This window comes from Ralstonia sp. 24A2 (assembly GCF_051783885.1).
Taxonomy (GTDB): domain Bacteria; phylum Pseudomonadota; class Gammaproteobacteria; order Burkholderiales; family Burkholderiaceae; genus Ralstonia.
The window spans coordinates 964,900-1,016,141 of the sequence record NZ_JBPVZD010000001.1 but is presented as its reverse complement, the minus strand read 5'-3'; the positions used below and the strand labels follow the sequence as shown (position 1 = coordinate 1,016,141).

48 protein-coding genes, 1 tRNA gene and 1 pseudogene (1 of these 50 running past the window's edge) are annotated in these 51,242 nt (G+C 61.9%); 22 read left to right on the top strand and 28 right to left on the bottom strand.

What is annotated here, in order from left to right; genetic code table 11:
- Positions 1-172 precede the first annotated feature (172 nt).
- Complete coding sequence (locus ACS13N_RS04735; protein ID WP_438930574.1) at positions 173-307, top strand: hypothetical protein; 135 nt, start codon at positions 173-175, stop codon at positions 305-307.
- A gap of 28 nt (positions 308-335) precedes the next feature.
- Here the strand turns inward: ACS13N_RS04735 and ACS13N_RS04730 are convergent, their stop codons facing one another.
- From ACS13N_RS04730 to ACS13N_RS04715, 4 genes are all read right to left on the bottom strand, one after another.
- Entirely contained in the window at positions 336-1,844 is a 1,509-nt protein-coding gene (locus ACS13N_RS04730; protein ID WP_438930573.1) for a SpoVR family protein, read from the bottom strand.
- A 69-nt stretch (positions 1,845-1,913) separates the two neighbouring features.
- Positions 1,914-3,176 carry a YeaH/YhbH family protein gene (locus ACS13N_RS04725; RefSeq protein ID WP_438930572.1) on the bottom strand — a complete coding sequence of 421 codons (1,263 nt, stop codon included), beginning with the start codon at positions 3,174-3,176 and terminating at the stop codon, positions 1,914-1,916.
- 42 nt (positions 3,177-3,218) lie between these two features.
- Positions 3,219-5,141, bottom strand: a complete 1,923-nt coding sequence (locus tag ACS13N_RS04720) for a PrkA family serine protein kinase (protein ID WP_438930571.1) — start codon at positions 5,139-5,141, stop codon at positions 3,219-3,221.
- A gap of 818 nt (positions 5,142-5,959) precedes the next feature.
- Positions 5,960-6,817 carry a hypothetical protein gene (locus ACS13N_RS04715; protein ID WP_280818299.1) on the bottom strand — a complete coding sequence of 286 codons (858 nt, stop codon included), beginning with the start codon at positions 6,815-6,817 and terminating at the stop codon, positions 5,960-5,962.
- A 145-nt stretch (positions 6,818-6,962) separates the two neighbouring features.
- Between ACS13N_RS04715 and ACS13N_RS04710 the strand changes: the two genes are divergently transcribed.
- The 3 genes from ACS13N_RS04710 to ACS13N_RS04700 all read left to right on the top strand — a co-directional run bounded on the left by ACS13N_RS04710 (position 6,963) and on the right by ACS13N_RS04700 (position 9,722).
- Positions 6,963-7,310, top strand: coding sequence for a helix-turn-helix transcriptional regulator (locus ACS13N_RS04710; protein WP_407488596.1), 348 nt, complete (start codon positions 6,963-6,965; stop codon positions 7,308-7,310).
- Between the two features lie 39 nt (positions 7,311-7,349).
- Positions 7,350-8,330, top strand: coding sequence for a hypothetical protein (locus ACS13N_RS04705; RefSeq protein WP_438930570.1), 981 nt, complete (start codon positions 7,350-7,352; stop codon positions 8,328-8,330).
- A 684-nt stretch (positions 8,331-9,014) separates the two neighbouring features.
- Positions 9,015-9,722, top strand: a complete 708-nt coding sequence (locus ACS13N_RS04700; RefSeq protein ID WP_280818297.1) for a site-specific integrase — start codon at positions 9,015-9,017, stop codon at positions 9,720-9,722.
- Between the two features lie 201 nt (positions 9,723-9,923).
- Here the strand turns inward: ACS13N_RS04700 and ACS13N_RS04695 are convergent, their stop codons facing one another.
- Positions 9,924-10,418: a hypothetical protein gene (locus ACS13N_RS04695; RefSeq protein WP_280818296.1), complete on the bottom strand. Its 495-nt coding sequence runs from the start codon at positions 10,416-10,418 to the stop codon at positions 9,924-9,926.
- A 241-nt stretch (positions 10,419-10,659) separates the two neighbouring features.
- Positions 10,660-12,126: a hypothetical protein gene (locus ACS13N_RS04690; RefSeq protein ID WP_438930569.1), complete on the bottom strand. Its 1,467-nt coding sequence runs from the start codon at positions 12,124-12,126 to the stop codon at positions 10,660-10,662.
- A gap of 564 nt (positions 12,127-12,690) precedes the next feature.
- Between ACS13N_RS04690 and ACS13N_RS04685 the strand changes: the two genes are divergently transcribed.
- The 3 genes from ACS13N_RS04685 (at position 12,691) to ACS13N_RS04675 (ending at position 14,049) form a co-directional block, all read left to right on the top strand.
- Positions 12,691-13,476 (top strand): DUF4062 domain-containing protein, encoded by a 786-nt coding sequence (locus ACS13N_RS04685; RefSeq protein ID WP_280818294.1) that lies wholly within the window; start codon positions 12,691-12,693, stop codon positions 13,474-13,476.
- A 139-nt stretch (positions 13,477-13,615) separates the two neighbouring features.
- Positions 13,616-13,795 (top strand): hypothetical protein, encoded by a 180-nt coding sequence (locus tag ACS13N_RS04680; protein WP_438930568.1) that lies wholly within the window; start codon positions 13,616-13,618, stop codon positions 13,793-13,795.
- Entirely contained in the window at positions 13,792-14,049 is a 258-nt protein-coding gene (locus ACS13N_RS04675) for a hypothetical protein (protein WP_012435966.1), read from the top strand. Before ACS13N_RS04680 ends, ACS13N_RS04675 begins: the two co-directional genes overlap by 4 nt.
- Positions 14,050-14,552: 503 nt before the next feature.
- On the opposite strand, the gene ACS13N_RS04670 is transcribed toward ACS13N_RS04675, so the two are convergent.
- From ACS13N_RS04670 to ACS13N_RS04630, 9 genes are all read right to left on the bottom strand, one after another.
- Positions 14,553-15,452, bottom strand: a complete 900-nt coding sequence (locus ACS13N_RS04670) for an alpha/beta fold hydrolase (RefSeq protein ID WP_438930567.1) — start codon at positions 15,450-15,452, stop codon at positions 14,553-14,555.
- A 70-nt stretch (positions 15,453-15,522) separates the two neighbouring features.
- Positions 15,523-16,404 (bottom strand): alpha/beta fold hydrolase, encoded by an 882-nt coding sequence (locus ACS13N_RS04665; protein ID WP_438930566.1) that lies wholly within the window; start codon positions 16,402-16,404, stop codon positions 15,523-15,525.
- 110 nt (positions 16,405-16,514) lie between these two features.
- Complete coding sequence (locus ACS13N_RS04660; protein ID WP_438930565.1) at positions 16,515-17,312, bottom strand: substrate-binding domain-containing protein; 798 nt, start codon at positions 17,310-17,312, stop codon at positions 16,515-16,517.
- A gap of 46 nt (positions 17,313-17,358) precedes the next feature.
- Positions 17,359-18,300 carry an SMP-30/gluconolactonase/LRE family protein gene (locus ACS13N_RS04655; RefSeq protein ID WP_438930564.1) on the bottom strand — a complete coding sequence of 314 codons (942 nt, stop codon included), beginning with the start codon at positions 18,298-18,300 and terminating at the stop codon, positions 17,359-17,361.
- The gene (locus ACS13N_RS04650; RefSeq protein WP_438930563.1) at positions 18,297-19,598 is read right to left on the bottom strand and encodes an MFS transporter; all 1,302 of its coding nucleotides are present in this window, start codon (positions 19,596-19,598) and stop codon (positions 18,297-18,299) included. The genes ACS13N_RS04655 and ACS13N_RS04650 overlap by 4 nt, the downstream gene beginning before the upstream one ends.
- A 9-nt stretch (positions 19,599-19,607) precedes the next feature.
- On the bottom strand, positions 19,608-20,429 hold the full coding sequence (locus tag ACS13N_RS04645) for an amidohydrolase family protein (protein WP_438930562.1): 822 nt from the start codon (positions 20,427-20,429) through the stop codon (positions 19,608-19,610).
- A gap of 2 nt (positions 20,430-20,431) precedes the next feature.
- On the bottom strand, positions 20,432-21,265 hold the full coding sequence (locus ACS13N_RS04640) for an SDR family NAD(P)-dependent oxidoreductase (protein ID WP_438930561.1): 834 nt from the start codon (positions 21,263-21,265) through the stop codon (positions 20,432-20,434).
- A 17-nt stretch (positions 21,266-21,282) separates the two neighbouring features.
- On the bottom strand, positions 21,283-21,843 hold the full coding sequence (locus ACS13N_RS04635; RefSeq protein WP_438930560.1) for a carboxymuconolactone decarboxylase family protein: 561 nt from the start codon (positions 21,841-21,843) through the stop codon (positions 21,283-21,285).
- Between the two features lie 11 nt (positions 21,844-21,854).
- On the bottom strand, positions 21,855-23,171 hold the full coding sequence (locus tag ACS13N_RS04630; protein ID WP_438930559.1) for a cation:dicarboxylate symporter family transporter: 1,317 nt from the start codon (positions 23,169-23,171) through the stop codon (positions 21,855-21,857).
- A 253-nt stretch (positions 23,172-23,424) separates the two neighbouring features.
- On the opposite strand from ACS13N_RS04630, the gene ACS13N_RS04625 reads away from it, so the two are divergent.
- Positions 23,425-24,366: a LysR family transcriptional regulator gene (locus tag ACS13N_RS04625; protein WP_438930558.1), complete on the top strand. Its 942-nt coding sequence runs from the start codon at positions 23,425-23,427 to the stop codon at positions 24,364-24,366.
- A 457-nt stretch (positions 24,367-24,823) separates the two neighbouring features.
- On the opposite strand, the gene ACS13N_RS04620 is transcribed toward ACS13N_RS04625, so the two are convergent.
- From ACS13N_RS04620 to ACS13N_RS04575, 10 genes are all read right to left on the bottom strand, one after another.
- Positions 24,824-27,025, bottom strand: coding sequence for a DotA/TraY family protein (locus tag ACS13N_RS04620; protein WP_438930557.1), 2,202 nt, complete (start codon positions 27,023-27,025; stop codon positions 24,824-24,826).
- Positions 27,026-27,035: 10 nt separating this feature from the next.
- Complete coding sequence (locus ACS13N_RS04615; RefSeq protein ID WP_438930556.1) at positions 27,036-27,572, bottom strand: hypothetical protein; 537 nt, start codon at positions 27,570-27,572, stop codon at positions 27,036-27,038.
- Positions 27,572-27,874 (bottom strand): hypothetical protein, encoded by a 303-nt coding sequence (locus ACS13N_RS04610; protein ID WP_438930555.1) that lies wholly within the window; start codon positions 27,872-27,874, stop codon positions 27,572-27,574. The genes ACS13N_RS04615 and ACS13N_RS04610 overlap by 1 nt, the downstream gene beginning before the upstream one ends.
- A gap of 6 nt (positions 27,875-27,880) precedes the next feature.
- Complete coding sequence (locus tag ACS13N_RS04605; protein ID WP_438930554.1) at positions 27,881-28,186, bottom strand: hypothetical protein; 306 nt, start codon at positions 28,184-28,186, stop codon at positions 27,881-27,883.
- Positions 28,183-28,404 carry a hypothetical protein gene (locus tag ACS13N_RS04600; RefSeq protein ID WP_438930553.1) on the bottom strand — a complete coding sequence of 74 codons (222 nt, stop codon included), beginning with the start codon at positions 28,402-28,404 and terminating at the stop codon, positions 28,183-28,185. The genes ACS13N_RS04605 and ACS13N_RS04600 overlap by 4 nt, the downstream gene beginning before the upstream one ends.
- Before the next feature lie 86 nt (positions 28,405-28,490).
- Positions 28,491-29,537 carry an integrase gene (locus ACS13N_RS04595; protein WP_438930552.1) on the bottom strand — a complete coding sequence of 349 codons (1,047 nt, stop codon included), beginning with the start codon at positions 29,535-29,537 and terminating at the stop codon, positions 28,491-28,493.
- A gap of 155 nt (positions 29,538-29,692) precedes the next feature.
- Positions 29,693-29,767 (bottom strand) — tRNA-Val (locus ACS13N_RS04590).
- A gap of 92 nt (positions 29,768-29,859) precedes the next feature.
- Positions 29,860-30,591 carry a DNA polymerase III subunit epsilon gene (gene dnaQ, locus ACS13N_RS04585; protein WP_438930551.1) on the bottom strand — a complete coding sequence of 244 codons (732 nt, stop codon included), beginning with the start codon at positions 30,589-30,591 and terminating at the stop codon, positions 29,860-29,862.
- A 15-nt stretch (positions 30,592-30,606) separates the two neighbouring features.
- On the bottom strand, positions 30,607-31,473 hold the full coding sequence (gene purU / locus ACS13N_RS04580) for a formyltetrahydrofolate deformylase (protein WP_438930550.1): 867 nt from the start codon (positions 31,471-31,473) through the stop codon (positions 30,607-30,609).
- A gap of 8 nt (positions 31,474-31,481) precedes the next feature.
- Positions 31,482-32,336, bottom strand: coding sequence for a DUF4743 domain-containing protein (locus ACS13N_RS04575; protein WP_438930549.1), 855 nt, complete (start codon positions 32,334-32,336; stop codon positions 31,482-31,484).
- 115 nt (positions 32,337-32,451) lie between these two features.
- Between ACS13N_RS04575 and ACS13N_RS04570 the strand changes: the two genes are divergently transcribed.
- Positions 32,452-32,841 (top strand): hypothetical protein, encoded by a 390-nt coding sequence (locus ACS13N_RS04570; protein WP_039599631.1) that lies wholly within the window; start codon positions 32,452-32,454, stop codon positions 32,839-32,841.
- 5 nt (positions 32,842-32,846) lie between these two features.
- Here ACS13N_RS04570 and ACS13N_RS04565 read toward each other — a convergent pair whose 3' ends face one another.
- Positions 32,847-33,404, bottom strand: a complete 558-nt coding sequence (locus ACS13N_RS04565; RefSeq protein WP_438930548.1) for a hypothetical protein — start codon at positions 33,402-33,404, stop codon at positions 32,847-32,849.
- 273 nt (positions 33,405-33,677) lie between these two features.
- Between ACS13N_RS04565 and lpxO the strand changes: the two genes are divergently transcribed.
- The 12 genes and pseudogenes from lpxO (at position 33,678) to ACS13N_RS04505 (ending at position 47,551) form a co-directional block, all read left to right on the top strand.
- A complete protein-coding gene (gene lpxO, locus ACS13N_RS04560) occupies positions 33,678-34,580 on the top strand; it encodes a lipid A hydroxylase LpxO (protein WP_438930547.1) in 903 nt (300 codons plus the stop codon).
- A gap of 308 nt (positions 34,581-34,888) precedes the next feature.
- On the top strand, positions 34,889-35,494 hold the full coding sequence (locus tag ACS13N_RS04555; RefSeq protein ID WP_438930546.1) for a BPSL1445 family SYLF domain-containing lipoprotein: 606 nt from the start codon (positions 34,889-34,891) through the stop codon (positions 35,492-35,494).
- A gap of 229 nt (positions 35,495-35,723) precedes the next feature.
- Positions 35,724-36,875 (top strand): ABC transporter substrate-binding protein, encoded by a 1,152-nt coding sequence (locus ACS13N_RS04550; RefSeq protein WP_438930545.1) that lies wholly within the window; start codon positions 35,724-35,726, stop codon positions 36,873-36,875.
- A 174-nt stretch (positions 36,876-37,049) separates the two neighbouring features.
- Positions 37,050-38,024 (top strand): LysR family transcriptional regulator, encoded by a 975-nt coding sequence (locus ACS13N_RS04545; RefSeq protein WP_438930544.1) that lies wholly within the window; start codon positions 37,050-37,052, stop codon positions 38,022-38,024.
- Positions 38,021-39,520: pseudogene (locus tag ACS13N_RS04540) on the top strand (NAD(P)-binding domain-containing protein); the annotation flags it as partial. The gene ACS13N_RS04545 and the pseudogene ACS13N_RS04540, both read left to right, overlap by 4 nt.
- A 13-nt stretch (positions 39,521-39,533) precedes the next feature.
- Positions 39,534-40,517, top strand: coding sequence for an ABC transporter permease (locus ACS13N_RS04535; protein WP_438930543.1), 984 nt, complete (start codon positions 39,534-39,536; stop codon positions 40,515-40,517).
- 2 nt (positions 40,518-40,519) lie between these two features.
- Positions 40,520-41,455 carry an ABC transporter permease gene (locus ACS13N_RS04530; protein WP_438930542.1) on the top strand — a complete coding sequence of 312 codons (936 nt, stop codon included), beginning with the start codon at positions 40,520-40,522 and terminating at the stop codon, positions 41,453-41,455.
- The gene (locus tag ACS13N_RS04525; protein ID WP_438930541.1) at positions 41,452-42,462 is read left to right on the top strand and encodes an ABC transporter ATP-binding protein; all 1,011 of its coding nucleotides are present in this window, start codon (positions 41,452-41,454) and stop codon (positions 42,460-42,462) included. The genes ACS13N_RS04530 and ACS13N_RS04525 overlap by 4 nt, the downstream gene beginning before the upstream one ends.
- Positions 42,459-43,460, top strand: a complete 1,002-nt coding sequence (locus ACS13N_RS04520; RefSeq protein WP_438930540.1) for an ABC transporter ATP-binding protein — start codon at positions 42,459-42,461, stop codon at positions 43,458-43,460. Before ACS13N_RS04525 ends, ACS13N_RS04520 begins: the two co-directional genes overlap by 4 nt.
- 47 nt (positions 43,461-43,507) lie before the next feature.
- On the top strand, positions 43,508-45,076 hold the full coding sequence (locus ACS13N_RS04515; RefSeq protein WP_438930539.1) for an ABC transporter substrate-binding protein: 1,569 nt from the start codon (positions 43,508-43,510) through the stop codon (positions 45,074-45,076).
- A gap of 7 nt (positions 45,077-45,083) precedes the next feature.
- A complete protein-coding gene (locus ACS13N_RS04510) occupies positions 45,084-46,964 on the top strand; it encodes an acyl-CoA thioester hydrolase/BAAT C-terminal domain-containing protein (RefSeq protein WP_438930538.1) in 1,881 nt (626 codons plus the stop codon).
- Positions 46,961-47,551 carry a peroxidase-related enzyme gene (locus ACS13N_RS04505; RefSeq protein WP_438930537.1) on the top strand — a complete coding sequence of 197 codons (591 nt, stop codon included), beginning with the start codon at positions 46,961-46,963 and terminating at the stop codon, positions 47,549-47,551. Before ACS13N_RS04510 ends, ACS13N_RS04505 begins: the two co-directional genes overlap by 4 nt.
- Before the next feature lie 72 nt (positions 47,552-47,623).
- Here the strand turns inward: ACS13N_RS04505 and ACS13N_RS04500 are convergent, their stop codons facing one another.
- Both ACS13N_RS04500 and ACS13N_RS04495 read right to left on the bottom strand, forming a co-directional pair.
- Entirely contained in the window at positions 47,624-49,921 is a 2,298-nt protein-coding gene (locus ACS13N_RS04500; RefSeq protein WP_438930536.1) for a molybdopterin cofactor-binding domain-containing protein, read from the bottom strand.
- Positions 49,918-50,385: a (2Fe-2S)-binding protein gene (locus tag ACS13N_RS04495; protein ID WP_438930535.1), complete on the bottom strand. Its 468-nt coding sequence runs from the start codon at positions 50,383-50,385 to the stop codon at positions 49,918-49,920. The genes ACS13N_RS04500 and ACS13N_RS04495 overlap by 4 nt, the downstream gene beginning before the upstream one ends.
- 409 nt (positions 50,386-50,794) lie before the next feature.
- On the opposite strand from ACS13N_RS04495, the gene ACS13N_RS04490 reads away from it, so the two are divergent.
- On the top strand, positions 50,795-51,242 hold the 5' portion of the coding sequence (locus ACS13N_RS04490) for a response regulator (RefSeq protein ID WP_438930534.1). It continues 224 nt past the right edge of the window; the window shows 448 of its 672 coding nt (coding positions 1-448); the start codon lies at positions 50,795-50,797; its stop codon lies off the right edge, out of view.

Genomic DNA, 51,242 nt, shown 5'->3' with positions numbered 1-51,242 from the left:
TGTGTGCCTGTACTTCGTTCAGTTATCAAGCCGGGTGTTTAACCATGGACTTTGGTAACTTCCTGCGTGTTTTCGCATTTATCGTGAAACGCTTTCGCGTTTTTCGTGCGCCGCTTCAGCCACATCAGCGGAAGCCTGGCGCACGCTGGCGACACATTGGGGAGATGAACCGATGATCGCGCCAGTCCGCGCCCTGTTCGGCGCGCTGGGGACCGCAGAACCGCCGGGCATGCCGCAAACGCTTCAGCCTGCAGAAAAGAAAAAGGCAAGCGTAAAAAACGCTGAGCCCGCCGCCCCGGCGGTGTGAGCACAGCCACTCACCGACGGTTGACGCGCTAGTCAGGCTTGCACTCGTACTTCATCTCGCGCCGACCGTCTTCGTAGACCACTTCCAGCCGGCAGGTGAAGCCCCAGAGCCGGGTGACGTGGCGGACCATCTCTTCGTAGTTGCTGCCCAGGGGGCGGCGGTTGTTCTGCTGATGCCGCATGGTCAACGAACGATCACCGCCCACGTCCACATTGGTGACCTGGATGTTCGGCTCGATGTTCGACAAGTCGTACTGGCTCGCCAGCAACTGGCGGATCATGCGATAGCCCTCATCGTCGTGGATGGCGGTCACGCGCAGCTTGGGCTCGCGGTCATCATCCAGCACCGAGAACAACTTCAGCTCACGAATCACCCGCGGCGACAGGAACTGCAGCAAGAAGCTCTCGTCCTTGAAGTTGCGCATGGCAAAGTCGAGCGTCTCCTGCCAGTCACTGCCGGCAATCTCGGGCGCCCAGCGGAAATCTTCATCGGTCGGCTCTTCGCAAATGCGGCGGATGTCCTGAAAGATCAGGAAGCCCAGCGTGTACGGATTGAAGCCGCTGTAGTACGGGCTGTTATACGGCGGCTGGTAAATCACATTGGTATGCGCCTGCAGCAGCTCCAGCATGAAGGCATCGTTGACGAGCTTTTCGTCGTATAGCTTGTGCAGGATGGTGTAGTGCCAGAACGTGGCCCAGCCCTCGTTCATCACCTTGGTCTGCCGCTGCGGATAGAAATACTGCGCGATCTTGCGCACAATGCGCACGATCTCTCGCTGCCAGGGCTGCAACTTCGGTGCGTTCTTCTCGATGAAGTAGAGAAGATTTTCCTCCGGCTCCGGCGGAAACTTCGGTTCGGGCTCGGGCACATCGTCTGCGGTGGCCAGCGCATGCGCACGGTGCTTTGGCAGCGTGCGCCACAAGTCATTGACCTGCGCCTCCAGGTATTTTTCGCGTTCGTCCTGGCGCGCCTGCTCTTCGGTAATCGACAGCTTCTTGGGCCGGCGGTAGCGGTCCACACCATAGTTCTGCAGGGCGTGGCAGGAATCGAGCAGCAGCTCCACCTCCTGCTCACCGTAGCGACGTTCGCATTCGGCCACATAGCTCTTGGCGAACAGCAGATAGTCGACGATGGCGTCTGCGTTGGTCCAGGTGCGGAACAGGTAGTTGCCCTTGAAGAAAGAGTTGTGGCCGTAGCAAGCGTGCGCGATGGTCAGCGCCTGCATCGGCATCGTGTTCTCTTCCATCAGATAGGCGATGCAGGGGTTGGAGTTGATGACGATCTCGTAAGCCAACCCCATCTGGCCGCGCTGGTACCCGCGTTCGGACGCCAGGAAATGCTTGCCGTACGACCAGTGGTTGTAGCCCAGAGGCAGGCCGGATGACGCATAGGCATCCAGCATCTGCTCTGCGGTGATGATCTCGATCTGATTCGGATAGGTGTCCAGACCAAATTCGCCGGCAATCTGGGCGATCTGCTGGTCGTAGAGCTTGATCAGATCAAAGGTCCACTCGGAGCCTGTCGAAAGATAGGCCATGCTCGTTCCCCGTTGACTCCGTCACACGCTGCCGCGTGCTCTCCGAAGCAGCGCCGCGGGCACTGCCACTCAGGTGGTGCGCTTCTGGAACAAATCGTGCAATACCGGATAGATTTCGTCTGCCTTGAGGATGCGCTGCATCGCGAAGTTTTCGTATGCAGCCTGCACCGTAAGATACTCCTCCCACAGGTTCTGTGGCTCTGTGGAAACGACCTCGATATAAGCGAAATACTGCGTCACTGGCAGGATCGATTCGCGCAGCAGCGTGGCGCACAACTCCGAGTCACCCGCCCAGTTGTCGCCGTCCGATGCCTGGGCGCAGTAGATGTTCCATTGGCTGGGGGGATAGCGCTCCTGAATCACTTCGGCGACCAGCTTGAGCGCGCTCGACACCACCGTGCCGCCAGATTCGCGTGAGTGGAAAAAGTCCTCCTCACTCACCTCCTTGGCCACGGTGTGGTGACGGATGAAGACGACGTCGATGCGCTCGTAGTTCCGCTTCAAGAACAGGTAGAGCAGCATGAAGAAGCGTTTGGCGAGGTCCTTGCGCTGCTCATCCATTGAGCCCGATACATCCATCACGCAGAACATCACGGCCTGCGCCTGCGGGCGCTTGCGCTGTACGCGATTGTTGTAGCGCAGGTCGAGCTTTTCGATAAAGGGCACGCGGTCCAGGCACGAGCGCAGGTGCCGCATTTCCTTCATCAGCTCCATTGCGCGCGCGCAGTACGGTCCGTCGTTCTGGAGCACTTCGTTATATTCCGTCTCTAGCTCATGCAGACGCCGCTGGTAAGGGCTGGAAAGTGCGATGCGGCGGCCAATGGAGCTGCGCATCGTGCGCAGAATGGAGAGGTTGGATGGCGTGCCATCCAGCGAGTAGCCAGCGCGCACTTTGCGCACTTCCGCGATCTTGGCCAGGTGCCGCTTGGCCATGTCGGGCAATGCCATGTCTTCGAAGAAGAAATTGAGGAAATCCTCGCGCGAGAGCGTGAAGACAAAGTCGTCTTCACCCTCGCCCGAATCACTCGCCTGGGAGCCCGTACCGCCACTGCCCTGCTGCTGGCGGTCAAAGCTGTCGCCCACGACAAACTGCCGGTTGCCAGGGTGGACGCCCTCCCGGCGCCCGCCCGAGCCGTGGTGGAACATGGGCTCGGAGATGTCCTTGACCGGAATGGACACCTGCCCGCTCTGCTCGATGTCCATGATCTTCCGGCCGGACACCGCCTTGGCCACCGCGCGACGAATCTGGTCCTTGTAGCGCTTGATGAAGCGCTGCTTGTTGACGGTACTCTTGCCGCCGCCGTTCTCTCGCCGATCGATGATCGTGCCCATGTGGCTGCCCTCGGTTGGAAGTTGCCTGCTTCGCGCCGCTCCTTAAGACGACTTCCGTACGCGCAGGTACCACTCCACCAGCAGGCGCACCTGCTTCTCCGTATAGCCCTTTTCCACCATGCGGTTGACGAAGTTCTCGTGCTTGGCCCGGTCATCGTGCGACGACTTGGCGTTGAACGAGATCACCGGCAGCAGATCTTCCGTGGTCGAGAACATCCGCTTTTCGATCACCGCGCGCAGCTTCTCGTAGCTCGTCCAGAGCGGGTTCTTGCCCCCATTCTTGGCCCGCGCGCGCAGCACGAAGTTGACGATCTCGTTGCGGAAGTCCTTCGGGTTGGAAATGCCCGCCGGTTTTTCCACCTTCTCCAGCTCGTCGTTCAAGGCACTGCGATCGAGAATCTCGCCCGTGTTCGGATCGCGATACTCCTGATCCTGGATCCACAGATCGGCAAACACCACGTAGCGATCGAAGATGTTCTGCCCGTACTCCGAGTACGACTCCAGATACGCAGTCTGAATCTCCTTGCCGATGAACTCCACATAAGGTGCAGTAAGGTACTCCTTGATGTAGGACATCAGCTTGGATTCGGTCTCCGGCGCAAACTGTTCGCGCTCGATCTGCTGCTCGAGCACGTACAGCAGGTGCACCGGGTTGGCCGCCACCTCCGCCCCGTCAAAGTTGAAAACCTTGGACAGCACCTTGAAGGCAAAACGCGTCGACAACCCGGTCATGCCCTCGTCAATGCCGGCAAAGTCGCGGTACTCCTGATACGACTTGGCCTTCGGGTCGACATCCTTCAGGCTCTCGCCGTCATAGACGCGCATCTTGGAGAAGATGTTGGAATTCTCCGGCTCCTTGATGCGCGTGAGCACCGCAAACTGCGCCATCATCTTCAGCGTGTTCGGTGCACACGGCGAGTTCGACAACGAACTGTTGCGCAGCAGCTTGTCGTAGATCTTCACCTCGTCCGACACGCGCAGGCAGTACGGCACCTTGACGATGTAGATGCGGTCGAGGAAAGCCTCGTTGTTGCGGTCAGACTTGAAGCTCTGCCACTCCGCCTCGTTCGAATGCGCCAGGATCACGCCATCAAACGGGATCGCGCCAAAGCCCTCGGTACCCTTGTAGTTGCCTTCCTGCGTGGCCGTCAGCAGCGGGTGCAGCACTTTGATGGGCGCCTTGAACATCTCGACGAACTCAAGCAGCCCGCGGTTGGCCAAGCACAGCCCGCCGGAATACGAATACGCGTCCGGATCATCCTGCGGATAGTCCTCCAGCTTGCGGATGTCGACCTTGCCGACCAGCGACGAAATGTCCTGATTGTTCTCGTCACCCGGTTCTGTCTTGGAGATCGCAATCTGCGACAGCACCGACGGATGCAGCCTCACCACACGGAAACGCGTGATGTCGCCGTTGAACTCATGCAGCCGCTTAACCGCCCATGGCGAGGCGATCGAGTTCAGATAGCGGCGTGGAATACCGTAGTCCTCCTCCAGAATCTTGCCGTCTTCGTCGGGCGAGAACAGCCCGAGCGGGGACTCGTGAATGGGCGAGCCCTTGAGCGCATAGATGGGAATCTGCTCCATCAGCGCCTTCAGCTTTTCAGCCAGAGAAGACTTGCCGCCGCCCGGGGGCCCGAGCAGATAGAGGATTTGTTTACGTTCCTCAAGGCCCTGCGCGGCATGCTTGAAGAACGAGACGATCTGCTCGATCGTGTCCTCCATGCCGTAGAACTCCCGGAAGGCCGGGTAGATGCGGATGACCTTGTTGAAGAACAACCGCGACAGCCGAGGGTCGTGGTGGGTGTCCACCAGTTCGGGCTGGCCGATTGCAGCAAGCATGCGCTCGGCTGCGGTCGCATAAGCGGTAGAGTCCTTCTTGCAGATATCCAGGTACTCCTGGATGCTGTACTCGTCCTCTTTGCGAGCTTCGAAACGCGTAGCGTAGTGGCGGAAAATATCCATATCTCCCCCGTAGATTTCTTCCTCACCTCCAGCATGGTCATGCTGGAACAAGGCTAGTTCTTGCGTGCGTTGAATGCGGTACTTAATCCACTGTAGACGAATCGCGGATGAGCACAAGAACGGTTGAAGACCCTAAGCGGTGGACAACCAATCGCCATCGCGTTAGCGCTCGATGTGATGCAGTGCCAAATCGCAGCAACTCGCAATCCCATCAACACCATCTTGCGAAGCAACCCGTTGTTGCCGCTCGCACCGTCAGCGTGCGTGCTCCTGGTACAGCAGAAAGCGTACCCAGTGCCACCAAGCACGCTCGCATGTTTGTACGTAACCGATCTGCGTGAGTTCCCGCCAACCGCCCCATCGGGAGCAGGGGTTATCCCGACCTTTCGTACGCGATATTTGCTGCGACATCCCGTGCGCGGCGACCCTGGTGGCCTCCCCGTTGTGCGGGCAACCTTCTCGCCGTTGTACAACGGCCCATTGCACAAAACAGGGCGAGCGGCTTCAACTCGGTGCAGGCGTTGTACACACCATCCAGCTGGGACGATTGTCGTTTTTTTACGCCAGAAGGAAGATTCTGTGGAGTGCGCGGGAGCGGATCACGAAAGACAGCAAAGAAAAAAGGCCCTCGGCGATTGCCAGAGGGCCTTTCTTTTGCGATTGCTCGCGAATTTGGTGGGTGGTACAGGGATTGAACCTGTGACCCCTGCCGTGTGAAACGAAAACCAGCCCTGCCTGACGCCGCCCAACCCAGGCAGCGCCTTGATTCTACGGGACTCTGCCGTCCCTAAACCTCCGTTGACTGCATTAATCTTCCCTTAGTCTCGGGTATCGACTCCGCCACTTTTCCGCCCCTGCAAACGAGCGAGAAGATCATCAGCAATCCCCTCCGCATGCCGCCATGCTGCCGCCCTCTGTGCGAGAAACTCTCCTAGATCGTCCCCGACAACCTCCATCTCGAACTCCTCCCCACACTCAGTTCGTATAACCTCGGTTCGCACAACCGCCGAGCTAGCGCCAGCACTGACCCGGCTTCGCTCCTTAGGGCGAAGCTCAAGTCGCTCAGGATGGGGGGTGTAGGGCATATCGCTTTCGGTAATCAGTATGAGGCGATCGAGAAGCAAGGGGTGATTCAAAGGGTAGATAGTCTCCCAGTAATCCCTATCGCTCAACCATGGTGGGCAAGGCACCTCGTCCAGACCGTTACCCCATTGCTCCATGGTTTGACCCATCGTCATGCGTGGGTCCGAAACGTCAAGCCAACCCTGCCATTCTTCTACGTCCATAACGCGAGCGCCAAGTTTGCAGATGTCCTCCAACCAAGCTTCGTAGGCTGCTCTCGCCTCGGCTTCCCGAACCTTGTCCCAACGCCGCGGCCGGCCGCGCTTCTTTGGACCAGGTAGTCCTCCCTTGCGCATGTGGTCCATGCCGGCCTCAAACAAGGCGTATGCGTCGTGGCGACGCTTGAACAACGCTTCAATCTGTGACGGGACGCACTGAGAAAGCCCAAGCTCAAAAACATGCCAATCGTCGAGCCACTCCTCTTCGTACGCGCGCAGGACCACCGCCGGTAGGTTCGTTGGTCCTAGGACATGATCCTCTTGGTTTTCGTTGATGTACTTCGCGAAACTGCCAGAGGGGAGTCCCAACCTCTCCTCAATTTCACGCTGCAGCAAGCAGCCGCTTCCAGCCCAGATTGCTCGCAGCACCCAAACAGTCGTCGCCTTATCGCTTTTAGTATCTGCCCCGCGCCGCGGTCGGCTCATCGCGAAACTCCCGGAAATTCGCCATTTAGCGGACTGAGATCTCGCCCGAAACTTCATGGGCAGGTTACCGCAGCCAAGGGACGTTAAGCAAATGCAGATGAAACCAAACATCGCTGAAACCGACTTCCGATCAGCCTTCGCACACTTCGATCCGACGGCGCTGATCACGCCGGCGGAGTTCGCCGACCTTCTCGGCATCTCCCCAAACGCCCTCTATCACAGGAGCGGACTCGGAGAGTTGCCACAGCCGGCCATACGTAAGCACCGCTGCGTGCGGTGGCGTGTTTCAGACGTTCGCGAATGGCTCAAACGGTTGTCCCCCAAGGAGGACTCGTCGGCCGAAGGACAGCACCCTCGCGGGCCGCGCCGCGGTCGCCGGCGACACGCTGTTGAAATGGCGTAGAGAACTTTGCCCCGCAAGCAGCCTAAGCGCTCGACCACCATGACCGATTTTGCACGGGCTCCGCAACTCGTTGGCCAATTGGTGGGAAACCGGGACGTCATCGCCTATTCAGCCGCAATGGCTCGCATGATCGGTGATGTCGAGGCCACAGTTTTCCTGTGCCAGGCCTGCTATTGGCAATCCAAAGTCGGAGACAAGAACTGGTTTTACAAGCTCCGCGACGCGGAGCGCGATTCGGAAGGCCGGATGATGCCGCCTTCAGATGCAAGCCGGCAGAGCTGGGAATGGGAAACGGCACTACCTCGCGCACGGCAAGAATCAGCGCGCCGCCGCCTCAAGGCCCTTGGGCTACTGGATGAAGACAGACGCGGCGTTCCCGCCAAGCTCTACTACAGGGTCAATTTTGAACGCCTCTACCAACTCCTACTGCAGTCCAACCAGTTGGCGGAAACTCCGCCAACTGGTTGGAGCGAGGTCCGCCTCCAAGGCGGAGGCCATAGCACCGACAAGCCGGCAGAGGTCCCGCCAACTAAAAGAACACAGACTACTGCACAGACTACCGCAGAGACCACCACAACCACTGCATTGCACAACGACATCGGCGGTCCCCCACTTGCGTCACACCTGATATTTGATCGCACCGTTTCACAGCATCGGAAACTGCTGACCGCTTTGTTGGCACGCCTCCCCGTGGAAGCGGCACAAGACATCGCAGACGAACTTGCTGGCGCCCTCGAGGATGTGTCCCGCGGCAAGCGCATAGCAATCTCGAGTATCCGAGGCTGGGTGCTGGATCTGGTGCAACGATGGCAAGCAGGTTCATTTCAGCTCGAGTCTGGGCAAGCCGTGCAAGCTAGACGCGCGGAAATGCGGACGGCAGCAGTACCGCAGACAGCCGCTGCACGCAGTACCAAATCGCAGATTTCCGAGGAGAGCTTGGAAGTGGTGCGAAAAATTGTGAAAGCGCGACCGACCGAACGACGGTTGGCCGGTTCAAACCTGCATGGCGGCAAATGCTGAGCCGAATCGCCCCCTCGCTTCGCTCGAGGTCGCCGCTCTCCCCAGAGGGTCCCCGTGCGGCTCGATTCGGGCGCGACGGAGCGCGCGGGTGCGAATCGTTGAACTACCGCCGATTGCTTGCAGAAATTGGGGTTGGGGATGGTCTTCTCTTTCACCTAGGGCAAGCCGCCTCGCGGCGCGTCAGCCCCAAAGGGGGAGACCGCGAGGAGCCGGTGTGGCAACCGCGGGACCGCCGCCTCGAGTGGCGGCTGTCCACAGCCGTGCGCTGTGGGCAGCACGGTTGTCCACGGGCGGACGCGGGAAGAACGGCGCGCCACGCTAACCAGTGGGGTGCAAACCGCTCCCCCACGATCTGGCGAGCCGCGCATGCGCTGACACCAATCACACCAGCACACCACCCATCCGCACCCGGGCATGCCGATTTCATCGCACAGAAATCCAATGTCGGTCCCTTGTCCGAAAAGCATGTCGGACAAGGGGGGGCTGGCTGACTTTGGGTGTCAATTCCGACATGCGCAGACATGGCGAATTGGCACCCAAAGTCAGTCAGCCCCACACCCCTCAGGGGTCGGGATGCATCGCATCCCGGGGGTGGTTTTGAGCCGCTTTCAGACCGTTCGGAAATCCATCCAGTAGGCGGCCGACGAACCGCCAGACACCAATCCCAAGACTGAGACCATTCATATGGGGAAGGCCAAGAAAACCGCACTCAAGTTGCTGCCACCCAACTGGCGAGAAGACATGTTCTCACGCGCATCCCAACCGGACTGGCGCCAATCCCGACCGAAGCTACTGCCCGCGCTTGCCCTACTGTGGGTGGTCGGCTGCCGACCGGCCGAGATCGAACAAGGCGTGCGCATCGCCCACCGCAACGGCAAGATTGTCATTGAGGTGACTGGAGCCAAGTGCAGCCAAGTCAGAGGCCTCCGTACTCGAACCTATGCTTTCGATACAAGACCAAGTCCGACGTCTGATGAGCACCCTGCTCTAGCGGCCCTACGAGAGTATGCAGAACAGAATGAGATGGGTGGCGAAGCTCGGCTGACCCACAAAGCCGACTATTTGTACAACTGCGTGATCTCGCTGGGCAAGGCCGTCTTTCCTCGGCTGCGGACACGAGTGAGCCCGTACTGCTTTCGTCACCAAATCGCATCGGATTTGAAGGCGGATCCCGCCGTGCCCCTGGAGGACGCAGCGAAGTTCATGGGGCACCTGTCAGATTACTCGATTGGTCGGTACGGTCATGCGGTCCATGGCAAGAGCGGGCTTGAGAGAATCAAGCCGCTCGTGGTCACGGCATCCCGGTCAGTGAAACACTCGCCCAAGGTTGACAAGCTGGCTCGCTTCAAGACCGCCAGCGCAAACCGTCAGCGGAAGTTGAAACCCAGCTAGAAACGCTAGCGGCCTGCTCCCGAGATGCGTCGATTCTGCGTCGATTCGGATCTTAGGGCGCCGTGGCGAAGAACGCTGGGCGCATCGTGCGTCGAAGTTGCGTCGTTTCACGCCTTCCGCTCAGTGGCCCTTAGTTCAGATGCGTCGATTTCGACGCATTGCCAGCGTGAACACCTACGCGGTGAAGTGCACGTGCATTGATCAATCCCACCTGCTGAAATCTAGGTACTTTCCGAACTCAGCCTTTGCACCCGTAGACGCCTGCACGTTGAGCCAGTTCGCCACGTCCAAATGCCTCTTGATGTCCGCCTGGTCCATGACGTCGCCACGGGCCTTTGTCCTCTGGTCGATCGTCCACAGCTCCAACGCCATGGTGTGAATCGAGCGCAAATAGCCCGCCATTTCGGCACCGAAGAGAAATTCGGTCTGCGGGATGATATTCGTCAATTCGGCGGACTTCCCAGTGAACGGACCATCGGGACCGCCTTGCAGAGTCCGGGAAAGATAGCCCCACACGATTTCAAAGACCGCGTAACGTCGCTCGAACAGGTCCAAGTTGAGTTTTGCCCGAGCGACCCTGTACTGCTGCCAGGTGATGTAGCCACCTGCGATCGCTACTGTCAGCGCAACAATGGCTGACGGAATACCCTTGACCAGCTCAAAACAAATCGTGCCGTTTGTGCACTGTGCAAACATGTCCTACCCTCTCGCTGGATGTCACGAAGCCTACACCTGCGCATCAGCAAAGTGCATAGAACTGCACAAAGCCGAGGAACGGAGTTTGCCTTTTCCTGAGCCTTGCTGCGGGCAGTTCTGGGGTATCTATGCACCTGCAAAAAAACCACTCCATTGCAGCCTCAATCCGGCTGTGAGCGGACGGAGTCCTCGCCGAAAACGGCACAGCCACTAGCCCGCCTCACCTCTTGCCATCACGGGATCAAGCAACGTCGGCGCCCTTCTCTTGCAGCAGCTCCAACGTGTCACCACCCTTGTTCCCTGAATTTCGTTCTGGGAAAACGACGCGCCCTGTAGTGGCTAACAGCGCTTTCCTGCACGCTTCTGCATAAGCTGGATCATGCTGCTCGGTCAGATATTGCGCCGGAGCAAATAAATCACATGTAGCCACAAGCGCAGTTGAGGACGTCGACGCCGACGCATGACATTTTTCCGTGAAAGGATCGCCGCGCTCAGTCAACTGTTGCAAGCGAAATCCATTGCCAAAGAGGACCGCCTTGGCCGGCTTAGACACCCCTTCTCGCTGAAGATCTTCGAAGACGTTCATAGAAAGCTGCCGTAGCTTATCGATGTTAACCGGCTTACTATCTTTTCCTTCCGCCTCCCCGATCAGCCGCCCTTCGCTACTTTCAAAAACAACATCAAACTCCGACTCGGAATCCTTGTATGACGATGCGGTAAACCCCATAATTTTAAGGGCGGATATTATTGCGTTCTCAAGCAATTTCCCTTTCTCAAAAAGCAGTCCTCGAAGCGATCCTGCGTCGCGCAGAGCATCCAGCAATTCCTCCTTACGTCTTTGAGCAGCCTCCAGTTGCTGCTCCACATCAAGCAACTGAGCTTTCAGAACGTATTCCGAGCTGAGAACAAACTTGTCGTCGGCAGCCCATGACGGCTCTGGCGTAACTTCCGCCGAAGTTCGCACTGCCCGATCAAGGGCGACAGTCGCCCTGATGAACCGCGCGCAGAACTGACGTCCAGCTTCGGTCTCGTAGGTCTCATCCTCATCGTTGGTGTCGAAGCATATCCCCTCAAAATCAATATCTGGGAGCAAGATCAACGCACCAGGCGATACTTTGCTTCGGTAAATGGCGCCTACCACCTTAGCGCCGGTTCGCGTCACTATCGCCGCTGGCACGGATTTATCTGTGAGCACAGCGTTGAATCTTGAAACTTCGCCAAACTCAGTCCAATAAGGGGCCAGAATCTCAGCACCTTTGTCTGAAAGCTTCATTGAAGCCCCAACAGTTGATACTGGAGAAAGGTTAACCGGAAGAGCGTCATAATTATTATATGGCGCCACTTTAATAGTTGTTTTTTGACTTCTACCGGTACCAGAATATTCCCTTTTTCCAGTATCGACATAGACCTCAACAAGCGATGGCAAATAAGTTATAACGGTTTTCCCAGACTCATAGGCCTCTTTTATCTCTCGCCTCCAATGCTCGCAGCATTCTTGCAACTCAAATGACGCCGTCGAATTAAGGCTCGGTTTTCCTTGAAATTTTTCAGAACCATATCCGATAAAATCGTTTATATTCGGACTGAACAGAATAACATCCCAGTCTAGCAATGATGTTTTTGAATTGAATTCAGCAAATTCCACATCATCAGAAGCCAGAGGCAAGCCAACCGCCAGTATTTTTTTCCCCATATTCCTTTTCGCCATTTTGATTTGTCCCGCATCAATGAGATTACACCGGTGACCCAAGCTTGCGGGGGATATCGCAACTTCATTCGATCAACAACCCAGTATCCCGGTTGGATGGTTAGTCGCCGCGTGCGGGCATCAAGGTGCGCGTCCATCCACATGTGCATTGTCTGCGTTGACGCGTAGCATTCGTCGCAAGATACTGTATAAAAATACAGTATTCGCACCATGCCCCACCCCCTTCGCATCGAATACCCAGCGCTCACCCGCGCCCAACTCGCCATCATTGGTGACCCGCCATGGCGACGACCCCGTTGTGCGGCGGTTGCTGATGGAAATTCGCGCCCTGCAGAACGTCATCCGCCGAGCGCACTAGGTGGCTGAGGCTGCTGGGCCAGGCGGAACGGGCGATGCGTTCGGGATCGCTGTCGCCGCCCTTCACAGACAATTGGAGGCGGAGACGTGGTTCCAAGAAGACTTGCAGAAAAGAAGGCATAGCGACTGGCTATTTCGGTACCACATTCGCGAGGTTATTTGGTCGCGCTTGCCAGTACGAGCCTAAGAACATTTTGGTGATATCTCATGCCCCCCTCCATCTTCGTCAGTTCGACCTTCGCCGATCTCCAACGCCACCGTCAGCTCGTGCGCGAAGCGATAGGGAGACTGGAATACGGCTCACGGGCCATGGAATATTTCGGTGCTCTACCTGCTACGCCGAAGGAGGAATGTCTGCGCCTTGTTCGCGCTGCAGATGCCTATGTTGGCATTTTCGCCATGCGGTACGGGTTCGTCGATCCACAATCCGGCAAGTCCCTTACTCAACTCGAGTATGAGGAAGCCCAGGCGCTGCATCTCCCGAGCCTCATCTATGTCATAGACGAAGAAACACATCCTGTTCTCCCGAAGCATGTCGACACCGACACGTCAGCAGAGAAACTGCGCGACCTCAAGGGAGTTCTCAAGAAATCGCACGTGGTCAACTTCTTCTCGTCGCCAGAGGATCTCGCTGCCAAGGTCACACAAGATGTAGTGCGACTGGTTGGCGCCATGGCCAATAAGCCGACAGCACAAGTCCTCTCACAGCTCGCCGCTAACGCGGTCAAACGCCATCCGCTCACGCCACCCCGATTCGAATACTTGAAGCAGCGAATCTCTGGGATTTTCAAGCACGACGTGCCCGACTCCATTCTGCGGGAGGCGCTTGAACTGGTCATTGCTGGGGAAAAACTGGGCGCTTCGTTTGTGCTGAGCCGAGGTACGCCGATGCCCCTTAACGACGCGGTCGACGGGCTCATGGAGTTCGATAAGGTCCTCATTGACATCGTTGAGCAATACAGACCTAAATCGAACGAAAGCGGAGATGTCTAACCGCAGATCGAGCGGACAGCCTGCCTTCCTCAGCCTGAGGTTATTTGGTCGCGCTTGTCATCCAGAAGGCATCACTTTCACTCTTTCGCACCCCACTCGAGCGGAGTATTCTTGACGCAGAGCAGCGAGGAAAATCATCATGCCAGCAGACAAGCTCGGTCAGTACATGACGAGCCCAGAGTTTCTCAGGCGAGCCAACGAAGCCGTGGCTAGAGCGGTGCGCGAACTGGAGGCAAAGGGCATCAAGCCCGTCTATGTCACGCGCCAGCGCCTAGACTCGTCCCACACAAACAAATCTGCCGGCAAAGAACAGCAATGAGCAATCTCGACAATGGAGCAGCGCTTGGCCGGGCATTCGCAGCCGAACGAAACGCTCGCGACTGGAAGACCTACGCGATGGAACTGGAGCGCCAGCTTCGTACGAGTCAAGCCAACACAGCAGGCATGGAAGCCCTGAAAGATGCCGCGATCAAAGAGCTGACAAGACTCGACCCGACAAACTATCTGCACATCCAGCAGAACCGTCAGCGCATTTTTGATTCAGGGTTCACCCCCATCATCAGCGGCTTGTAACCACACTGCATCGAGAATGAAGAAGCCCGCATTGCGGGCTTCTTCTTTGGGTGTCCGCATTCTCTGGTTGATGCCCTCGTTGCACGCTGCAACGCAAGATTCGAGAAATCAAAAACACGATTTCACCGCAGGGTTGGCCGTCTCAGTTCGACCCACTTCAGCCAACGAGCCCAAAGCTTTATTTGTCAGCTTTGTGCGCAAAAGCAGGCGTTCAGCGGTATGAACCTGTTCGCGCTGGCTCTGATTATTTGCTGTGGCTCTCGCCCTTTCGAGTTGCCCGCAAGAGGCGGCCCATAGATTCGCTTTCTAAGCGCGTACCGCGAAGATGGGATTTTCCGCCACGATTTTCAACAGGAAGTCCATGACTGTTCTCACGTGCGGCGAATGGCGCAGATCCTGATGAATCGCTACCCAGATATCTCGCTCAAACCGCTCTCCATCGTATCTGACGCGTTGCAGCGTCTTATCGTCGTCCGCCAGGAAGCATGGTAGGCCACTCCCCGTTATTGCTTGGTTGGTTCTGCGTACACGCGCTTGGCGAACGTGGCGATCGCATCCGCCATTGCCTTGGGCTGTTCCGGCGCAAAGGCGTGACCGGCGTTTGGCACAACAACCACCGTCACACGATCTCCCAGCATTGATTTCAGCACCTGCGAGAACCGGCGCGGTGCCACCGCATCGTGTTCTGCCTGCAAGTCCAGGATCGGTGCAGAGCCTGCTGCAAAGTACGCATCGACCGGCGTCACGTTGCGGGCATGGGACTCCGCCTCATGCGTTTCTTCATGCCAGCCATCGAGCCAGACACGTGGGTCGTTGCCCGGCGCAAAGAAGGCTTTCCGCAGGTATTCCAGCCGCTGCTCTTCCGACAGATGCATGTCACCTGCGCCGTCGATGGCCTTGCGCATCTCCGCGTTGATGGGTTTCTCGGTCGAGCCCGGCGGTACCTTTCCGGCGGAAGCGGCAACCAGAACAACACCGCGCACCAACTCGGGCCGATCCACGGCCACCATACGCGCCGGGAAGTTGCCCCAGGCATGGCCCACGACCACTGCCGGTCCCTGCTTCTCGTGCTCGATCACTGCAGCAACATCGGCGGCGAAGGCATGCATGTCCAGATTCGCCATCGGACCCTTGCTCTGGCCAATGCCACGCGGCTCAGGGCGCAACACGCGGAAGCCGTCGGCGACGAGCCTGTCTGCCACCTGGTCGTAATCGCGCCCCGAACGGCCCAGCGACGGCAGGATGACGATCAAGGGCCCCTTGCCCTGCCTCATCACCTCAATCTGCACGTTGCTGTACTTGACCAGTTCACGATCAATCTGCCCGGCATCCGTGGCTGCCAGTGCAGAGAAGGAAAGCATGGCCGCAGCCAGTGCGGTACAGCCGGACTTGATCAATTTCATGATGTTCTCCTTGGTTTGGATAGGCATGCCGGACGGATGCACCGACCTGCGTGTTGTTGTGTTGACTGAATCAGGACGCGCCCGCATAGACACGTCGGGCGAAGCGGGCAATCGCGCGGCTCATCGCCATGGGCTGTTCCGGTGCCATGGCGTGCCCCGCATCGGGAATCACCTCCACCGTCACGCGGTTGCCCAGCATGGGCTTGAATACGTTGGGCACGACCACCGCGTCGTACTGCGCCGGGAGATCGAGCATGGGCACGGTGCCGCCAGCAAAGTACGCATCCACAGGCGTGACATTGCGGGCATGGGCCTGTGCATGGTGGGTATCGGGGTACCACCCACCCAACCACGGTTTGGGATCATGACCGGGAGCGAAGAACGCCTGACGCAGGTATTCCAGACGCTTTGCCTCGGGCAGCGCGAGGTTGCCGGACCCGTCAATCGCCTCGCGCAACCGGCCGTAAGGCTTCTCGTTGGAGCCAGGCGGCAGCTTGCCAGCAGAGGCTGCAGCCATGACGAGACCGCGCACCAAGTCAGGCCGATCCACCGCCAGCATGCGCGCCGGTTGGCTGCCCCAGGCATGCCCCACCACGACAACGGGCCCCGTCTTTTTCTGGTCGAGCACGGCAGCAACGTCGGCCGCAAACGCATGCATGTCGAGATTGGCCATCGGGCCCTTGCTTTGGCCAATGCCCCGCGGCTGCGGCCGCAGGACACGCAGCCCATCGGCGGCAAGCAGACGCGCGACCTCGTCGTAGTCTTCCGCGCCGCGGCCAAGCGAAGGCAGGATGACAACCGTCGGCCCGACGCCTTGGCTGAGCGCTTCAATTTGCACATCGCCATAGCGGACGAGCGTTCGCTGCACGTCTGCGCCGTTTTGCACGGACGTGGCGCAGGCGGACATCATCAACGTCAAAGCGGCGCCCAGAATGCACTTCTGCAACGTCATGGAGTCTCCTTTTTCGGGGATATGGCCCGGTTTGTTCTTGTTTCGGGCAGCAGTTGCCCCACGCGGCTGAAAACCAACCGCGACGCGTCAAACAGCGGCAGTAGATCGGGTTATTTAGCGGGAATCGGGTCAAGCCCGGTCTGGACCAGCTTGGCAGCGACTTCGGGCGAGCGCAGGTAGGTGATCAATCCTTCGGCGGCCTGGCGCTCCTTGGCATCCTTGGCCACTGCAGCCGCAATCACGCTCGTCTTCTGCACTTCGGCAGGCAGCGGGCCGACATACTGGATGCCGCTGAATGCACGCAGCTCGCTGATCTGCTGCAGACCCAGATCGGCCTCGCCACGCTCCAGCGCCGAGCCAACCAGCTCCTTGCCCCGGATCAGCACGCTCTTGGCTTTCATCTGCTCGACAATGCCCAGCCGCTCAAACAGCGTGCCAGTGATGTAGGTGCCGCTGGCACCCTCGGAGAAGGCCACGGACTTGGCGGCGAGCAGCGCGTTGCGCAGGTCGTCCACCGTGCGGATCGTTGGCACGGGCAGCCCCTTGCGTACCGCCACGCCGACCCCCGACCCCACCAGATCAACACGCGACTCCGGGATGAAGCGCCCCTGCTTGACCTGCTCCGTCAGCGCGGCGCCGATCATGAAGCAAACATCCATCGGTTCGCCGTTCTTGATGCGCACAGGCAAGGCGTCGGGTGAGGTGCCGTAGGACGGTCCCCACGCGATGATCAGGTGGTTGCCCGACTGCCGCTCGTACGCCGGTATGACCTGCTCGAACGCTGCGTGCAACGCACCGGTCGCCAGCACGTGAATATCGGCGGCCCAGGCCGCACCGGTTGCGGCGATCAACGGCACTGTGCACAGCGTACGCGCCGCAAACCGGCGCACTCTGGATTGGAACGGCATGTCTTGTCTCCTAAGTCGTTCTCGTTTGGTTTTTGGTGTTGCGGAACTAAACTGCCCCGCGTGTATTCACGTACAGGGCGTAAAGCGATGTGGTGGACGCCATGAAAAGGCGGTTGAGGTGCCTCCCGCCGAAGCACAGGTTCGCGCAGCGCTCTGGCAGTGCGATATGGCCGATAGCGGTGCCGTCAGGCGCGAACACGCGCACGCCATCAAGCTCTGCCGTGCCCGTGCCCCAGCCGCACCAAAGATTGCCGTGCACATCGACGCGAAAGCCGTCCGGAGCACCGTCCGCGGCATCGATCAGCATGCGGCGATTGGCCAGCGCTTTGCCGTCGACCACGTCGAACGCGAGGATTTCGCGCGGCCTGGCACGCGATGCGACCACATACAACGTGCGCTCATCCGGCGAGAACGCCAGCCCGTTGGGGCCGAGCACATCGTCGGCAACACAGTCCAATCGCCCATCGCGCGGGTCGATCCGATAGATGCTGGCCGGCAACTGCGGCTCGGCAATCTGGCCCATGTAGTCGCTCACCAGACCGAACGGCGGATCGGTGAACCACACCGCGCCGTCGCTTGCGACCACCACATCGTTGGGCGAGTTGAGCGGCTTGCCCTCGAACTCGCTTGCCAGCACAGTGATGCTGCCGTCGTATTCCGTGCGCGTAACGCGGCGTTGCCCGTGCTCGCAGGCAATCAGCCTGCCCTGCCGGTCGCGCGTCAGCCCGTTGGCCTTGTCCGAGGGCGAGCGGTATGTCGCCACCGCGCCGGACGCCTCATCCCAACGCAAGATGCGATCGTTGGGCAGGTCGGTCCAATAGAGCACCCCGGCGTCGCCAAACCAGACGGGGCCTTCGGCCCACCTGCAGCCCGTCCACAGGCGTTCGACTTTCGCGTGCGGCAGACGGTAGTGCTCGAAACGGGGGTCGAGAATGCGCACGGCTGGGTCGGGGGTGCGCAGGCTGGGTTGCCACCAGTCGTTGCTCATCGCTGACCCTCCTTGACGCGGCTCAGCAGCACCAGAGAAAGCAGCGTTGCCAGCACCAACATGGCGCCCATGCCGATCAGCCCGGCCTTGAACGAGCCCGTGGCGTCTTTCAGCCAGCCCACCATGTACGGACCAAACAACCCGCCAAGGCTGCCCACCGAGTTGATAAACGCAAGCCCGCCCGCGGCGGCCTGCTTATCAAGGAACGTGGCTGGAATGCTGTAGAAGCAGGTGCGCACGGACGACAGCCCGACCACCGCCACCGTCAACCCGAGCATGGCCGGCACCAGCGCATCAGACGCCACCGACGCAAAGAAGCCCAGCGCCGCCACCGCACAGGTGATCACCAGATGCAGAACATAGCGCTGCGTACGTGCCACTACGCGTGCCCAGCCGAGCATCACCAGCGCGCCGACGATGTAAGGCAGCGCGGTAGCAAAGCCCACCTGCGTGTTCGATAGGTGATGCGTTTTGAGGATGGTCGGCATCCACACGCCAATGCCCAGAATGCCAATGATGTAGCTGAATAGGATGCCCGTCAGCAGCCAGACACGCGCGTCTTTGAGGGCAGGTCCGAGGCGATGCTCGACCGACGTGCTGCGCTCCCGCTCGATGGCCGCCATCAGGGCGGCGCGCTCCTCCGCTGTCAGCCATGTTGCGTTATCGGGGCGGTCGGTCAGCATGCGCAGGCACAGCACGCCCAGCACACAGGCCGGCAGCCCTTGCAGGATGAACAGCCACTGCCAGCCGTGCAGCCCAAGCCAGCCGTCCAACTCCAGCATCGACACCGACAGCGGCCCGCTGAACACCGACGAGAGCGGAATCGCGGCGAGGAACCATCCCATCATGCGCGTGCGGTACCGCGACGGAAACCACAGCGTCAGATAGAAGATGACGCCCGGAAAGAACCCCGCCTCGCCAATGCCGGCGAGCAAGCGAATCGCCGCATAGCTATTGGGGCCTACCGCCAAGCTTGTGCCTGCGGCAAACAGGCCCCACGTGATCATGATCCGCGCCAGCCAGCGACGTGCGCCGTAGCGATACAACGCCAGGTTGCTCGGCACCTCGAACAGGCAATAGCCCACGTAGAAGATGCCAGCAGCCAGACCAAACTGGGCGGCGCTCAAGCCCAGGTCGCGGTTCATGGTCAGCGCCGCGAAGCCGACGTTGGTCCGGTCGAGATAGTTGACGAAGTAGGCGAGCGCGAGCAGCGGCACTAGGCGCCAGGCAGCCTTGCGGCAGGCGCTTTGCTCAGCAGAGTGCCCTGCCTGGGCGGCATCGATAAACGTGGCTTGCATGGCGACGCCTCAGAAATAGAGCCGCTGTGGGTTATGGACCAGCACAGCTTGGGCTGCCTCAGCACCGCAGGCCTCTTGCACGAACGCAAGCAGGCTGCTGTCGTCGGGCACGTCGCCCTTGATGTTGGGGTGCGGCCAGTCCGTGCCCCAGATGGCGCGGTCCGGAGCTGCTTGCACCAGGCGCCTGACCAGCGGCAGCGCAGCAGTCCACGGCGGCGCTGCGCCTTGCATCAGCCGGTCGACACCCGACAACTTGATCCACCGATTGTCTTGACGCAGATGACGCTCCAGCTCGCGCATGGCAGCTTCGTCCAGCGGACGGGTTGCATCCTGACGGGCCATGTGGTCGATCACCAGCGGCACGTCGAGGTCTTCCCACACGTCGAGCACCGGCAGAAGCTGATCCAGTTGCCCGTGGAGCAGCACGTGCCAACCCATCGGCCCGACGCGCTCGGCGAGTTCGCGCAAGCGGCCCAGATCACGGTCGCCCGGCAGGTGCCCCATGAAGTTGAAGCGGATGCCACGCACGCCACCCTCATGCAATTCGCGCAGGGCATCGTCACTCGTGGTGTGATCGACCAGCGCGATGCCTCGGTAGCGCCCCTGCGTCATGGCCAGCGCTGCCAGCAGCGCACGGTGATCGGACTGGTAGCACGCCGCCTGCACCAGCACGCCGTGCGAGACACCCAGTTGCTCGTGCAGCGAAAGCAGTTGCGTCATCGGGGCTTCCGCTGGGCGATACGACGCATCGGCCGGTAACGGAAACGCGTCCCAGGGCCCGTAGATGTGCGTATGGCAATCCCACACGCCGCCGTTCAGTTCGCCTTGCATGATCAGTCGCACCGCGCTGTCATGCCGCCGTCGACCACGACTTCGGTACCGGTAATAAAACGCGCCTCGTCCGAAGCCAGGAACAGCGCGGCATGCGCGGTGTCGCGCCCGTCGCCCATGAAGCCAAGCGGAATGCGGGCAAGGCGGCTTTCTAGCAGCTTGTCGACATCGCCGCCGGAACGCTGGCCGGCCAGGCGCACTTCCACCATGGGCGTATGCAATTGCCCCGGCACCACCGTGTTCACGCGAATGCCCTTCTTCGCATACTCCACAGCCACCACCTTGGAGAGCTGAATCACGCCGGCCTTGCACGCGGCGTAAGCCACTTGCGCCGAGCCCGTCCAGCGGATGCCCGACGTGGACGCCGTATTGACGATGGCGCCGCTGCCTTGCGCTTCCATCACGGGCAGCACGTGCTTGCAGGTTAGATAGACGCTCTTGAGGTTGAACGCGACCTGGGCATCCCACTTGTCTTCGGACAAGGCCACGGGGCCGCCGGCAGCGGAGCCGCCCACGTTGTTCACCAGGACATCGACGCGGCCGTATTGCTCAACGCAGGCATCAACCATGCCTTTGACTGCCGAAGTGTCGGTCACGTCGCAGGTGTACGGGGTGACCTCACCGCCGGCCTCGCGTACGCGGCGCACCGTTTCTTCCATGGCATCGAGGTTCTTGTCGACCGCGAAAACGCGCGCCCCCGCCATGGCAAACAGCACAGCTACGGCGCGGCCGTTACCCCAGCCGGGGCCGACGCAGCCCGCGCCAGTCACAATGGCTACCTTGCCTGCCAGACGGCCAGCGGCCGTCGCCTGTTCAAATTCGCTCGTTGCTTGCACAGTGATTTCCTCGTTGCTTATTGCAATTGCGTCGGCAGTTCCGGCGTCGCACCGGCCGGCGCGGGCACATTGAATGCCTTGATGGTCATGGAGATGAGCGTGTAGTACCCGGCAATGCCGACCAGATCGACCAAGCCGTCCTGCCCGATGGCATCGACAAGCTCCGCGTACAGACCGTCGTCCACCTCACGCTTTGCATGCAGTTGTGTGAGGAACGCAAAGACGAGTGCCTCGTCACGCTGCTCGAACGCGGGGTTCATGCCGTCACGAATGGCGTCGATCACTGCCGGTGACACACCAGCCTCGAGCGCGAACGGCTTATGCGCGGCCCATTCGTACTCCGCCAGCCAGTAGCGGCCCATGAACAGGATGGCAAGTTCGGACAGGCGCGGCGGCAGGCTGCTGTCGTAGCGGCAATAACGTCCGAGCGCCTGTGCGCGGTCGGCAAGCAGCGGACGATGCAGCCAGACAGCCAGCGGGCCTCGCACCCCTTTGCGGGGGCCATTGGCAATGGCGTCGTACACGGCACGCTGTTCTGCGTCCAGCGCATCAGGATTGAGGGCGGGAATGCGTTGCATGTGAGTCTTGCTCAGTGAGTGAGTGCGTCTTGCGCAACCGCAGCTTGTGCGGCTGGCTTCTGCAGCTTGAGGAGAGAAGAACGGGCCAGCCCGCCGGTTTCGCGATGGAAGGCTTCCGCGTCGAACGCGCCTTCCCAACGGGCGATAGCGAAGACCGCCATGGTGTTGCCCACCACATTGACGAGCGCGGTTGCAATGGCCATCACACGGTCAATGCCGAACAGCAGGCCCAGGCCCGCCACGGGCAGCGAGCGCACCGATTGCAGCGTTGCCGCCAGCTTGACGAATGCGCCGCCGGCAACCGTGGTGCCACCCTTGGAGGTCAGGCTCAGGATGGCGAGCAACCCGAGTTGCTGCCACAGCGAGAACGGCGTATCCGTCGCCTGTGCAATGAAGCCCACAGCAATGGCCATGTAGATCGAGGTGCCGTCGAGGTTGAAGCTATAGCCGGCGGGCAGAACGAAACCGACCACGGCTTCATCACAACCTGCACGCTGCAGCTTCTCCACCAGACGCGGGAAGGCCACCTCACTAGAGGCCGTGCCGAAGATCAGCAGCATCTCGTCTCGAATCAGCTTGAGCACGCTGAAGTAAGGCAGGCCGATCATCCAGCTGATTGAGCTGAGCACGCCGAAGACGAACAGCAGCGAGGCGGCGTAGTACAGCACGATGACCTTGAGCAGATACAACAGCGTCACGCCGCCGTAGCTGCCCACAGCCGCCGCCATGGCACCGAACGCGCCCAGCGGTGCCAGCTTCATGATGAAGCCGAGCATGCGGAACAGCACCTTCTGCGCTTCATCCATACCGCGCAGCAGCACCGAGTCGGGCCCGACAGACAGATTCAACGCCAAGCCCGCCAGGATCGAGATGATCAGCACCTGAACGATGTCGCCTTTAGCAAAGGCGTCGACAAGCGTGTGTGGAATTAGGCTGAGCAGGTAATTGACGGCCGAGATGCCGCCAGCGTTGCTCGTGGCCTTCACTGCATCAGCGCTTTCGGCCAAGTTGGTGGCGTGCAGCCCGACGCCCGGCTCGAACACGTTGACGAGCACAAAGCCCAGCACCATGGCGACCGTGCTCACCACTTCAAAGTACAGCAGCGACTTCACCCCCATGCGGCCCAGCATGCGCAGATCCCGCACGTGCGCCAGGCCCTGCACCAGCGTGCAGAAGATGATCGGGGCCAGCATCATCTTCAGCAGCGCAATGAACGCCTGCCCGATGGGTTTCATGGCAATGGCCCACTGCGGGGCAACGATGCCGAGGACGACCGCACACGCCAGGCCGATCAAGACCTGCACATGCAGCTTCTTCAGATGTTTCATGGTGTCTCCTGCGTCCAGTCATTCAGTGCTCTGCCGTTACCGGGCGGCACACGCTTGCTGGACTTGTATTGCTTGAAAAGGCGGTCGTCACTGGGGGCGTGAACACCGCTGGCCGTTCGGCCTGAGGGCGAGCCGTCTCCTGTACGAGTTTGGTGATTTGTTATTTGTCGAAAGCATAGATTGGCGGTCTTTTCTTGACAAAGACCATGTGAACATACAAAGCTATGCCTCTCCGGCATATCTGAACACGAGTATGGACATCCGCGAACTCAAGAGCTTCATCCGCGTGGCGCGTGCCGGCAGTTTCAGCCGCGCTGCGGCCGAGCTGTACATCGCGCAACCTGCGCTGAGCCGGCAGATCGCAAAACTGGAAGCGGAGATTGGGGTGCCGCTGCTGGTGCGGCATGGCCGCGGCGTTCGGCTCACCTCGGCGGGATCGCGTCTGCTGGAGCGGGCTGAAATGATTACGCACCTCCTCAGCGAAACCGGCGAAGACGTCCGCGCCAGCGCGGACGAAGAGCGCGGGCATCTGGCCGTTGGCCTCCCGCCGACCATGGGGGCGCTGATCGGCGCCGATCTCGTTCAAGCCTTCAGGGCGCAGTGGCCCCAGGTATCGCTGCACGTGCGTGAAGGCCTGAGCAGTTCGCTGCAGGAGTGGGTGCTGGATCGGCGTGTTGACGTCGCCGTCGTCTACAACCAGCCGCCGCTGGATGCGTTCCACGTGCGCCCATTGTTCAGCGAGCCCATGATCCTCGTGGGGCCGCCCGGCTCAGAGGCCGATCAGCGCGAATACCAGATTCGAGACCTAGCCAGCATTCCGCTGATCCTGCCCGGCCTGCCGCACAGCAATCGGCGCCTGATCGAACAGGCGGCGATTCAGCACGGTGTGCGCCTGCGCGTCGCCCTGGAAGTCGACAGCGTGTCGCTGACCAAGCAACTGGTGAAGTCCGGTGCTGGCTATTCGATCCTGACCTACATCGCGATCAAGGAGGAGATCGCGCGCGGTGAACTTGTGGCGCATCGCATTGGCCGTCCCGGCATCCGTTCGAGCGTGGCGATCACGACCCTGCGCGAGAATCCCCCTTCCCGCTTCGCCGCTGCCTGGACCGCTCTGCTGCAAGACAGGCTCAAGCAATTCATTGCGTCGGAATCGTGGAAAGCGGATGTGGTCTGGCAGATCGACGGGGCTGTTTAGCCGCTGTCGGCCGCCGTTATCAGGAAAGTTCAGACTTACGTGAACCAAAATGCGGATAGTTCAAAGTTAAACGAACCAAGCGTTCAAAGTTGGCTGAGCAACTCCGCCTGGAAGGCTCACAAATGGCGACCTACCGGTTCAGAGTTCAATGAATCTCGACAACTGGTACACGGGCGGCGTGAACCGCCGCGCGCTGTTCGCGCTGCTGCCGCCGCGGTTATCGCGATCCTGCTTGAGAACGCGCGATCGTCACGGTGTTGACTCGATGTCACTCCTCAGTCGAATCACTCTCGCAACGCATCTGAAGGTCCGCAATCTGCCTTGAACGGTAGCTTCTGGGAGCTTTGCGATCGTCTGCTTCTGGCCGTTCGGCGCCCCTCACCTACCCGCGCCACACGATAAATTGCACCGCACAAGACAAAATCAGCCACGAGGCGCGGATACCCATTCATTTGAGCTACACCTCGCGCTTCCCGATTTGGGGCGTATCGGACGGTTTGTCTGCGTTTGCACTATGCAACAGCTCGGATGCACGACTCCGAGCACTGTTGCTACCCTGCCCCACCCCTGCGCCATAATGCTGCTGGCTCCGATCGTGCATGTCTTGGCCAACACGCGCGGAGATTTGACCGCCAATCCACGAGAACACCTGATCAGGCACGACGTGGATCAGCGAGAAGGTACCTTGCACCAGCGTCTGACACATCCCCACGTACAAGACGATGAAGCCAATGATGCTCACCAGGCCGGTCAACGAGTCGTACTGGGCGTTCTGCATCGCCACGCCGAACATGGTGTTGAGCAACGTGCCGAGCACCACAATCCCGGTGCCGGCAAGGATGAATCCAATGACCATGAAAACCGGCCGAAACATGACATTCAAGAGGAAGATGTAACCGTGCGTGGTCCGCCGGCCCATGCCCTCTCCATCGCCGTCAAGGTGTGTCATCGCCCAAAGCGGAGCTGCCACCATCGCCTCGCCAACGACGGCGTACCACGACACGATGCCACCGAACCAAATGATGAACGGCAGCATCGGGATGTAGATCGACAACACCGCGCCGAAAAAAAACAGCGTGATGATCATCATGGTGATGAAAGGGCCGAGCGCATCCAGCATGCCTTTCGCCCCCTCTTTGATTGCGCCCAGCACCCCGCCGGAAAACACGTCGCCGACGGCACTAATAGCCTTTCCGGCCAGGGAGTCGGAAGCAGCTAGTCCTCCCTTCACCAGCGCGTAGCCAGAAAGCGCTGTCCACCCACCGGCAAGGATGTAGTCTCCGAGGTTCTTCATGCCGATGAGCGGGTTGGTTGCGCCGTTGGGGCCTTGCCCCGAGTTCATGCCGATCGCCATCTTCACAATGGCCTGCCCTGGAAAGATCTTCGACATGATGTTCTTTGGGTCCGTGGTGCCCGTCGCCAAGCTATTCACCCTGTCCTGCGGCGTCCCTGTCGATGCGGCCTGTTGGATCTGCTGAGCGTAGGCTGCCAGCACCTTGCGATAGAGCTGGGGGTACGGAAGGTTTCCCAGGTCAGTGCTCGGCACCGCTGAAGCCGTGGCGTTGGCCAAACTGGTCAGTTGCGAGTTCGCTTGTGCAAATGTCTGGTACCACGCCCCCAGCATGACCCACCCGTCACGCTGCAAATTCGACTGGATAAGGCTCCCCAGGCTGTTGATCGTGCTGGCTGAACTAGCGATCGCCTGAGTAACCGAAGCCTGATACTGCAGAGCAGCTTTGTTGACCGTATCTTGCGGGTCCGCTGGACGACCTCCGCTCGCAACCGATGACACATAGGCTTGAGCAGCAGACGACAAAGTCGACTGGATCGTGCTCAGTGCGGTTCGGTGTGCGCTGATCATCTGTTCATACGCGGGCCCGGGGTCAGCACTGTAGACCGTCATGCCATCGTAGTTTGGCAGCGGCTGGGGCGGCTCAATGGCCACCTCTGCCCCACCGCATGACAGACCGAGCTGATTCATCAAGACAATCTTGTCGCCTTTCGCAAGCGTCGAGAATCTCTCGGCCGGATCGACACTCACACCACCGGTGTCGGTCGGCATGCTATCGATCGCAGTGTTCGCCGCCTGAGCGCACAAGTTGGCCTCGAACAGCGCTTTGGCGAGTGACGTGGCTTGGGGTGCGGCCGACGCGGAGATCATCGAGCCACCGCTCCTGAGTACAGCCAGCGCGCTATCGAGCGACAGATTGGCAATGCCAACGCCGGTCATCGTGGCCCATAGCATGATCACCTGCGCGCCGCAGTAGCCCCCAAACAGTGGCACGAGTGACGAAAAGCCAGCGCACATCCGGATGATGAACCAGGGAGATGATTTCTTCGCCCCCATGAATTCACCTTCTTGCCCGGTAGCAATCAATGCTGCGCCGAAGTGGTACGTGGCCCAGAGGACACCGACGGCAAGCATGCACGAGTTCAGTACAAGAAACACCTGGGCAAGCATTCCGCCCGAGCCGCCGCCGGCGAGCGGGTTGTGCACGACAGACCCAAACACCAGCTCGAGCAGAGACATGGATTTGTCGCCGCTACGATTCGCCGCGCTCTGGATATCGCCCATCGACACCTGCGCTTGGGCAAATGACATTGCTGAGACTGCCAAGAGCAAAAAACCTGACACCCCGCGTTGCATGAGCTTTCGCATGACGCCCCCCTTATCGCGACAGGTGTGGGCTGAACAAGCGCAGCCAAGCGCCGTTGCTTTGAAAGAAATCTCGGATATCGCCAAGCGGCGCATCTGGCCGTAAGGGCCCGGTATCCAGCTGCCACAACTGATGCTCGAACTTGATGGCAAAGAGCATCGGCAAACAGAGGGCCAGCAACCCGCTAAGAGCTGCGAGGTAGCTTCCGCCGATTGCGCCACCGACTGTGTAGGCCAAGGCGACTGTCACCATCGCCAGGCACAGCCGCTTACGGTTAAGACAGTTCTGGGCAATCACCCTAAGTGGCAAAGATTCAGGTGTGCGCAACGCAAGTGCCTCGCGGTAGGTCCGGATGACCCGCGTTTTCGGTTTCCGCATTTCCAACTCGGCCACCAGGTCACGCACCGTATCCGCACCACCCACGGCCGTTTCCTTGGCGGATTTGATTGCCTTGTAGATGGGGTACCCAGGAACAAGGTACAGGCTGGCCTTCTTGACGTGTCGGCCAATGCTGGACTTGTCCTTTTTCTCGTTGGCTTCAATGTTCATCACTTGATCTCCAGCCGTTGGGCGGCGCGTTCGAGCGCCCGATAGGCCTGCTGCAGCAGGTATGCCCATATCCAAACTAGGGCGCAGCCGACAACGACGGCGCCGAACCAGCGCATCGGGTCTTCCTGGTGGCCCTTGGCGTACCAAATTGCGGCTCCAAACACCCCGTGCGGAAACAGCAGCAGCTCCACCAGAGCAAAGCCGTCTTGCCATGCTTCATGCGTGAATCCGCCCCGTGCGCGGCGGCGGCCGACAACAGCCGGGATTGCCGCCAAAACTTTGAAGAAGTCGCGAATGCTCATGGCTTGTCAGCGCTTGTTGATCAAGAAGAAAAGCTTCCTCGTCATGGGAGTGCTTACGCAGTAACCGTCGACGACCGTGTAATAGGTGGTCATCTCGTTGTAGAAGGCTTCGATCCTCGCGTTGTATTCCGCGACAAACGACGCCTCCTTCGGATCTACAGCGATCAATTTGGCGGGGAGCGGGTCGTCCGGCGTGGCCGGCCCGCGCTGCACGCCACCCTCGGCGTTGGAAGAGATAGCCGGGACTGTCTGGGCCACTGGTAGGCCAGACGCAACCAGGAAGACCACCGCGATGACGATTTTCGCGCTCATACGACCACCTCTAGCCCTGTGCACGCATTGAGCATGAGCCGCATGTCTCGCACACCAAACAAGTAACCCTGCATCCGGGCCGTTGGGGCTTCCTGAATCAACAGATCGAGGTCTGCAAGCGGGATTAAGAACGGATCTCGCAACTCCAAAATCTGCGACAGCTCGCTGTCGCGCGGAAGAGTGGAGATGGGGTGCGACGATAGAATGGGCACAGCCATGATTCACCTCTCAGTAGGTGAGTTGTGGTCAGGCTTGTTGGTCGGTGCCAGCCGACCAACAGGCCGCTTGATAAAGCGAAAACTCGTCAACCCAAGCGCTTAGCGAGGTCCGATGCTCGAGGATGAAAGTACCGTTTGAGCATTTGCACTGTCTTGTGGCCAGTGACCGCTGACAGCTCCAGGATGTTGTCCAGCTTTTCAGCAATACGAGTGGTCGCTTCATGGCGAAGATCATGAAAATGCAGATCTTCGATTCCTGCCCGGTCGCAAGCGCGTACGAATGCCTTCTTCAGGGCCTCGGGTGAAATCGGAAAAACGCGACCGCTGCTGTGACGGTGCCAAGTTGAAAGCTCTGCCAAGATGGAGACGGCCCGGGTCGAGAGGGGGACATCCCGCGCTTCACCGTTCTTGGTGTCATGGAGCTGGACAAACCGGTCGGCGAGGTGCACGTCCTGCCACAGGAGGGAAAGAAGCTCGCCACGACGCATGGCCGTTTCGAGCGCCAGAACAACGAGCGGGCGCACGTATTCATTGCGGCAGCCCCCGGCCACGTAGAAGCCCTCGGCCGTTCGCTGGCTGAGTTCCAACTCCTGCAGCAAACGCTCCTCTTCACCACGGTACAGCCGCCTGCAGCGTGCCCGATTCTCTTTCGGTCTACGGATCAGTGAGACCGGATTGGTATCCACGTGTACGCCCCACTCCTTACGGGCAACACTGATGACGTGACCGATGAGTGTGAGTTCTCGATTGACCGTTGAACCGGAAACTGCCTTTGCCTTCGAATCGCCCGCAAGGCGTCGATCGCGATATTGGGCGATGCTCTGTCCACTCAGTGCAGCGACTTTCAGTGCAGCGATCGGGTCGGTACGCAGTTTCCGAATGCGAAGGATCTCCAGCGCACCACCCTTTTTGTGCGGCGAAACCTCGTTGCTGTATCGCAACAGGAGATCTCCCAGCGTATTCCGCTCTGCTTCCTTTCTGTCCGCGAAGACACCGCGGTCCATTTCGGACTCAACCCGCCGCGCCCAAGCTTCGGCGTCGGCTTTGGTGTCGAAGGTTCGGTTCTGAATTGGGTAGCCTGCTCGACGGATCTCCACCCGCCAATAGCTACCGCGCTTCCAAATGCCAGCCATTCCTGCTCCAGACGATTTTCGTTCTCGTTGTGTCTGGGCTGATTTTCGGTTCCGCCACTTCTCCGCCAAATGGCGAATTTCGGGGAATTTCGCGCAAAGAAAAAAGGCCCTCGGCGATTGCCTGAGGGCCTTGTTTCATGCGGTTTCCCGCGAATTGGTGGGTGGTACAGGGATTGAACCTGTGACCCCTGCCGTGTGAAGGCAGTGCTCTACCGCTGAGCTAACCACCCGATTACTGCCGGGATGCGGCGAAAACGAGATTATGGCGAAAAGCCGCATCCGTGTAAAGGCCCCTGCCGCACTTTTTTGCTTCGATCTCGCATCAAGCCGCCGGGGGCGTGGTTTCCTGCGCTTCCCGGGTCCAGACGGTCTTGCCACCGCTGGCCTTGTCGATCTCTTTGAGCACACCGGCATGAGCTTGCGCTTCAGCCTCGGTGGCCTGCAGCACTGGCAGTTCAAGCGTGCTCAGATCAACGGCAGCGGTTTCAGCGGAAGCGCTCTCCCCGCCTTCCAGCATGTCGATCACAAGGGTGTTCTGGCCGCGCGTCATGGCCAGGTAAACCTCGGCCAGCAGCTCCGCATCCAGCAATGCGCCGTGCAGCGTACGGTGCGCGTTGCTCACACCCAACCGGTCGCACAACGCATCCAGCGAGTTGCGTTTGCCCGGGAACATCTGGCGCGCCTCGCGCAATGTGTCGATATGGCCCGACAGATGCTCGCGGAACGTCGGCAGGCCCAGACGCTGGAATTCCATGTCCAAGAAGCCCAAGTCGAACGCCGCGTTGTGGATAATCGCCTCAGCACCCTGCACGTAATCGCGGATCTCGTTGACGACCTCGGCAAACTTCGGCTTGTCGGCGACGAACTCGTTGGTGATGCCGTGCACCGCCATCGCGCCCGCGTCGATCTCGCGCTCAGGGTTGATGTAGAAGTGCAGGTTGCGGCCGGTCAAGCGGCGGTTGACCATCTCCACGCAGCCGATTTCGATCACGCGGTCGCCGGTGGCGGCGTTCAGGCCCGTGGTTTCGGTATCGAGAATGATCTGTCGCGTCATGCGTCCACCTGCCCCTTATTTGAAGACGACGGTCTTGTGACCGTTGAGCAGGATGCGATGTTCGGCATGCCACTTCACGGCGCGGGCAAGCGCCACGCACTCCACGTCGCGGCCGACGGCGGTGAGCTGCTCGGGATCCATGCTGTGGTCCACGCGCTCGATTTCCTGCTCGATGATCGGGCCTTCGTCCAGGTCAGCCGTCACATAGTGCGCCGTCGCACCGATCAGCTTCACGCCGCGCTCGTGCGCCTGGTAGTACGGCTTGGCACCCTTGAAGCTCGGCAGGAACGAGTGATGGATGTTGATGGCGCGGCCCTCCAGCTTGCGGCACAGGTCATCCGAGAGAATCTGCATGTAGCGCGCAAGCACAACCAGGTCGATCTGCTGTTCCTGGGCGATTTCCCAGATGCGGGCTTCCTGCTGGGCCTTCTGCGCGTCAGTCGCCTGCAGCAGCGGCAGGTGCATGAACGGCACATCGTACGACGCGGCGAGCTGATAGAAATCGCGGTGGTTCGAAACGATGGCGGCGATCTCGATCGGCAGCTGACCGGCGCGGGCACGGAACAGCAGGTCGTTCAGGCAATGGCCGATCTTCGAGACCAGGATCATCACGCGCGGCTTGATCGCGGCATCGAACATGCCCCACTGCATCGAAAAGCGCTCCCCGATGGGCGTGAAGCGGTCGCGCAGCGTGGCGAGATCCAGCGGTTGGCCCTGGGGCACGAAATGCACGCGCATGAAGAAGCGGCCCGTGAACTCATCGCCAAACTGGTCGGAATCGAGAATATTGCAGCCCTGCTCAAACAGCAGGCCTGACACGGCATGAACGATGCCGGGCTGGTCCGGGCAGGACAGGGTGAGAATGAAACCGGAGTGACTCATGAAGCGTTTTACGTATTGTTGTCGGGCGCGAACCGTTGGGGCGCGAGGGACGGAATCAAGCGCGCCAGGGCACCGAGGGTGACCAGCGTGGCGTCCACCGTCATCGCGCAGTCCGCCATGATATCAAGCGCGGCGTCGGGGCTGGCGCGCAGATGGCCCGCCACCTCGCCATCCTGATTGACAGGGACGAAGTTGGCAGGCAGCGTCAGGTCGAAGGCGAACAGGGTCTCGTTCTGGATGCCTTCGGGCACGGTGCGCAGGACATCGATCGTGCCGCGTGGCATCAGCCCGGTTGCCAGATCGTGGCCAATACCCGCCTCTTCCCAGCACTCCTTTTCCAGCGCGCCGCGCGCGTCGAAGCCGTGGCCGATGCCGCCGGCAACCAGGTTGTCCCACATGCTGGGGTCGATCGGCTTGGTGCTGGCACGGCGGGCCAACCAGAGCATGGGCCCGGCGTCATCAGCGGCCTCGATCAAGCCGTTCATGTGTGCTGCGTAGGTGCGAATGCCGAAAAAGCGTGCGGCGGCACGTTCGATCAGTGCCAGCACGGGGGTGCCCCAGCCCGTGTTAACGGCGAACAGTTCGTTACGCCAGCCTCGTACGTGACCGTCTTCGGCCAGACGTGCGATCACCTCGGTCAATGCGGCGGTCCGTTCGCCCTCGGTGACGAGCGTATTGCGCAAATCGACCCTCCCCGCCGACACATCGAACCACTGCGGCCAACGCCCAAGCAGTGCGGCACGCTCGCCATCCAGCCAGCCAACGCGCTGGCCGGCAACAATCCAGGGCACCAGGTTTGAAGCGTCAAAGGCGTTGCGCGCCGCCAAACCGTCAATAACCTGACGAATACGCGGATCATTCATACGAGCACCGCGAAAAACAGCGCGGCACTGTGTGTTCCATGCCGCGCCCGAATGTGCTGTTCATGCGCGATAATGTGCCGTTAGTCAAAGCCATCATCAGATTGGAGAAACAAGGATGGATGAAATCGACGAGCTGTCGGATCTGCCGACCCCGCGCTTTATCTGGGGGTTCGCCATTGACGTCACACCGTCGGGCGAAGTGTCGCACGATGAGTTCGAATACCTGACGCATACGCGCGCACCGCGCTTCGCGTGCCGCGTGGTCGAACTCGAAGACATGCCCGCCGAGCCCGAAGACGACGGCGACATCGATGGCCGTATCGTCCACTTCGAAAACCCCAAGCGGATGTTCTACATCACCGACCTAGGTCTGGCGCTGATGAACTTCACGCTGTTCGACAAGGTGGACAACAAGGCCAAGTTGAAGAAAGCCTGCGACGAAGCCATCGCCGACTGGCTCACACGCCGCGATTTCCTCGATTCCGAGGAAGACGACGAGGAGTAACCCGCCTAGCTGGCCCGGCCTGCGCCATCACCTTCGAAGCGCAGGTCGGTCAAGCGCACATCGGCATAGGCGCGCCCGGCATCCAGCAGTGCCGAGACCTGCGCCTTCACCCGCTCTTTCTGCGCCCGCAATGCGCGCGGTGGCACGGTCGGGTCCTGACCGGTGTGGTGCAGATACAGCATTTTGTAGGTGAGCTGGCTCACCATCCACTGCCGCAGCACGCGGCGGCGGCCCGCGTGGTCGGCCTCCAGCGCATCCACCTGCGACAGCAACGCCGAGAAAGCCCGCGCCATGCTGGCAGCATCGGATTCACCCCCTGCAACGCAACGTTCGGCCAAAGCGCGCGCTTCAGCTGGCGACATGACATCGGTTTCGACGAAACGATCGGCGGGCGGGCTGACGGTCACGCCCTGGCGCGCGAGCCGGGCAGATACGGCACTCAAGGCTTCCTGCGCGCGGCGGATGGAGGCATCCAACGATTCGGTGCTGGCCTGCAGCAAACCGATGGTCGGCTGCTCGTTGGCTAGTGGATTGGGCGGTTCGGCAAGTTTTTTCGCGTCCATGGTCCCCTCCGGTTGCCGCCCGCAGCCCGAAAACGCACCGAGGCGAAAGACCGGATTGTAAGGCGCATAGCGCACAACGCGATGAAAGATCACATTTGTGCCGACAAACTGGCACCCGGCTGTGACAAAGCGCAATCAACCACGCCCCAGCTGTTGGCTTGGATCAACGCTGCATTGCCACACCACGGTTAAAATAAAGGATTGCGCGCAGCGTAGTCCCCCGCCCTGCGCCCTGTCATTTGCTGACCGCCATCGCGCGGCAAGGAAGTCGCCTTGATCAAGTGGATTCTCGTTGCCCTCTACCTGGGCTCTATCCTGTACGTGCACTTTCGCGGCAAGGTGCGCCTGAAATTCTGGCGCCAGATGTTCGACCACTCCGCCGTGGTCGCGCCGGTCAACTGCTTCATGTATGCCTTCTCGGGTGTGCCGCAGACGGCGTATGTGCCAGTCGAACGCTTTCCGGACCTGGAGAAGCTGCAGGCCGCCTGGCCGCAGATTCGCGACGAAGGCCTGGCGCTGGTCAACCTGCGCAAGATCAAGGCCGCCGAGAAGAACGACGATGCCGGCTTCAACTCCTTCTTCAAGAATGGCTGGAAGCGCTTCTACTTGAAGTGGTACGAAGCAAGCCACCCGTCGGCCGAACAGCTCTGCCCCAAGACCGTAGCGCTGCTGCGTGAGTTGCCCAGCGTAAAGGCCGCGATGTTTGCCGAGCTGCCGCCCGGCGGCAAGCTCAACCCGCACCGCGATCCGTTTGCCGGTTCGCTGCGCTATCACCTGGGCTTGGCCACGCCGAATGACGACCGCTGCTTCATCGAGGTTGACGGCGAGCGCCACAGCTGGCGCGATGGCGAAGGCGTGGTCTTCGACGAGACCTACCTGCACTGGGCGCAGAACGGCTCCGACAAGGACCGCCTGATCCTCTTCTGCGATATCGAACGCCCGATGAAATTCGGCTGGGCACAGCGCATCAACAAGTGGCTCGGTCGCAAGGTGATGACCGCCGCCAGCTCGCCCAACGATGAAGGCGACCAGACCGGCGGCATCAACAAGCTGTTCCGCTATGTCTGGCTGATGGGCCAGTATCGCCGTCGCTTCAAGGCGTGGAACCGCAAGGTCTACTACGTGACGAAGTTCGGCCTGATCATCGGCGTGGCTGCGCTCATCATCTGGATCTGATCGACGCGCATCGCATTGCACAAGAAACCGGCCTCGCGCCGGTTTTTTGTTGCGCTCGCAAAAAACGCAAGCGGCGCGACCTTCTTTCGCTTTTACACAAACTCATGTGAAAAAGCGCTACGTCAGCCACAAATCTCGCCTAATGTCAGGAACTGAGCGCTCAGGCGTTCATCTGATATGGCGGGCACGCCGCTTGCTGCCACCTGCTTGACACCCTTGGCCGACAGGCTCGGGGCCCACGTCAGCTCATTACGCAGGGCTCGTTTGCTCCTTTTGGCCCCCTTTCCACAACACTGAGACCGATCGCCATGAACAAGAACCTCCTCAGCCGTCGTACTGCCGCCACCCTTGCCGCTGTCGCGCTGCTTGGCACCCAGATCGCAGCCTGTACCACCACCAGCCCGAATGCCGAGGGCTCCGACGTGATGACGTCGACCAACAAGCACGCCACCACTAACTCGCAGGCCGACTCCGTGCTCTCGCGCCTGTACACCACTGCCAATGGCTCGCGCGAGCTGGTTGGACGCGCCAAGGGCGTGCTGGTGTTCCCGTCAGTGCTCAATGCCGGCTTCGTGGTCGGCGGGCAATATGGCGAAGGCGTGCTGCGCACCGGCGGCGGCCGTCCGCTGGGCTACTACAACATCGCCTCCGCTTCGGTGGGCTTCCAGGCCGGTGCCCAGTCGCGCGCACTCATCGTCCTCTTCATGACGGACGAAGCGCTGCAGAAATTCCAGAACAGCCAGGGCTGGACGGCCGGCGTGGATGCCACCGTGGCACTGGCCAAGATCGGTGCCAACGGCGCGATCGATACCAACACGGCGCAACAGCCGATCATCGGCTTCAACCTGACCAACGCGGGCCTGATGGCCGGCGCGTCGATCGAAGGCACGAAGATCACCAAGCAGACCAACTGATCTGCGCGTTGTTGCATGTTGCAAAAACCGCCGTCTCGTACGGCGGTTTTTTTTTCGCCTATACCGCAGAGGGTGCGCAAAAAACGTTGCAACGATGTCGCAGTCCCGGGGAAATCCGGGGAGGGCGCCGCCTGGCTTCTCCGCTAGGATCGTCGCGCCGATGTTGCAGCGCGCGTTGCAGCATCCCGACGAAATACGACAAAACAACCACCCAAAAAAAGGGGGAGACATGACGGGTCGCAATTCTGCTTTGCGCGGCGCCATCGCGTGCGCGTTGTTCACGGGTCTGGTGTTGGCGTCGAACCAGTCGATGGCTGAACCGGGCATCTCCGACGGCAAGATTCTCATCGGGCAGACCGCGGGCTTTACGGGCCCCGCCGGCGAGCAGGTCAAGGAGATGACGCAAGGCGCCAAGCTCTATATCGATACGGTGAACCACGCTGGTGGCGTGTATGGGCGCAAGATCGAACTGATCTCCGAAGACGATGGCTTTGACGCCAATGCATCGAAGAAGCACGCGCACACGCTGCTGGCCGACAAACAGGTCTTTGCGCTGTTCCTGCCGCGCGGCACGCCCAATACTGAGGCGATCATGACTGAGGCCCGTGCGGTAGGCGCGCCGGTGGTGGCACCCTCCACTGGCGCATCGACCTTCTTCGATCAGCCGGACCCATTGCTCTTCGTGGTGCGCGCCAAGTACCAGACCGAGATTGCCGAGCTGGTCCATTACTTCGACACGCTGGGCCTGCGCCGCCTGGTGCTCGTCAACGTGAACGACACCTTCGGCAAGGACACCGAGATCGGCTTCAACAATGCCACGCAGAAACTGCCGGTCGATGCGCATCGCATCCTCACCGTCGACCGCCTGAAGCCCGACATTGCCAAGGCCGCCGCGGAAGTCGGCCAGTATGCGCCGCAGGCGGTGATCCTGGCGTGTCCGGGCACGACCGCACGCGCAATGGTCGAAGCACTCAATAAGCAAGGCACCACGGCGCAACTGGCGGCACTGTCCAACAATGCGGGGCTGGCGTGGGCACAGTCGCTCGGCGCGCTTGGGCGCGGCGTGGTGGTGTCGCAGGTGATGCCCTCTCCGGTGCGCTCGACCGCGCAGCTGGGGCGTGACATGGCGGCCAGTGCCAAGGCTGCAGGCGTTGCGCCGTCGTACGCCATGATGGAAGGTTACGCAGCGGCACGCGTGCTGGTTGAAGGGCTCAAGCGCGCGGGCAAGTCACCCACGCGCGCCAGCTTTGTCTCGGGGCTGGAGTCCGCCGGCACGATCGACCTGGGCGGACTGGAAGTCCGCTACGGCCCCCACAGCCGCAAGGGATCGAACTACGTCGAGCTGACGGTAATCGGCCCGAACGGTACGTTCGTCAAATAGGTACATACTCCGGTGCACGTTGCCCGCGAGCTACCCAACCCCGCCGCTTCACCGCAAGGCATAGCGGTTGCCTGCGTAAAACGCATGAGTACATAAGAAAATACTATTTGGAATTCACATACTGCCTCTACCAGAATGCACAAACCACATGCATGACTGGGATCAATCAGGCAGATGGAACTCCGACAACTCGAAGCGTTTGCTGCCGTCATGTCGACGGGCAGTGTCACCGCGGCCGGCAAGCTGCTGGGCCGTTCGCAGCCAGCCATCAGCCGGCTCATCCAGGACCTTGAAGCCGAAATCGGCTATGCCCTGTTTACGCGTGCGGGGCCGCGTGTCTCGCCCACCGAGCAGGGTTTCCTGCTGTATGAGGACGTTGAACATACGCTGATCAGCCTGCGGCAGATTCGCACGCGCGCAGAAGAGATCGCGCGCGGCGAGGCACGTCCGCTGAGGCTGGCGGCCACTTCCGCGCTGGCGGCCGGGCTACTGCCCGCGGCGCTGGCCGATCACCCCGAACTGGCGCAGCACGTCCAGATCCGCAGCGCTTCGCCTGAACAGGTCGTGCATGCCGTGCTGACTGGCGCGGCTGACCTGGGCATCAGCAGCCTGCCGCTTGAGCATCGCGGCGTGACGGTGCATTGGATCGGCGAATCGGCGTGCGTGGCTGCAGTGCAGCAAAGCGACCCGCTGGCCACCGGCGACCACATCGCGTTGGCCGATTGCGCCGGCCGCCGCATCGTCACGATGCACAACCCGTATCGCCTGCGCCGCCGCCTGGATCAGGCACTTGCGCAAGCCGGCGTCACACCGACCGAGCTGATTGAAACCAACGCCTCGTTCAACGCGCTGACTGCCGTGCGTGCTGGCCTTGGCGTGGCGTTGCTGGAACCCGTGACGGCATATGGCGTGCCGATTGACGGCGTGGCTGTCCGCCCGATCGACGCCGACATCCCCTTCTTCTTTGGCGTGATCACGCCCGAAGCCAAGCGGCCATCGATGGCAGTGACCGCATTGATCGACGCCCTTTCCCGCGCCGCACAACGCCTGCTGCCCGATTGCAAGCTGCACGACCCGGCGCGCCACGCCAGCATGCTGCAGGTGCTGTACGGCGAACCCATCAACGAAACAGAAGGCGCGTCCGCATGACCGCAGCACAACAAGACAACGCGCCGCAAGCGCCCGGCGCGACTGGGCCCACCGGATTGACGGCACTGGAAGCCCGCTTGCGCCAAGACCTGGCCTGGCTGGAATTGCCCGCCAAGGCGTGGACGCTTCCGCATGAACTGAACGGCCAACCCGTGCTGGACGTGGCCGTGATCGGTGGCGGCATGGCGGGCCTGGCGGCAGCGACATCGCTCAAGCACCTCGGTGTCGGCGCGGTGGTATTCGACCGCTCCCCCATTGGCTTCGAGGGCCCGTGGGCAACCACCGCACGCATGGAGACGCTGCGCTCGCCCAAGCAGTTGACGGGCCCCGCGCTAGGCCTGCCGGCGCTGACCTTCCGCGCGTGGTTCGAGGCGCAGTTTGGTACCGATGCGTGGGAGGTGCTCGACAAGATCCCGCGTCTGCAATGGATGGACTACCTGCGCTGGTACCGCCACGTGCTGCAGATTGACGTCCGCAATGAACACCACGTGAAGGCAATACACCCGCACAAGGATGGTGCGGTCGAACTCCTGATCGACGTGCCGGGCCAGCCAACACAGCGCGTGTATGCACGCCGCGTGGTGCTGGCCACCGGGCGTGATGGCCTGGGCGGACCGACAGTGCCAGACTTCGCACGCCGCTTGCCGCGCCGCTGGTGGGCGCATTCGTCCGACGAGATGGACTACGGCACCTTGGCCGGCAAACGCGTCGGCGTGATCGGCGCAGGTGCATCTGCAATGGACTCGGCGGCAACAGCGCTGGAGGCCGGCGCAGCAAGCGTCGACCTGCTGATCCGCCGCGCCGACCTGCCCCGCGTGAACAAGGGCAAGGGCGCCGGCAGCCCGGGGCTCGTGCACGGTCACCTGCATCTGCCCGACGCATGGAAATGGCGCATCCGCCATTACATCAACGTTGAACAGGTACCGCCGCCGCGTGGCAGCACACTGCGCGTGTCGCGCCATGCCAATGCGCGCTTCAACCTCGGCTGTGCCGTGCTGGGCGTGGACGAACACGATGGCGTGCTGCATGTGGCCACACCCAAGGGCGTGTTCCACCTGGACTTCCTGATCTTCTCGACGGGCTTCCGCACCGACTGGGCCTCGCGCCCCGAGTTCAGGCTGCTCGCACCGCACATCCGCCAGTGGCGCGACCGCTACACCCCGCGCCCCGGCGAGGAAGATACCGAGCTGAGCGACTCGCCCGATCTCGGCCCTGCGTTTGAATTCCGCGAGAAGACGCCCGGCACCCTGCCCGGCCTGTCGCGCGTGCATTGCTTCTGCTATCCGGCATCGCTCACGCACGGCAGCGTGTCGGGTGACATCCCGGCCATCAGCGAAGGTGCAAGGCGGTTGGCGCAAGGCATTGCCGGCCTGCTGTATCAGGAAGACATCGAGGCGCACTACGCCAGCATCGAGGCGTATGCAGAGCCGGAAATCTTTGGCGACGAGTGGACACCGGCACCGCCGCCGGGCGTTGAAGTGGAAGCCACCTCCAACCAGGGGCAGCACGATGACGGGTTGGCTACTCCGCCGTATCGGCCAGGCGCTGCTGGTGGTGCTGGTGATGACGGTGATCGTCTTCGTTGGCCTGCATGCCATCGGCAACCCGGTCGACATCCTGATCGGCCAGGATGTGGACCAGATCGACCGCGCCCGCATCATTGCGGAACTCGGCCTGGACAAGCCGCTGTGGCAGCAGTACCTGAGCTTCCTGAACGGCGCGCTGCACGGCAACCTCGGCAAGAGCTTCGTCTACAACGAACCCGCCATCCAGCTGATCCTGCAGCGCCTGCCGGCCACGTTGGAGCTGGCTTTTGCGGCGCTCATCATCGCAGTGGTGATCGGCGTGCCGCTGGGGTTGTTCGCGGGGCTGTATCCGAACCATCCGGTGTCGCGTCTGCTGATGACGGGCAGCGTGGTGGGCTTCTCGCTGCCGACGTTCTGGGTCGGGCTGATGCTCATCATGGCCTTCAGCGTAACGCTCGGTTGGCTGCCCGCCAGCGGGCGTGGCGAGACGGCCCGCCTGTTCGGCGTCGAGTGGTCATGGCTGACGGCCGATGGCCTGCGCCACCTGCTGCTGCCGGCCATCAACCTGTCGCTGTTCAAGCTCTCGCTGGTGCTGCGGCTGACCTCGGCCGGCGTGCGCGAGGTGCTGCCAATGGACTTCGTGAAATTTGCACGTGCAAAGGGCCTGTCGCCGTTGCGCGTGGTGCTGGCGCACGTGCTGCGCAACACGCTGATCCCGCTGGTGACGGTGCTCGGCCTGGAGCTGGGTTCGACCATCGCCTTTGCCGTGGTGACGGAAAGCATCTTTGCGTGGCCCGGCGCGGGCAAGCTGATCCTGGACAGCATCAACTCGCTGGACCGCCCTGTCATCGTTTCCTACCTCATCGTTGTGGTGTGCCTGTTCGTGTCGCTCAACCTGATCGTCGACATCCTGTATCGCATGCTGGACCCGCGCGTGCGTGCGGCGGATAACGCGGAGGCTGCATGAGCATGAACACGTCTTCGCAAACCACCGTAGCGACTGCCGCGCCGACGGCTCCAGCGCCCCGCAAGCAATCCCCCTGGCGGCGCGTGGCAGCGGATTTCCTCGCATCCAAATCTGCCATCTTCGGGCTGGCCGTTGTGGTGCTGCTGATGGCCGCCGCGCTAGCCGCGCCGTGGATCACACCGCAAAACCCGTATGACCTGATGCAGCTCGACGTGCTGGACTCGCGCCTGCCGCCGGGCTCGCCCAATGGGCTGGGCACGTTTACGTACTGGCTAGGCACAGACGGCCAGGGGCGCGATCTCTACTCCGGCATCCTCTACGGCCTGCGTATCAGCCTGGGCGTGGGGATTGGCTCCGCCGCCGTGGCAGCCGTCATCGGCACGTTGCTCGGCCTGATTGCCGCCTACGCCGGTGGCAAGGTCGACAACTTCATCATGCGCACGGTCGATCTGCTGCTGTCGTTCCCGTCGGTGCTGGTGGCGATGATGATCCTGGCCTATCTCGGCAAGAGCATCACCAATGTCGTGCTGACGCTGGTGCTGCTGGAGTGGGCGTACTACGCGCGCACGGTGCGCGGGCAAGCGCTGGTCGAACGCCGCCGCGAATACGTGGAAGCCGCGCGCTCGCTCGCCCTGCCCGGCTGGCGCATCGCGCTCAAGCACATCCTGCCGAACTGCCTGCCGCCGCTGATCGTCGTGGGCACGCTGCAAGTGGCGCGTGCGATCACGCTGGAAGCCACCCTCTCCTTCCTGGGCCTGGGCGTACCGATTACCGAGCCGTCGCTGGGTCTGCTGATTGCCAACGGATACCAATACATGCTGTCTGGTCAGTACTGGATCAGTTTCTATCCGGGTATTGCGCTGCTGCTGGCGCTGGTCGCCATCAACCTGGTCGGCGACCGCCTGCGCGAAGTACTGAACCCGAGGACGCAACGATGAGTGCGTCTGCAAGTTCCAATCCGTTGACGCTGGAAGTCCGCAACCTGCGCACGCATTTCTTCACACGCGACGGCGTGCTGCCGGCGGTGGACGACGTGTCGTTCTCGCTGGCGCGCGGGCGCATCCTGGGGCTGGTCGGGGAATCGGGCTCGGGAAAATCCGTCACCGGTTTCTCGATCATGGGTCTGGTGGACCCGCCCGGCCGCGTGGTCAGCGGCGAGATCCTCTACCAGGGCCGCGACCTGACCAAGCTGCCCGCGCGTGAACTGCGCAAGCTGCAGGGCAACCGCATCGCGATGGTCTTCCAGGACCCGATGATGACGCTCAACCCCGTGCTGCGCATCGACGCCCAGATGATCGAGGCCGTGCGCGCACACAGCAACATGAGCCACGCACAGGCTCGCGAGCATGCACGCGACACGCTGGGCCTGATGGGCATTCCCAGCCCGGAAGAACGGCTGCGCGCGTATCCGCACCAGCTCTCCGGCGGCATGCGGCAGCGCGTGGCGATTGCCATTGCGATGCTGCATCGGCCCGACCTGATCATTGCGGACGAGCCGACCACCGCGCTGGACGTAACCATCCAGGCGCAGATTCTGTCAGAGGTGCAAAAGCTCGCACGCCAGCATGGCACTGCGCTGATCTGGATCACGCATGACCTGTCCGTGGTGGCTGGCCTGGCGGACGAGGTGGCGGTGATGTATGCCGGCCGCATCGTCGAACACGGCCCGGTGGATGCCGTACTCGATGCGCCGCTACACCCGTACACCATGGGCCTGATCGACAGCCTGCCGAGCGAAAACCGCCGCGGCCAGCGCCTGCGCCAGATTCCGGGCATGACGCCGAACCTGCTGTCGCTGCCTGCCGGCTGCGCGTTTGCAGCACGTTGCCCGCGTGCATCCGAGGCGTGCGGTGTCCGTCCGGAGATCACGCAGCCAAACGCCGGACGTCTTGTCCGCTGCTTCCACCCCGGCACGCTGCCGGCAGCCACGCGGGAGGTCGCATGAGCACGCCGCTGGTCGAACTCAAGCAAGTCGGCAAGCGCTTCGGCAATCGCAAGATCGGCCCTGTTGACGGCATGCTGCAGCGTCTGGGGCTCGCGAAGCCGCCCGCCGTGGTGCGCGCAGTCGATGGCATTGACCTGGCCATCCAGCCCGGTGAAGTCGTCGGGCTCGTCGGCGAATCAGGCTGCGGCAAGTCCACGCTCGGCCGCATCGCCGCGGGGCTGATGCCACCGTCCGACGGCGAGGTACGTGTGGACGGCAAGTCAGTCAACACGCTCTCCGCCGATGAAGCCCGTGATGCCCGCCTGAAGATCCAGATGATCTTTCAGGACCCGTACGCCAGCCTCAACCCGCGCCTGCGCGTGGAAGAAATCATTGGCGAGGCGGCACGCGTGCACGGCCTAACCGATCGCGCCAACTTTGCCGACTACGTGGCCGCGCAGATGCAGCGCGCCGGCCTCGACCCTGCCCTGCGTGACCGCTATCCGCACCAGTTCAGCGGCGGCCAGCGGCAGCGCATCGGCATTGCGCGGGCGCTGGCGGTGCAGCCGTCGATGCTTGTGTGCGACGAGGCAGTGGCGGCGCTGGATGTGTCCATCCAGGCGCAGATCCTGAACCTGTTCATGGACCTGCGCGAGCAGCTCAACCTGACGTACCTGTTCATCAGCCACGACCTGGGCGTGGTGGAGCACCTGTCGGATCGCGTGGTCATCATGTACTTGGGCCGCGTGGTGGAGTCGGCGCCAGCGGAGGAAGTGTTCCGCCGCCCGAACCATCCGTACACGCAGACGCTGCTGGCGGAGATTCCCCGCCTATCGGCCCGGCACAAAACGTTCACGGCCATTCAAGGCGAAATGCCCAGCCCGCTGAACCCGCCGACGGGCTGCCATTTCCACCCGCGCTGCCCACACGCCATGCCCCGCTGCAAGACCGAAGCCCCGACCTTGCGCGGCATTGCGGTCAACCACGTCAGCGCGTGTCATTTGAACGACGCGATCTGAACGATCTTCAATAAGAAGCCAACCAAACAACAACTAAGGGAACAAACGTGAAACGCCTCCTCGCTTCGTCGATTGCCGTTGCCCTGCTTGCTGCCGCCGGCGCTGCCGGTGCGCAGACGCTGAACATCGGCTTTGCCGATCCGCTGTCGTCGCTCGACCCACAACTGAACAACCACGCTGGCGACCGCTCCGTCGACGTGCATTTCTGGGATCTGCTGGTCGAGAACAAGTGGAACAAGCTGCAACCCGGCCTGGCACTGTCGTGGAAGACGCTGGACCCGAAGACGTGGGAGTTCAAGCTGCGCCCTGGCGTGAAGTGGCACGACGGCCAACCCTTTACGGCGGATGACGTCATCTTCTCGTACCAGCGCGCGCGCAGCGTGCCGGGCAGCGTGGCGACCTTCGCGGGCTACCTGCGCACGGTGGAATCCGTCACGGCCAAAGACCCGCTCACGCTCATCATCAAGACGAACATCCCGAACCCAGACCTGCCGCTGAACCTGGCATCCGTGCACATCGTCAGCAAGCACGTGGGTGAAAAGTCGGCCACCGAGGACTACAACGCCGGCCGCGCCGTGGTGGGCACCGGCCCCTACAAATTCGTTTCGTACGTGCCGGGCGACCGCGTGGTCATGGCGCGCAACGACAACTACTGGGGCGGCAAGCAGCCTTGGGAAAAGGTCAACTACCGCTACATCAACAACGCGGCCGCGCGCACGGCCAACTTGCTCTCGGGCGAGGTGGATGTGATCGACAAGGTCTCCGTGGCTGACCTCGCGCGCCTGCGCCAGTCGCCCAACGTGCACGTGTTCGCCTACCCCGGCCTGCGCGTGATGCTGCTGCAGCCGAGCTTCCGCAAGGGCCCGAACGAATACATCACCGGCAACGAGGGCAAGCCGCTCGCAAACAATCCGCTGCTGGACGTGCGCGTGCGCCAGGCGCTGTCGCTGGCGGTTGACCGCAAGGCCATCGTCGATCGCATCCTGCAAGGCGCCGCCACCGTCGCCAACCAGTGGATGCCGGCCGATACCTACGGCTACAACCCCGACGTGAAGAACATTGCCTACGACCCGGCACAAGCGAAGAAGCTGTTGGCCGACGCAGGCTTCCCGCAGGGCTTCAACCTGACCATGCACGTGCCGAACGACCGCTACCCGCAGGGCCCGGAAACGGCGCAGGCGGTGGCGCAGTTCTGGTCGCGCATCGGCGTGAAGACCAAGGTGGAGGTGGTGCCCTGGTCGGTCTACTCGGGCCGTGCCAACAAGAACGACTATGCGATGAGCATGCTGGCGTGGGGCAACGGCACGGGTGAGGCGAGCTACGCGCTGGTCAACGTGCTAGCCACGGTGGATACCAAGAAGGGCCTGGGTGCATCGAACTGGGGCCACTACAGCAACCCGGCCGTGGACAACGCGCTGAACGCCTCCACCGAGGAGTTCAATGTCGAGAAGCGCGCGGCCATCCTGCGCCACTCGGTCAAGCTGGTGTCGGACGACGTGGGCGTGCTGCCGCTCTACCACTACCAGAACGTGTGGGCTGCCAAGAAGGGCCTGAAGGTCGCACCGATGACCAGCGACCGCACGGCCGCGCAGATGGTCACCAAGGACAGCAAGTAAGCGCGCCATGGCAACGTTCGTGCTCAACGCCACACCGGTGGATGACCTGATCGACGTGCAGCGCCGCATTGTCGTGACGGGGCTGGCGCCCGGTGCGCAGGTCGGCATCGTCGCGCAAACGCGTCGCGGCAACGGTGTCCTGTGGCACAGCCGCGCTGCGTTCGTGGCTGACGCGCAAGGCACCGTCGACCTGACGCGCGATGCGCCCGTCTCCGGCGATTACACCGGCATCAACGCCATGGGCCTGGTCTGGAGCCAGCGCCCGGAAGACGGCAAGGCGCGCGATGTCTTCCCGCAACCGGTGACCGCGCCGCTGACAACCTCACTCACGGCCACCGCCCACGGCGAGTCGATCCACGCGAGTTTCGTGCAGCGGCTGGCAGCACCCGGCGTGACCCGCCACGAAGTCCGCGATGAAGGCCTGGTCGGCACGCTCTACTTGCCGGACACCTATGCCCACCCAGGCCCGCGCCCGGCGGTGCTGATCCTGAATGGCTCGGGTGGCGGCATCAATGAGCCGCGTGCGGCGCTATACGCCTCGCACGGTTATGCGGCATTTGCGCTGGCCTACTTTAAGGCGCCGGGGCTGTCGGACTACATCTCCAACACGCCGTTGGAGTACTTCGAGCGTGCGCTCGCATGGCTGCGCAAGCGCGTCGAGCCGCTGCATGATTTCGTGGCGGTGAGCGGCCAATCGCGCGGCGGTGAACTGGCATTGCTGCTGGGCGCAACGTTTCCCGAGGCCGTGTCCGCCGTGATCGGCTACGTGCCGGGTGCGGTCGTGCACAGCGCGCAGAATGCCGCCGACCCCGCCATCGGCCGCGAAGGTCCGACGTGGCTGTACCGCGGCCAACCGCTGCCGCACCTGTGGGAAGGCAACCGTACTGCCACATGGGCGCCGTTCGATGAAGGTCCGGCGCCGCATCGGCATGAGCGCGCCATCCGCACCGCACTGCAGGATGCCGATGCCGTGGCACGCGCCCGCATCCGCATCGAACGCGCGCGCGGGCCTGTGCTGCTGCTCTCTGCCACTGACGACGGCTCGTGGCCTTCGGGCGATTACTCGCGCATGGTCACCGCCAAGCTGGCCGAGGTACGTCACCCCTACCCCGTGCAGCACTTCGACTACGAAGACGCGGGCCACGCCATCGTCTTCCCATACGTGCCGACCACGCAGCTCGTGTATGCGCACCCGGTATCGGGTCGCATCAGCACCGGCGGCGGCGAACCGCGTGCCAATGCCCGCGCCGACGCGCAATCGTGGGCCACTGTACGTCGCTTTCTCGCCAGCGCGGTGGCTGCGCGCGGCGCCTCCGTACCCGATTCTCGGAGCCTTTCAACAATGGATTTCACGCCCGCTCAAGATGTTGTCGATCAGGTTGCTGGCCTGGACGATGGCAGTGCCACGCACGCGCTGCGTCACGCCCGCGAAAAGGTGGCGACCGCCACCCAAGGCAGCTACGACGGCCTGTTCGACGCTGCCCTGCCCGGCCTCACGCTTGGAGAACGCCTGCTGGTGGCGCTCTACGCCTGCCGCTTGACGCCTGCCCCTGAACTGGCCGAGCACTACCGCGCGCGGCTGGCAGAAACGCCGGTCGACGCCACGGCATTGCAAGCGGTCGACCAGGGTGAAGTGGAAGCGCTGACAGATCCGCGTTTGCACGCCATCCTCACCTTCACGCGCACGCTCATCGAGCGCCCGATTGAAGGTGATCGTGCGGCGTTGCAGAGCCTGCCTGCCGCCGGGCTGGCCACGGCGGATGTGGTCACGCTCGCGCAGCTGATCGCCTTCCTCTCGTACCAGACGCGGCTGGTGGCCGGCCTGCGTGCGCTGAACGCCGCCGCCGGCACCAACGCATCCGCAACTTCCACGGAGACCGCAGCATGACCGAGATCATCCGCGCCCACGGCTTCACCAACGAATCGCTGGAGTGGAAGGCATGGCTCGATGTGGTCGACCTCGACCGCGCCACGCCCGAACAGATCGCCGTGCTGGAAGAGAGCCACCCGAAGGCGAAGACGTCGGACTACTACCGCTTCCTCGTTCATCAGCCGGAGATCCTGCGCCAGCGCTCGGCCGCGTTCAACGCGATCATGTATGCGCCGGGCGGCCTGTCGCGCGCGGAGCGTGAACTGGCCAGCGCCGTGGTATCGCGCGTGAACGGCTGCGTGTATTGCGCGTCCGTGCACGCGCAGCGCTTCGAGCAGCTTGCCAAGCGCAATGACGTGATCAAGCAGGTCTTCGAAGACCCGCACACTGCCGGCACGAATGCGCGCGAGCGTGCCATCGCACTGTTCTCCATCGACCTGACGCTGCGCCCTGGTGACGTACGTGCCGAAGACCTGCAGCCGCTCAAGGCCGCAGGGCTGACGGATGCCGAGATTCTCGACCTCATCCATGCCGTGGCGATCTTCGCGTGGGCCAACCGGTTGATGCTGAATTTGGGCGAGCCGGTGTTTCCGAACGCTGCCTGAGTCCTTCTGCACCCCAAAGAAAAAGCCGCAGGTTTTGAGCCTGCGGCTTTTTTTCTTTTCAACGCGGTAGTACTACGCCATCGGTAGCTGCCGCACCGGCTTTCCAGTCAACTGCGCCACGGCATGCGCCACTGCGGGGGCGATCGGCGGCACGCCAACCTCGCCCACGCCACTGGGCTCCGCCGTGCTCGGCACGATGTGCGTTTCGATAATGGGCACCTCCGCCATCTTGAGCGCTGGGTAGTCGGGGAAATTCGACTGCACGACCTGCCCGTCCTTGATGTCAATCCGCCCGTACAGCGCAGCGGTCAGGCCAAAGATCACCGCGCTTTCCATCTGCTGCGTAACGATGCCTGGGTTGATGACCGTACCGCAATCCACCGCACACACAACGCGGTGCACGCGCGGCTTGCCATCCTTCAGCGATACCTCCACCACCTGCGCCACCACCGAACCGAAGCTCGGGTGCAGCGCAATGCCGCGTGCACGCGGTGCGCCGTCGGCGGCGGACGGGAGCGGCCGCCCCCAGCCTGCGGCCTGCGCAGCCGTGTCGAGCACCTTCAACTCACGCGGATGCGCTTTCAGCAGATCACGCCGCATCGCCAGCGGATCCAGCTTGGCCGCGGCCGCCACATCGTTCAGGAAGCCCTCCATGAAGAACCCGTTGTACGAATGCCCCACGCTGCGCCAGAACCCGACCGGGACGGGCAGATCCACCGCCAGATGCGCGATGTGCTCGTGCTCAATTTCGTACGGCAGGTCGAACAGTCCTTCGGCGGTGTAGCGGTCGATGCCCGCCGACGGCGCACCAAACAGGCGATCCAACTCGCCCGCCAGGATCGATTGACCTGCACTGCGCGAGGCGATGGCCGTGACCTTGCCGTTCTCCACGCGCGCCTTCAAACGTGCAATGGCGTGCGGGCGGTAGAAGTCGTGGCGCACGTCTTCTTCGCGCGACCAGATGACCTGCACCGGCTTGCCTTCGGTCTTGGTGGCGATAGTGACGGCCTGGCTGATGAAATCGGACTCCAGCCGCCGCCCGAAACCACCGCCGATCAGCGGAATGTCGATGTGCACCTTGTCGCCGCTCACCCCAGCTGCACGCGCCGCCACCAGTTGCGCCAGCGTGGCGACCTGCGTGGGCGCCCACAGGTGCACGCCGTCCTGGGTCACCTGTGCCGTACAGTTGATCGGCTCCATGGCTGTATGCGCGAGGTACGGCGCGGTGTATTCGGCTTCCACAAGCATGGCGCCGTCGGCCTTGTCGAAAGCCTTCACGCCGTCGCCGAGCGAACGGTAGGTGAACCCGCCCTTGTCGCTATCCAACGCGCTGACAAGCTGCTGCCGGATGCCCGCGGAATCGAGCGTGGCGTAAGGGCCGTTGTCCCATACCGGCTCGACTGTGGTCAGCGCCTGGCGCGCCTGCCAATAGTGGTCGGCCACGACTGCCACACCGGGCGCACCGCCTGCCGCGCCTTCGAATGGCACCACGTAGCGCACACCCGGCATGCCAAGCGCTGCCTTCGACTGGAAGGTCTTGAGCTTGCCGCCAAAGACCGGGCACATCACCACGGCGGCGTACAACATCCCTGCCGGACGCGCATCGATGGAGAAACGTGCGCTGCCATCCGTCTTGGCGGCCAGATCATTGCGCGGGGCAGGCTTGCCGATCAACTGGTATTGCGAGGCCGGTTTCAGTACGACGTTGGACGGCGGCGCGATACCGCGCGCGGCCTTCGCCATGCCGCCAAAGGTCGCCTGCTTGCCGTTCGGGCCGATCAGTTGCCCTTCGCGTACGCTCACCTGCGCGGCTGGCACGTTCCATTCACGCGCGGCGGCTTCCACCAGTGTGGCGCGCGCCGTGGCGGCGGCTTCGCGCACCGGCTGCCAACCATCTGCCACACTGCTGCTGCCGCCGGTGATGATGAGACCGATCTCGCGCGCGCTCTTGGCCATGATCCAGTGCAGCGCGCGGGCCCAGGTCTTGTCCGCGCTGTCCGGATGCAGCGGCAGCGAGCTGTCGCCCATGGCGACCACGTTGCCGTAGATGCGCTCCACCGGCGAGGTCTCGATGCTCACGCGCGCCAGCGGAATATCCAGCTCTTCCGCCGCCAGCATCGACAGCGCGGTATGGATGCCCTGCCCCATCTCCACGCGCGGCATGGCCAGGATGACGTTGCCGTCCGGGGTGATCTTGATCCACCCGTTCAGGGCGACCTCGCCGCCATGCTCGGGAAACAGGGCCGGATCGCCCAGGCGGCTGCGCGGCGGCATCACGCCCCAGCCGACCACCAGCGCGCCGCCCACAGCGAGCGCCCCCAGCAGGAAGCGACGACGCCCGCTACGGGGCTTGGTTGCCTTGGCGTTCATGCTTGCCCCTCCCGCAGCGCCTTCGCGGCACGCTTGATGGCCGCACGCACACGCGGATACGTGCCACAACGGCAGATGTTGGTGATGGCCGTGTCGATGTCCGCATCGCTCGGGTCGGGTTGCCGTGCCAGCAAATCCGCAGCGGCCATCAGCATGCCGGACTGGCAGTAGCCGCATTGCGGTACCTGCTCGTCCACCCAGGCCTGCTGCAGCGCATGGCGCTTACCTTCGCCTCCAGCCAGCCCCTCAATGGTGGTGACATGCTTGCCGGCCACCGCAGCCACCGGCAGCACGCACGACCGCACAGCCACCCCATCCAGGTGCACGGTGCATGCACCGCACGCCGCGACGCCGCAGCCGAATTTGGTACCCGTGAGGTTCAGGTGATCGCGCAGCACCCAAAGCAGCGGCGTGGTCGGGTCGCAGTCGACATTGACCGGCCGGTGGTTGACGTCCAGATCCATGAGGGTGGTCTCCTTGCTTTTGTGATCTTTTTTGTGGCGAAAGCGTACGTTCAAACACCTCCGCACCGCAATAGTGGGACACCTCGACTCGGGGGAATTCCGCAAAGGAATCAAAGGATTAGCAACACGCAAAACCGCCCCCCCAAAGCACGCGCTGCGGGCTATCCGCAAGAAGCCATGCTCCCCGCATCGCACCGGCAAACCTGGGCACAACGCCCGGAATGGGCCCAGTCCTACAAGGCAGCTCACTGCTTTAGGACTGATCCGCTTTTCGCGTTTCTCCGGACTCAATACAGTCTGTCCATCATCCTTCGCGCGTGCTTGCGTCAGAGGTCATGTGCAATGCCGGCGCTTCCGTGACGTGATCGCCACAGAAAACCGCGGCTGCCCTGCAACACGCTCCACCACCATGAATCCCGTCCTGATCCGCGTCGCCATCGCCGACGACCATCCCGCCATCCTGTTCGGCGTCAAGCATGAACTGGCTAGCAGCCAGTCGATCTCGATCGACGGCCTGGTACGCAACTCAACCGAATTGATCGCACTGCTCGACCGCACGCGCATCGACGTGCTCGTGTGCGACTACGCCATGCCGGGCGGCAACTACGGAGACGGCATGGCATTGCTGTCGCTGGTCCAGCAGCGTTATCCGCACGTGCGCGTCGTGGTGCTGACGATGATGGAGAACGTGGCGATCCTGTCAGCGCTCACGGCTGGCATTCAATGCATCGTCAGCAAATCTGACCTGACGAACCACCTGTCGCTTGCTGTGCATGCCGCGTTTACGAACAGCCGTTACGTATCGCCAACGATCGAGAAGATTCTGCGTACCCTGGAGCCCAACCACAGAGACACAC

What these genes read in the sequence shown, in the direction of transcription:
- ACS13N_RS04735 (WP_438930574.1), top strand. Translation starts at nt 173, where the DNA reads ATGATCGCGCCAGTCCGCGCCCTGTTCGGCGCGCTGGGGACCGCAGAA.
- ACS13N_RS04730 (WP_438930573.1), bottom strand. Translation starts at nt 1,844, where the DNA reads ATGGCCTATCTTTCGACAGGCTCCGAGTGGACCTTTGATCTGATCAAG.
- ACS13N_RS04725 (WP_438930572.1), bottom strand. Translation starts at nt 3,176, where the DNA reads ATGGGCACGATCATCGATCGGCGAGAGAACGGCGGCGGCAAGAGTACC.
- ACS13N_RS04720 (WP_438930571.1), bottom strand. Translation starts at nt 5,141, where the DNA reads ATGGATATTTTCCGCCACTACGCTACGCGTTTCGAAGCTCGCAAAGAG.
- ACS13N_RS04710 (WP_407488596.1), top strand. Translation starts at nt 6,963, where the DNA reads ATGGGCAGGTTACCGCAGCCAAGGGACGTTAAGCAAATGCAGATGAAA.
- ACS13N_RS04705 (WP_438930570.1), top strand. Translation starts at nt 7,350, where the DNA reads ATGACCGATTTTGCACGGGCTCCGCAACTCGTTGGCCAATTGGTGGGA.
- ACS13N_RS04700 (WP_280818297.1), top strand. Translation starts at nt 9,015, where the DNA reads ATGGGGAAGGCCAAGAAAACCGCACTCAAGTTGCTGCCACCCAACTGG.
- ACS13N_RS04695 (WP_280818296.1), bottom strand. Translation starts at nt 10,418, where the DNA reads ATGTTTGCACAGTGCACAAACGGCACGATTTGTTTTGAGCTGGTCAAG.
- ACS13N_RS04690 (WP_438930569.1), bottom strand. Translation starts at nt 12,126, where the DNA reads ATGGCGAAAAGGAATATGGGGAAAAAAATACTGGCGGTTGGCTTGCCT.
- ACS13N_RS04685 (WP_280818294.1), top strand. Translation starts at nt 12,691, where the DNA reads ATGCCCCCCTCCATCTTCGTCAGTTCGACCTTCGCCGATCTCCAACGC.
- ACS13N_RS04680 (WP_438930568.1), top strand. Translation starts at nt 13,616, where the DNA reads ATGCCAGCAGACAAGCTCGGTCAGTACATGACGAGCCCAGAGTTTCTC.
- ACS13N_RS04675 (WP_012435966.1), top strand. Translation starts at nt 13,792, where the DNA reads ATGAGCAATCTCGACAATGGAGCAGCGCTTGGCCGGGCATTCGCAGCC.
- ACS13N_RS04670 (WP_438930567.1), bottom strand. Translation starts at nt 15,452, where the DNA reads ATGAAATTGATCAAGTCCGGCTGTACCGCACTGGCTGCGGCCATGCTT.
- ACS13N_RS04665 (WP_438930566.1), bottom strand. Translation starts at nt 16,404, where the DNA reads ATGACGTTGCAGAAGTGCATTCTGGGCGCCGCTTTGACGTTGATGATG.
- ACS13N_RS04660 (WP_438930565.1), bottom strand. Translation starts at nt 17,312, where the DNA reads ATGCCGTTCCAATCCAGAGTGCGCCGGTTTGCGGCGCGTACGCTGTGC.
- ACS13N_RS04655 (WP_438930564.1), bottom strand. Translation starts at nt 18,300, where the DNA reads ATGAGCAACGACTGGTGGCAACCCAGCCTGCGCACCCCCGACCCAGCC.
- ACS13N_RS04650 (WP_438930563.1), bottom strand. Translation starts at nt 19,598, where the DNA reads ATGCAAGCCACGTTTATCGATGCCGCCCAGGCAGGGCACTCTGCTGAG.
- ACS13N_RS04645 (WP_438930562.1), bottom strand. Translation starts at nt 20,429, where the DNA reads ATGCAAGGCGAACTGAACGGCGGCGTGTGGGATTGCCATACGCACATC.
- ACS13N_RS04635 (WP_438930560.1), bottom strand. Translation starts at nt 21,843, where the DNA reads ATGCAACGCATTCCCGCCCTCAATCCTGATGCGCTGGACGCAGAACAG.
- ACS13N_RS04630 (WP_438930559.1), bottom strand. Translation starts at nt 23,171, where the DNA reads ATGAAACATCTGAAGAAGCTGCATGTGCAGGTCTTGATCGGCCTGGCG.
- ACS13N_RS04625 (WP_438930558.1), top strand. Translation starts at nt 23,425, where the DNA reads ATGGACATCCGCGAACTCAAGAGCTTCATCCGCGTGGCGCGTGCCGGC.
- ACS13N_RS04620 (WP_438930557.1), bottom strand. Translation starts at nt 27,025, where the DNA reads ATGCGAAAGCTCATGCAACGCGGGGTGTCAGGTTTTTTGCTCTTGGCA.
- ACS13N_RS04615 (WP_438930556.1), bottom strand. Translation starts at nt 27,572, where the DNA reads ATGAACATTGAAGCCAACGAGAAAAAGGACAAGTCCAGCATTGGCCGA.
- ACS13N_RS04610 (WP_438930555.1), bottom strand. Translation starts at nt 27,874, where the DNA reads ATGAGCATTCGCGACTTCTTCAAAGTTTTGGCGGCAATCCCGGCTGTT.
- ACS13N_RS04605 (WP_438930554.1), bottom strand. Translation starts at nt 28,186, where the DNA reads ATGAGCGCGAAAATCGTCATCGCGGTGGTCTTCCTGGTTGCGTCTGGC.
- ACS13N_RS04600 (WP_438930553.1), bottom strand. Translation starts at nt 28,404, where the DNA reads ATGGCTGTGCCCATTCTATCGTCGCACCCCATCTCCACTCTTCCGCGC.
- ACS13N_RS04595 (WP_438930552.1), bottom strand. Translation starts at nt 29,537, where the DNA reads ATGGCTGGCATTTGGAAGCGCGGTAGCTATTGGCGGGTGGAGATCCGT.
- dnaQ (WP_438930551.1), bottom strand. Translation starts at nt 30,591, where the DNA reads ATGACGCGACAGATCATTCTCGATACCGAAACCACGGGCCTGAACGCC.
- purU (WP_438930550.1), bottom strand. Translation starts at nt 31,473, where the DNA reads ATGAGTCACTCCGGTTTCATTCTCACCCTGTCCTGCCCGGACCAGCCC.
- ACS13N_RS04575 (WP_438930549.1), bottom strand. Translation starts at nt 32,336, where the DNA reads ATGAATGATCCGCGTATTCGTCAGGTTATTGACGGTTTGGCGGCGCGC.
- ACS13N_RS04570 (WP_039599631.1), top strand. Translation starts at nt 32,452, where the DNA reads ATGGATGAAATCGACGAGCTGTCGGATCTGCCGACCCCGCGCTTTATC.
- ACS13N_RS04565 (WP_438930548.1), bottom strand. Translation starts at nt 33,404, where the DNA reads ATGGACGCGAAAAAACTTGCCGAACCGCCCAATCCACTAGCCAACGAG.
- ACS13N_RS04555 (WP_438930546.1), top strand. Translation starts at nt 34,889, where the DNA reads ATGAACAAGAACCTCCTCAGCCGTCGTACTGCCGCCACCCTTGCCGCT.
- ACS13N_RS04550 (WP_438930545.1), top strand. Translation starts at nt 35,724, where the DNA reads ATGACGGGTCGCAATTCTGCTTTGCGCGGCGCCATCGCGTGCGCGTTG.
- ACS13N_RS04545 (WP_438930544.1), top strand. Translation starts at nt 37,050, where the DNA reads ATGGAACTCCGACAACTCGAAGCGTTTGCTGCCGTCATGTCGACGGGC.
- ACS13N_RS04535 (WP_438930543.1), top strand. Translation starts at nt 39,534, where the DNA reads ATGACGGGTTGGCTACTCCGCCGTATCGGCCAGGCGCTGCTGGTGGTG.
- ACS13N_RS04530 (WP_438930542.1), top strand. Translation starts at nt 40,520, where the DNA reads ATGAACACGTCTTCGCAAACCACCGTAGCGACTGCCGCGCCGACGGCT.
- ACS13N_RS04525 (WP_438930541.1), top strand. Translation starts at nt 41,452, where the DNA reads ATGAGTGCGTCTGCAAGTTCCAATCCGTTGACGCTGGAAGTCCGCAAC.
- ACS13N_RS04520 (WP_438930540.1), top strand. Translation starts at nt 42,459, where the DNA reads ATGAGCACGCCGCTGGTCGAACTCAAGCAAGTCGGCAAGCGCTTCGGC.
- ACS13N_RS04510 (WP_438930538.1), top strand. Translation starts at nt 45,084, where the DNA reads ATGGCAACGTTCGTGCTCAACGCCACACCGGTGGATGACCTGATCGAC.
- ACS13N_RS04505 (WP_438930537.1), top strand. Translation starts at nt 46,961, where the DNA reads ATGACCGAGATCATCCGCGCCCACGGCTTCACCAACGAATCGCTGGAG.
- ACS13N_RS04500 (WP_438930536.1), bottom strand. Translation starts at nt 49,921, where the DNA reads ATGAACGCCAAGGCAACCAAGCCCCGTAGCGGGCGTCGTCGCTTCCTG.
- ACS13N_RS04495 (WP_438930535.1), bottom strand. Translation starts at nt 50,385, where the DNA reads ATGGATCTGGACGTCAACCACCGGCCGGTCAATGTCGACTGCGACCCG.